This window comes from Rhodococcus sp. BP22 (genome assembly GCF_014281965.1).
GTDB lineage: Bacteria > Actinomycetota > Actinomycetes > Mycobacteriales > Mycobacteriaceae > Rhodococcoides.
In genome coordinates, this window is record NZ_JACFTB010000010.1 from 1 (window position 1) to 57,671 (window position 57,671).

Sequence of the window (57,671 nt, forward strand, 5' to 3'; positions counted from 1 at the left end):
GCCGGCGACGTTGTAGTCGGACTTCATGAGTGCGTCGGCGGCGTAGATGCCTGCCGGTCCGGCGCCGACGATGGCGACGCGAAGTGGACGATGGGCATCTTTCTCGGATGCCGTCGTTGTCGATGAAGTAGAGATATCAGTGTTCATGAAGATGTTCTGTGCTTTCTATCGGTAGCTGAGGAGGCTCTTCGGGACGAATCGCGGCCGGGATATCGATGGCCGTGATCGTGCACATTCAGCTCAGCTGTGACGAGCCCGCTCCTCATAGGCCTGCCGAGCAGTGATGTCGACGTCGTCGAGAAATACCTTGTCCGTGTGGAGCGCACGGTTGAGGGCTTCGCCGATCCGACGCGGAAAGAACTTTTGACTTGCAGCGAGGGCACCGACGAGCTTGGTCACCCGCACCTTCGGTTTGGGGTTTTCGATCAGTGAGACGATGGCGCGTGCAATGTCCTCCGGCTCGGCGTTCTTGAGTCCGGGAATCCCCTTGGTGCCGGCAGTGAGCTCGGTGTTGACGAAAGACGGTAGCACTGCGGAAAACTCGATTCCGGTGCCGCGGTGCTCCACCCGAGCCGCGTCAGTGAAGCCGACGACGGCATATTTGCTGGCGCAGTAGGTGGCCAGCCCCGGTGTGTAAATCTCGCCCGCAAGTGAGGCGATGTTGATTATGTGCCCACGGCCGCGCGGCAACATTCGCCGAACCGCCAGTTTGGAACCGGTGATCACGCCGAGGACATTGATATCGAGGATTCGGCGAGTGACCGCATCGGGCTCGTCAACGATTCGGCCCGCAGGCATGATGCCGGCGTTGTTGACGAGCACATCGATAGGTCCGAGCTTTGCTTCCACGTCGTCGAGGAAGGCCTCGAACGATTCGGAGTCCGTTACGTCGAGCTTGCTGTAGCTGAGCAGGTCGAGTTCGGTCGCGGACTCTTTCAGTTTGACGTCGTCGATGTCCCCGATCGCTACTTTTGCGCCGAGCCGGGTCAGGGCCGTGGCAGTCGCGAATCCGATTCCGCGGGCACCGCCGGTGATCGCGATGACGCGACCACGTAGAGAATTGGTCATGTTCCGTCCTTCTATGGTCGTTACTGGGACTTCGAGCGGTTTGTCACCGACAAGCGACGGCGTGGGTCACGCGCGACGAGGGCGCGCAGGACGCGGCCGACGAGTCGACCGCGGATCGGCGAGTACGGGTACCACAGCAATTCGCGCTTCAACTTGGGTCCGCGTGGCACTGTGATCGCTTGCTGCCGAGTGTATTTCCGAATTCCGTACTCGCCACCGAATCGTGCGCCGAGACCGGATTGCTTCCAGCCCCCATGCGGTAGTCCCAGCGCGAACAGGTTGGAAAAGGCGTCGTTGATGTTCACCGCGCCGGCCTCGAGTCGGCGGGCTATCTCCTCGCCGCGGGCTCGGTCCCCACACCACACGGTTGCGGACAGTCCGTACTCGGAATCGTTGGCCAAGCGCACGGCTTCATCGGCATCGGCGACCTTCACGACCGGGATTGTCGGCCCGAAGGTCTCTTCTCGGATGCAGGCCATCGATTGATCGACGTCGACGAGGACTGTCGGCTCGAAGAACGTGCCGGTGCTGCCGGCCTTGCCGCCGGTCAGGGCAGTGGCGCCGCCTTTCACAGCGTCGGCTACGTGCCGCGCGACAAGGTCGCGCTGGGCCGGGGTCGCCAGGGCGCCGATGTCGATTGCATACCCGTCGTCGTCGGCTCCTTGACGCAGCGAACCCACGAGCTTCGCGAGTCGTGCGACGAAGTCGTCGTAGACCGGTGCTTCGACGTAGACGCGTTCGATCGACACGCACACCTGTCCGGCGTTGAACAATCCGCCCCAGGCGATTCCGGCGGCTGCACGGTCCAGATCCGCATCCGCCAGCACGATGGCAGGATCCTTGCCGCCGAGTTCGAGGCTGCAGGGCACCAGTCGCTCGGCAGCCCGTATCGCGATCGCTCGACCGGTTGCGGTGGACCCGGTGAACTGCACGAAGTCCACTGAATCCACGACCGATGCGCCGGTGTCGCCACGGCCGGTGATTACCGAAAATACTGGGGGAGCGCCGATTTCCGACCATCCTCGCGCCAGTTCTACGGCTGCCAGCGGCGTTACCTCGGATGGCTTGAGCAGCACAGCTGCACCAGCAAGCAGAGCCGGAATGATGTCCATCGCCGGCATCGCGAGCGGGAAATTCCACGGCGTGATCACACCCACCACCTGATACGGGCGGAAGGTTTTGATCAGTCGTTTGCTCATCGACAGAGGGCCATGCGGCCGCACTCGCTCGTCGGCGAGAAACTTGCCGGCGTTGTCAGCGAAATAGTTGATCAGATCGCATGCAAGCGCAGGTTCGATGGCTGCTTCAGCGCGTGGCTTACCAGTCTCGGACTGCAGCACGTCGATGAGGTGGCGCTCATTGTCGAGGAGCCAGTCCCGCAGCTTCCGTAGCCACGCGGCTCTTCCTCCCGGCCCCAGCGCCTCCCACTCGGATTGGTGGGTGCGCAATCCTCGGACCGTCTCGGTTACCGCCGCGGCACCCCCGTCCGGGACAGATGCGACGAACCGGCCGTCTGCGGGGCAGTGCACGTCGATGCTCGGATGGTTCGTGTGCACTGTGGTCTCCGATGTCATGCGAGCACCGCCTTCTGTGATGTAAGACATTAACTATTACGATTGCACAATTGTCACACCGATTCTTGGCCAATTTGGCTAAATGGACCGTTGCAATTTGTGTTCGAAATCCAAAATGGAAGGGGCGTTTCCGTGTCTGCTGACGACATTGTCTTTGCTTGGCTCCGGGACTTCGCGGCGGAGGCCCTGATGCCGGAAACGCTGGACAGCCTCGTCGTGCGCTTCGCCGCCGCGATCGAAGCCGAGGTCCCCGAGGTGTCCGCGGACCGAGAGCTTCGAAGAGATTTGGGTGTCAGTACTCGTGAGCAGGGACGCGCCTTGCTGGTGTGGCTCACCGGTGATTCCTTGGAGGTAGCGCCCCCGCCGGCGGCGCATGATCTTGCGCGCACAATCGCCCGCCGCGGTATGCATCTGAGGGTGCTGATGCAGATCTACCGCGTCGGGCAGAAGGCGCTGCTGAAATTCGCGGCGGAGACCGCGAGTGAGCGCATCACGGACCCGGTGCTGGAACCGAAGGTTCTGATTCGATTGCTGGAGAGGGCAAGTCATTGGCTCAACGTCTCACTGGAGGTGCTCGCCGACACCTACGGGCAAGAGCGGGAACGGGGATTGAGTGGCGCGTTTGCCCGGCGGGCGGAAACCGTTCAGGCGATCATGCGGGGTGAGATCGCGGACGTCGGGACGGCGTCGAATCGGTTGGACTACCCTTTGCTCCGGCATAACACTGCCCTTGTGCTGTGGTTCGAAGACTCGCAGCCCGAGCCTGCTGAAGACGGTATCGGGATCTTGGATTCCGCTGCCCGTTCGCTCGCCGCAACAATCGGGGCTCGGCAACTGCTGACGGTGCCATCCGGATCGCGGGGTCTCTGGGCATGGATGTCTGCGGATCACGAACCAGATCTCACGGCGCTGGCTATCGGCGACGACGTTCCGACCGGTATTCGGGTAGCAATCGGTAATCCCGGCGTTGGAATGCATGGATTTCGTCAGAGTCACACGGAAGCTATTGCCGCCCAGCATATCTCGGAGTTTCGACCGGACCGTTTCCTGCTGATGCGCTATGCCGACATCGAGATTCTTCACTTGCTCGAAGGTAATGCTGACGCGGCCAGGGCGCTGGTGTCCCGTGAACTCCGCGGCCTCGACGGTAGCGATGCATCCTCGGCAATGCTCCGTCGTACGCTGCGCAGCTATTTGGCGGCGAATCGCAGTCCGGACGCGGCCGCGCGGGCGCTCGGCGTCCACAAGAACACCGTGCGCTACCGCATTCAGCGCGCCGAGGAGTTGCTCGGACGTCCAATCGGACCCAACCGGCTGAAGTTGGAACTCGCGCTCGAGTACGCCGACGCCTACGGTCCGGTCGATATGAACGGACTCGTCGGAGCATAGGGTAGCAGATCTTGACAGATGTGACCTTGGTAACGCAGAGTGAGCCTATCTGACAGGACGCGCTGTCAGATGGGAACGAAGTCGAGGTTTCGTGATGTCCAAGGTCCTGGCCGCTCCACCCGCTGGCTCGAACATGCACCCGATCTTGGGGCGATCCGGGATCCCCGGCGTCGGGCACTCGTTCGAATACATCCGCGACCCACTGGCATTGATGCAAAAACAATGGGACCGATACGGCGAGGTCTCGTGGTTCTCGATGGTCGGGAGGCGTTGGGTTGCGGTGCTGGGGCCGGACGCGTGCCAGGAAGTGCTGCAGAACAAGGATCGGGCATTCGCAAATGGCGACGGTTGGTCGGTGCTGATCGGCCCCTTCTTTCACGGCGGCCTGATGCTGCTCGATTCCAAGGAACATCTGCGGCACCGTCGCATCATGCAGCAGGCGTTCACCCGATCGCGGCTCGAAAAAACTGTCGACGTGCTCAATCCGGCGCTGGACTCGGCGCTCGACGCGTGGGCTCCGATAACCGGATTCCGCGCCTACACTGCCCTCAAAACCCTCACCCTCGATCTCGCCACCGAAATCTTCATGGGCGGTGCGGAAGACTCCACCGCCAGCGAAATCGCCTTGGTGAAAGAAGCTTTCGTCGATTGTGTGCAAGCGGCTACCTCGGTGGTCCGCTACCCGGTCCCGGGTACGAGGTGGAAGCGCGGGCTCGATGGCCGTCAGGTGCTCGAGGACTTCTTCCGGCACTACCTACCGGCACGTCGAGCCCGCGAAACGGACGATCTGTTCTCCGTGCTCTGTCACATCGAATCGGAGGACGGTCAACGCTTCAGCGACGACGAGGTCATCGATCACATGATCTTCCTCCTGATGGCCGCCCACGATACCTCCACGATCACCATTTCCACGATGATGCAGTACCTGGGTCAGCACCCACAGTGGCAGGACAGATGCCGGGCGGAGTCGCTCGCGTTGGGAAAATCGGCGCCCAGCTATGGCGATCTCGACGAACTGAGCAGCCTCGATCTGGTCATGAAGGAATGCCTCCGACTTGTCTCACCGGTGCCGGTGATGGCGCGCCGAGCAGTGCACGACACCGAAATACAGGGGCACTTCGTCCCCGCGGGAAGCTACGCAGCGGTGGTCCCACACTTCACCCATCACATGTCGCAATACTGGCCCGAACCCGAACGGTTCGATCCCGAGCGCTTCGCGGACGACAGACGTGAAGACAAGGTGCACCGATACGCCTGGGAGCCGTTCGGCGGCGGTGTACACAAGTGCCTCGGCATGTCTTTCGCCGGTGCCGAGATCAAAACCATCATGCATCACCTGCTGCTTCGATTCGACTGGCACGTCGACGCGGATTACGTTGCACCACTGGACTTCACCTCGTTACCGTTCCCCTCGGACGGCCAACCGATCGATCTGCGTCGTCTACTGACGACTGATCGGTGACTCAGAGTCCGATCATCTTGCAGATGATCTCGTTCATGATTTCGGTAGTTCCACCACCGATGCCCAGGACTCGGGCATCGCGGTAGTGCCGTTCGACCTCTGACTCGCGCATACAACCGAGTCCGCCGAACAGTTGGACTGCTTCGTATACGGCATGGTCGCAGACTTTGACCGCGTTGTTCTTGGCCATCGCTGTTTCGGCCAGCATGCCTCCGTTGTCGACCCACCGCACTGCTACCGACCGGCAGAACTCCTCGGCTGCAGTGATTTCGGTCGCCAGCTCGGCGATACGATGGCGTACGACCTGGCGGGTGGACAATGGTCGTCCGAAGGTCTCGCGTGAGCGCACCCATTCCGTGGTCAAATTCAGGCATCGACGGGCGGTTGCGACGGCCTGAAATGCCAACGACAGTCGCTCACCTTGGAACTGCTGGGCGATCTGTCCGAAACCCGATCCCTCTTCGCCGATGAGGTTCTGGGCCGGGACGCGCACGTTGTCGTAGAACAGTTCGGCGGTGTCCGAACACAGCCACCCCATCTTCTCCAGCCGTCGAGACACGGTGAATCCAGTTGTGGTGGTGGGGACTACGATGAGGGAGATGCCGGCGTGTCCACGATCTCCGGTCCGCACAGCGGTGGTGACGAAGTCTGCACGAGTACCGGAGGTGATGTAGAGCTTGGAGCCGTTGATGACGTAGGAGTCGCCATCGCGGGTGGCAGTGGTGGAGATGTTCGCGACGTCGGATCCGCCGCCCGGTTCGGTGATTGCCAGCGCCCCGATCATCCGTCCTTCCAGAGCGGGCCTTGCGAACCGGTCGATGAGATCGTCGTTGCCCGAGGACACGATATGCGGGGTTGCGATCCCGTGACTGAACAGCGCCGATATCAGGCCCGAGGAACCCCCGGACAGGATGATCTCCTCGAGGATTGCCAGCATGTCGAGTGCATTCCCGCCCGATCCGCCGACACTTTCGGGAGTCGATGCCCCGAGGAGACCCAAGGTGGCCGCAGTGTGATGCAGCTCGCGGGGAACCTCGCCATTGCGCTCCCAAGTGGCGAGGTCGGGAAGGACGTGCTTGGTAGTGAACTGTCGGGTGAGATCGCGCAATGCCCTACGGTCGTCGGTGTCCCACGAATTCAATAGTGCAGCAGTCATTTTCCACTCCAGATCGGGTCACGCTTCTCCAGGAAAGCCATGATGCCTTCCATCGTGTCGGCCGAAGCACTCAACTGTGCCAAGGCCTGCTCGGTGAGGGCCCAGCCCTCTGCCTCACTGGGGACTGCCCCGTCGACGATTCCGCGGGCAACGGTCTTGCTGGCTTGCACCGCCAACGGCGCACCGCCGGCGATGGTCTCGGCAAGTGCAAGAGCGGTGGCCAGTACCTCGGCCTGCGGGACCACACGATTGACCAAGCCCCAACGCAGCGCATCCTCGGCGCTCAGTGCGTTACCGGTGAGCAGCAGTTCCAGCGCGACCGCGCGTGGGATGGCGGTGACGAGTCGAAACACTCCGCCGGCGCCTGCGATCAAACCGCGTTTCACTTCCGGTAGCCCGAAGGTCGACGTATCTGCTGCCACAACGAGATCGCTTGCCAGCGCGAGTTCTGTCCCGCCGCCGAGTGCATTGCCGTTGACTGCAGCGATGATCGGTTTCGTGATGTGGTGTTTGACAACTCCGGCAAAACCCCAATGTGCGGTTTCGGGCGGCGTCACCCCGTCTGGTCCGGAGGTGCCGAGGGCCTTGAGATCTGCGCCGGCGCAGAACGTTGCCTCTCCAGCCCCGGTCAGCACCACCACTCGGATCTCATCGGTGTCTTGTGCCAGTTCCCACGCTTCACCGAGACCGCGGTGCACATCGGCGTTGATACTGTTGGCGGCGGCCGGTCGATTGATGGTCACTATCATTGTGTGCCCACATGTTTCGGTGAGTACGACTTCGGTCATGGCTGTACCTCTTCTTTCAACGAGACCGCGATACGGCCGTCGTGGTCGGTGATGGATATCCGCACGCCGACGAGCGACCGACTTCCGCCTTGCGTGTAGCGCAGCAGTGCTGCGGCGTCGTTCGAGTCGGTGTGGCCTGCGACCCGTGATCCATCGTCGGTCACTGCGATGATCAATGCAGATCTGGTGCTTTCGTCCCGCTCGAAATCGATTGTTGCGGTGACGATATCGGCATCACCAACGTAGCCGTGCAGCATGGACGGACCGGTTGCAGGTATCTCGTGAGGATTCGGATCGCCGATGTACCCGTTGCGATGAGGATTGCGTGACAACAGCACGGTGTGCTGATGGGTGAGATAGCCACCGTTCGCATGGACCAGCGCCGGTGCGTCGACGTCGGTGCTGCGCAACAGCCGGGTGACCTCGGCGATCGCGTGGAGGGTGTAGCTGTTGAGCGGTCCACCGAAGAAGGAGTGACCGCCCAGGACGCTGGGCACGGTCGAGTGCGGAAGACCCAGAGCCTGGATCAGCAGCTTCGGCACCACGGGGAAGCAACTGTAGGCGTCGATGATTCCTAGGTCGCCACCTGTCACCTCGGCTTGCTTCAGGGTGCGGTCGACGGCGGATGTCAGTGCTGCCGAATGACCGAAGTCTCTGCGCGCGAGGACGTCTGCAGATTCGGTTGCACCGCCGCCGCCCCACAGGTAGACGATGCGGTCCTTCGCGACACCGAATTCGATGGCAGCGGCGAGTGAACATACGACGATTGCGGCAGCTTGATCGACGAACGGCATCGCATTCATCGTCAGTGGGTACGCGTCGCTGACCAACCGGTTCTTGGGTCCGCTGGTGGCGATGTCTTCCGATGTCCGCGCGGTGGGCATCCACGCGCACGGGTGTGCGGCAGCAAGTTCGGAGAACTGTGCATACATCCGAGCCGAGTACTCACGAGACTGCTGGGGGCTGTCGCCGATGTCGTAGCTGAACCGGTTCTCGAACAGTGGGTACACGCGGGTCGGCGCGAGTACGCCGGCGCGCTGCATCTCGGGGCTGCCGAGGTCGTCCGAGGTGAAGGTGGGTGGCCCCCCGGGTGCAGCAAGCCAGCCCCGAGTGGTCGGATCGACGCCGAGCTTCATCAATGCGTTCAGTGATGCTTGGGCTTCACCGCCCACCAGAAGCGTCACCGACGAGGATCGGTCGGCGATCTCGGAGCCGATGCGGTCGAGTAGAGCTGTCGGCCAGTGGCCGCCGATCGAACTGGTCCAGGTTCGCGGGGTGTCGGCGCCGATGCGTTTCGCGAGCAGACCAGGTAGGTCATCGTAGGACCAACTCGCGGTTTTCACCGCGTAGATCGTGTCCACGCGGGAGCCGATGGTCTCGATTCCGGTGTCGGCAAGGGCTGCGATCGTTGCCTCGGAGATGAGATCGAGGGGCTCTCGCGGCGAAGGGGGTGCTTCGGCCCGTCCTGAGCGAATATCGGCAACGCCGATGATCACCGGCACTGTCGTGGGGTCTGTCATATCCGCCACGCTAATACAGACAATATTTGTCCGCAATGCTGGGTAGGTCGAGCGGGGGGACCGCGGTTAGGTCAGCGAACGCAGTACGGTATCGACGATCAGTGTCGAATGTTGTAGTGAGTCCGGTATTCCCGCATCCGCACGTGCCTGCGCGAACAACGCGCGTGTAAGCACTGCACCGGTCACGAGTTCGAGCAGTAGCGTCGTCGAAGTCTCGCTCGGCAACTCGCCTCGCATCACTGCGCGCTGAACGATCTGCCTCGTGGTGACGAAGCGGCTCTGGTTGAGCGTGTCGGTGAGATGCGACAGGAGGTCAGGGTTGACCATCGCATCGAGAGTCACCCGTAGCGATACCAGTCCGGACAGTTCGGCGTAGCCGTGTGTGAGTTGCTCGGAAAGTTCGATGAGGTCATCGCGAACCGTGCCGGTATCGATCGGCGTCGACAACGGGGATCGGGCCTCGAGTGCCTGTACCAAGAGGTCTTCCTTGCTGTCCCAACGCCGATACAGTGCCGCCCTACCAACCTTCGCCTTGCGGGCAACCGCGTCGAAAGTGAACCCGCGCCAACTTGTTTCCCAATACACCTCGAGTACGGCGTCGTAGACGCGAACCTCCATGTCCGCATCCCGAGGTCTACCGGGCCCGCGCTGACGCTCCTGAGACATTCGCCAATTGTCGCACCTGCGGACGATCGTTTCGCTCGCATCGAACGTTCAGTACTTGCCTGCCGGCAGTTGCAGGTAGACCTCGCTCCAGATCAATTCGTGCTCGGCTGCGGTGATGTGCTGTGTTGCAAACCGGTTGTCGGCGTCTACGAGGAGTTTCACGTGGCGGCCGATGTCGTCGCGGCGAGACAGGGAGTCGAGGTCGGGTAGATCGGTCATCGTGATCGCTACCTGTATCCGAACATGCGTTCGCGGGGTGCCCGCCATCACGAACGCGAAGTACCCGCTGAGCAGGTAGACGGTCGTCGACGCGGCGACTGCCGGAATCGGAGCGAGCTGATTGCTCAGCACCACCTCGCTGACGATCCACAACATCGCACCCCACAAGGGCCACCCTCGCCATAGGCGCAGACGTCTACGCTCGGCAAGGTTGGTGCCCGGAGGAAAAACGACGAGTCGGTGGCGGGTCATGCCGTGGCGGGAGTGCCAGGTGTCCACTGAGCCCCAAATTCTTTCGCCGTCGAGAAGGTGACTCCAGAAGCGACGGGCAGCACTGGGTGTTGCCGACGGCGTCGCATCGGGGTCGCGGTGGGGGTGTCCCGCTGCGGACCCTCGCGTGATGGGTTCTTCTTCCATTTGGTCAGGTCTACGACACCGGCGGGACCGTTGGGCGGAAAGATACGACACCTGTATGCCCATGCTGAAAATCTTGATGATCCTTTGACACGCAGTGCAGATGCCAAGTCTGCATGCGGTCGGGATAAAGCAAAAGATGACTGCTCCAGCAGCCTCGGGAGGTAGCCGGACGGTCGTATGCTGCAGAGACAGTTGACGACAGTTGAACTCCAGAAACTAGTCGAAAGCAGGCAGCATTATGGGAAGACTTCAGGGCAAGGCAGCCATAATTACCGGCGGGGCAAGCGGCATCGGTATGGCGGCCGCGCAAATGTTCGCAGCCGAGGGCGCGGCCGTCGCAATCGCGGATCTGGACCAGCAGCAGGCCAGCGATGCTGCTGCCCGGATACAGGAAGCCGGCGGGCGCGCGATCGGTATCGCCGTCGACGTGATGGACGAGGAGTCCCTCGCTGACCTGGTAAATGCTTCGGTACAGGAGTTCGGTCGTTTGGACGTCATGTGCAATCACGTGGGCGGCAGCAATCCGCGCAAGGATCTGGACGTGCTCCGGTTGGACTTGGAAGAGTTCGACCGCACCATGCAGTTGAACGTGCGTAGTGCGCTCCTCGGCTGCCGACTGGCTCTGCCGCACCTGATCGATGTCGGCGGCGGCTCGATCATCAACACAGCCTCTGTCGGGGGCTTGGCCGGGGACTACATGCAAGTGGCTTACGGCACTGCCAAGGCTGCGGTCATTCGCATGACCCAGTACGTCGCCACCCAGTACGGAGCACAAAAAGTGCGTTGTAATGCGGTCGCCCCCGGCGCGGTGATGACCCCAGCGTTGCAGAACAATCTTTCCGCTGAGGCCATCGACAAGATCCGGTCACACAACGCGCTGCCGTTCATCGGCGAACCCGAGGACATTGCCGCCGCCATGTTGTTCCTGGCCTCGGACGAGTCCCGTTACATCACCGGACAGACACTTGTCGTCGACGGTGGCATGACCAGCCACCACGCAATCGCCGAGGACCGCCGCATCCAACCTGACTGATCTCTCGGACTGCGGATGCTGTTCAGTCACAGGGGGACTCGTGCAGTTTCAGATTGCGCAGATGTCAGAGTCCCGATCGGCATAAGCGGGCGCTTGGGCTCCCGTCCGTCTGAGCGGTTCTCTGATCGCTGTCATGCGATCAGAGCAGCTTCGTCGACGCGGTGAACCTCGATTGTGCAGTCCTTCACCACGGCAGCGATGGCAGCAACTGCTACGAGAACCGGTGCGACGATGGCGACAGCGACGCCGGCCGTGACTGGAATCTCGATGATGCTCTGGTCCTGACTATTTTTCACCACAATTCTTCGGACGTTGCCATCGTGAAGCAGTTTCTTCACTGCCGCAGTGATTTCAGCCCCCTGAACCTGCAAGGTGTCTACCGGAGAGGGAGATTCGGCAACAGTCGCGTCGGCCTGATTCTTTTCGGTCATGATTGGTGTATTTCCGTTCTGGGTTGGCGAGATGTGGCCTTGTGTGGTCACCGGTATCAGTCTGCTGTTCGAGTCATCTGAAGTTCAGGGTCTTTGTGCCTCTGTCTTCTGCTGAAAGTGTGACCGTTGGAGTGGTCGTCGAGATCAACCAGAATGGGGCCGGCGACATTGACCAGATGCATGAGATGAGTGGCCTGAAGTCGATCGAGTAATCTGGATTCGATGACGAAGGGCCAGGAAAGCAAACGCGCCGTGCCTCGGGTATTCACTATCGGACACTCCACTCGCACTGCTGATGAAGTGCTCGAGATGCTCCGTGCGAACGAGGTGACCGAGCTGGTCGATGTGCGTTCGTTTCCAGGGTCGCGAAAGTATCCGCAGTGGAACCAGGACGCGATCAAGGATGCGCTGCCGGCCGATATCGGGTACCGATGGATCCGGGATATCGGCGGTCGTAGATATACACCGGTTGATGTGTCGAGCCCGAACGGAGGGTGGCGGGTCAAGGCATTCCGCGACTACGCGGACTACATGGAGACCGCGGAATTCCGTTCCGGGCTCGCTGAGCTGCTACGGGTCGCACACGAGTCGGTCCCGGCGATCATGTGCAGCGAGGCTGTGCCATGGCGTTGTCATCGACGGCTGATAACGGACGCGCTCATCGTCGCAGGGGCCGAGGTTTTCGACATTATGTCGATTTCATCGACCCGCCTCGCGACAATTACAGAGTTCGCGCACGTACAAGGCGAAACGATCACTTATCCAGAGTCAGCAGAGGCATGACCATCGACGTGGTGTCGGAAGTTCGAGCCATGGTGGTGAGGATTCCGGCGGGTCACGTCGCCGCCTACGGTGAGATCGGTCGCGCACTGGGCATAGGTCCCCGGCAGGTGGGCCGGGCCGTCGGACTGCTCGACGACGGTGTGCCGTGGTGGCGGGTGGTTCACGCCGACGGTGCGCCTGCGACGTGCCATGGCGGAGCAGCGCGCGCATTGCTCGAAGCGGAAGGTGTTCCCTTCCGTGGCAACCGCGTCGACATGGCCAAGGTCGGAACGAAGTAAGCGGATCTTCTACCCCTTTTCGGGGGTGGGTACTTATGACGCGCGTCACATAACCTTCTCCTTCAGATTCACATCACACTTCCTGACGATGCCTCTGGAGAATGAATGCCCTCAATTACACCGGATGATGCGGTCGACCGCAGGCCCACGACCCGCTCCGCCGCACCCACCACAAGTGTTCGGAAGGTGGCGATCGCCAGCGGCATAGGAACCACAATCGAGTTCTATGACTTCTTCATTTATGGAACTGCTGCCGCACTCGTATTTCCGACAGTGTTCTTCCCAGCATTGGGTGCCACTGCGGGGACCGTCGCATCCTTCGCCACCTTTGCGGTCGCCTTCATCGCGAGGCCTGTCGGAGCTGTGGTCTTCGGGCACTTCGGCGACCGTATCGGCCGAAAAAAGACGCTGATCTCGACGCTGCTTCTGATGGGCATATCAACTTTTGTAATCGGGTTGCTACCCAGCGCTGACACCATCGGAATAGCGGCTCCGATAATTCTCGTTCTGTTGCGATTCGGGCAGGGATTCGCTGTGGGTGGAGAATGGGCAGGCGCAACTCTTCTCACTGCCGAATATGCACCACCGAAAAAACGCGGCTTCTACGCCATGTTCCCGCAGCTGGGCCCGTCAGCGGCATTCATTCTTTCGAGCGCGACCTTCCTCGTAACGGGTGCTGTATTCGGTGACACCAACGCAGTCTTCCTCGACTTCGGTTGGCGTATACCGTTTCTTCTCAGTGCAGTTCTCGTGCTGATCGGGTTGTACATGCGACTGGCAATCGAAGAAACACCGGTTTTCCGTGCGAACAAAGAGGCAGAAGTTCGAATTCCTGACCGTGCTACCACCCTTCCGATCCTCGAAGCTTGGCACGTACAGAAGAAGGAGATTCTGCTTGCCGCCGGAGCGCTGGCTTCACTGTTCTCGCTCTTCTACATGGGCACTGCATATCTGACCAGTTACGGCACAAAGACCCTCGGCTTCGATCGCCCCTTCGTGTTGTGGACAGGTCTTGTAGGCGCCGTGGTCTTCGGTATCGCGATCGCACTATCTGCAACGTATTCCGACCGAGTCGGACGCCGCAGAGTGATCATGACATCTTGTGCAGCGGCAATTCCTTGGTCGCTCGTTCTATTTCCTTTGCTCGACACGGGAAGCCCGGTTGCGTATGTCGTGGCCATGTGTGTGACGCTGACGATCTTCGGTATCGCCTATGGACCAACCGGTGCCCTTCTCCCAGAACTGTTCCAGACTCGATTCCGCTACACAGGTGCCGGACTGGGATACAACCTCGCCGGTGTTCTCGGCGGCGCAATCCCGCCATTGCTCGCCGCCCCTCTCGCGGCACAATTCGGAAGTATTGCTATCGGAGTCATGCTGGCGCTCTTGTCGGTACTCAGCCTCGCCTGCACGAAAGCGCTCTCCGAGACGAAGGAAATGAGCATGACCTGACCTGCGATAGGGCCACGCAACGCCGACCGTTGACGCACCGGGCCAGGGCCGTCCAGTCTTCGGTATGAAACAAACTCGAGCACCCCCCCTGAACTGCGAAATGCGCAGTTCAGGGGGCTTTCTTTCGTGGATCGGCATATTCTGTTGCGCTGATAATTGTCCCTGGACGGTGGTGACTTCTGGCCCTGCACGCATGGTTGTCGAGGCAGCGAGGATCGATAACGTGCATCGCTCGACCGTCGAGAACGGCATTGCTCAGTGATTTACGGAGGAACCCGGGATGAAAGCTGCTGTCGTTACCGAGTTCGGTGCGCCCCTCGTCGTCCAGGACATTCCTGTTCCCATCCCGGGACCCCAGCAGGTGCTCGTGAAAATTCAAACCTGCGGGGTGTGCCACACCGATATTCACGCTGCGAATGGTGACTGGCCCGCCAAGCCGACCGTGCCCTTCGTCCCAGGGCACGAGGGTATCGGCCTCATCGAGGCCGTGGGATCACAAGTGTCCGAGGATCGAATCGGCGAGCGCGTCGCCATCGCGTGGCTGGGTTCGGCGTGCGGTGAGTGCGATTACTGCGTATCCGGGTGGGAGACCCTGTGTGAGAAACAGCAGAACAGCGGCTACTCGATCGATGGGGCGTACGCCGAATACGCAGTGGCAGATGCTCGTTACGTCACCCACGTGCCAAATGGAATCTCTTCCTTCGACGCCGCTCCATTGACCTGCGCAGGGGTAACCACCTACAAAGCGGTCAAAGTCGGCGGGGTGTTGCCGGCTCAGCGTGTTGCGATCTTCGGTGTCGGCGGCCTTGGCCACATGGCTGTGCAATATGCCAAGATTGCCGGAGGATTCGTCACCGCCGTCGACATCGAAGACGAGAAGTTGGAACTCGCGACCGAACTCGGGGCCGACCACACCGTCAACTCGTCGACGACGGACCCGGTCGAAGCGATCCGCGCACTCGGCGGTGCCGATGTCGCGATCGTATTGGCAGTGATTCCCGAGGTATTCGACCAAGCTTTCCGATCACTCCGTCGCGGTGGGCGGCTGGTGTGTGTGTCCATGCCTGCTCATGGAGTGTTCCCCGTGCCGATCTTCGAGACCGTGGTCGGTGGCATCTCGGTGCTCGGCTCGATCGTCGGCACTCGGAAGGATCTACGTGAAGTATTCGCCTTGCACGAGGCCGGTCGGACGAAGGTCTCCGCAGTGTCTCGCAAGCTCGACGAAGTCAACGAGTGTTTCGACGACCTGCTCGCCGGCCGATTGACTGCGCGAGCGGTCTTCGAGTTCTGATGGTGGCGGACGCCATCTCGATGAGTACGCGGACAATGCCGAAGCGCTTCTCGCCCCGCAGGACATCGGCCGAGGTCATGACGGGAGTGCAGACGCCGTAGGGTTCGGGAGGGCAAGCACGTGCAGAAACCGCGTGTGGCCACAACGAATCGAGCAGCGTGATGAACGCAGAGGACATCGGTGGTCCGGAGCGGTTAGCTGTACGTGCAGGGACCACATACCCTGACGAGCTCGACGACGATTTCAGAGCGAGTCTGGCAGACCTGGGTAAGCTCGCGATGAGCACGTTGACCCTGTCGGAGACGCTGTCCCACGTGGCAGAGTTCGCGGTGCGGGCCATCCCCGGCGCCGATGGGGCAGGGCTGACGCTTCTCCATTCGGACAAGCCTCCGACGATTGTCGCCAGCGCGGACTTCGTCCGAGTGGTCGACGGCATTCAGTACGGGCTGGGGGAAGGCCCGTGCATCACGGCAGCCGCGAAGGGCATCACAGTCCGGTCGGGCTCGCTCGACGCAGATCCTCAATGGCCAGAGTTCGGGCCCCAGGTCGGTCATCTGGGAGTTCATAGTGTGCTGTCGCTGCCGCTGGTCACCCGAGCCGGTGTGCTCGGAGCGATGAATGTCTACGCCCATCAGCCGGACGCGTTCGACGACCGCTCCGTAGAACTCGGCGAACTCTTTGCAGTCCCTGCCGCGGTCTCGGTTCAGAACGCACGTGCGTTGGCCAGCGCCGTGCAACTCACCGAGCAGCTCGAAAAGGCTCTCAGCAGCCGAGCGGTGATCGATCAGGCAATCGGTATTCTGATCAGCAGAAGCGGATGCAGCGGCACTGAAGGGTACGAAAAACTTCGAACGCTCAGCCAGAACGAACACAAGAAGCTCGTCGTGGTGGCGGATACGATAGTTGCCGAGGCGATGAAGACTGCCCGTTCGCGTCTTCGACGGAAATAAGTCCGTCGCAGGGTGCTGCGAGCATCGCTCACCGAAAGAGGGTAGCGTCGACGGCGCAGGTGAACCCGAGACTCGGAGTCCGACTTTGGTCTCTCACGTGCATCTCCCTAACGGAAATTTGACTCCGCAGGGTCCTGGAAGTATCGAACAGGCGATCGGGCCGCACTGGATTCTCGATGGAACTACAACGTCGGTTGATGGCCGACCTCTTCCTACTTACCGAAGCGCTCGACAGTGACACAGTCGATCTCGCACATCTGGCGCTTCGGCTGGTGTCCGACATAGACGATGCCGTGTCGTCCGTCGTCTCCGTTTCTCTCACCATCACGATTGATGGTGGACAGTTCGAGGTTGCGGCGTCGACGGAGGATGGAAACGCGTGCGGTGCTGTGTCGTCTCTACGGATCACTCTGCCGGGTCTACCGAACACGTGTGCCGTTGCGCAACTGGTGATTCTCTCCGGGACAGTCGGTGCTTTCGTGGATCTCGCTGCGGACGTGACCTATTCACTCGGGCTGGCCGGCGCCGCGATCGTCCTCGACGACCGTATTCGACACACCGACAAAAATGAGATGACTGCAACAGATGTTCAGCGGACGCTCTCTACGGTCAGCGTAATCAATCAAGCAGTGGGAGTGCTCATCGAGAGCGGCCGAACACCCTGCGAGGGACGCGCGGAATTGCATCGTCTTGCGCTGCAATCGGGCTCACCGGCTATCGAGATTGCCCGACGGGTCCTACGTGATGCCCTCGGCTGGCATCCGCCCCGATGCTAGCGGATCGACCCTGATACTTGAAAATCAATGCAGCACTAAAGGATCGAAAAGATAGCCGCTGTCACTTGAACCGATCGGCGATGATGTGGCGCGGAAGTTGGAGCGGACTCGGATAGGCAACGAGAATTCGGTTCCCATCCGGGTCCCGTCCGTCGAGGAATTTCACTCCGCCGGCGCTGTGAATGTACGTGGACGGATAGTGTTGTCGCAATCGTTCACCGACCTGTTCGAGCTCTTCCTCGGTCGCGGTGGACCACATGACCTCTTTCACTCCGAGGGCGTCGATGGGCCGTTGCGCCAATGATCGGTTCGCGTACAGATAGATCTGAAATCCGTCCGGTGCCAACAACAGTGCCGCATCCGACTCCCGTAACGCGACAATGCATTCGAAGACCTCGCAGTAGAACTTGGTCGAGATTTCGAGCTCGAGTACTCCCATCAGCATCGACGAGACAGCCACCGAAGGAACGTTGGGTGGCACGGACCCGGCGTTGCCCGCGCTAGTGATGATCCCTCGAATGAACGACGAGCACCGGGCATCGAGCATGCTCGGCGCACTGTGCACTGACCGATCCCAACAGCAGACCGACGAACCCGCCACGACCGCGGCTTCCTACGACGAGCATGTCTGCCACTCGACTGGCGTCGAGCAGTACCTGGGCTGGAACACCTTGTACCGCAAACTGTCCGATGTCGGTCGGTGCGTCGTCACCGAATGCGGCAACGATCGCATCGGCCATAATCTGCTTGGCGTCCTCATCGGGGTGAACGTCGTTCGCGAAGCCCTCACCCATGTATGTCGGATACTGCCACGCAGCCATGACATCTATGCCGATTCCTAATGCCTCCGATATCCGTCGCGCTTGCTGCAGTGCCAGGATCGAGGAGGGTGAACCGTCGACGCCCACGACTATGCGGCCTGTGGGTTCAGAAGGATCCGTCTGGGTCTCACTGGTCGGTGTTGTACTCATCTGTTGATACTGCACGCTGGTTGCGCGTCTCGTCAGAGTCTTTTGTCCCGATATGTCAGGGACCACGTGGGACCCGAAAAGGGGTAGCGTCGACGTTGCTGAGAACTTCAGCTGGTTCGGGAAGAATTTCGCCGTCCGCCGCGGAATTGCTGGGGTATTCGGCTCCGCGGCCCGTATGAATCGATGATCGTTTGTAAGTCTGGATCGCCATGACAGTTTCATATAGCTCTTCTGTTGAGCGGTCACCCGTGCTCTGCGGTAAATGCGCTGTGCTCGTTCATGCCTCAGGTCTCCAGTGATGAATGCACTGGTCGTGGTGGTTGTCATTCTCATCGCGCTGATCCTGCTGCTGGCGTTGTCGGTGCGGGTCGTCAAGCAGTACGAGGACGGTGTGCTCTTTCGGCTGGGTCGGGTAATCGGAGAACGTGCACCGGGCCTGAGATTCATCGTTCCGTTCGTCGATGTGCTGCATAAGATTTCGTTGCGAATCGTGACGATGCCGATCCAGTCACAAGGCATCATCACCCGTGACAACGTAAGCGTCGACGTCTCGGCGGTGGCTTACTTCAAGGTGGTCGACGCGGTGAAGTCGGTCGTCGCGATCGAGAACGTCTACTCGGCGATCGACCAGATCGCACAAACCACGCTGCGCAAGGTCGTCGGCCAACACACCTTGGACGAGACTTTGTCGGAGACCGACAAAATCAATCTCGACATCCGGGCCATCCTGGACGTCACCACTATCGAATGGGGCGTGCAGGTCACCCTGGTCGAACTCAAAGACATCCAATTGCCCGACACCATGAAGCGAGCGATGGCCCGACAAGCGGAAGCCGAGCGAGAGAAGCGCGCGAAGATCATTGCCGCCGAGGGTGAATCGTTGGCTGCGGCAGCGTTGGGTGACGCCTCCGACACCATGATGGCGCATCCATTGGCGTTGCAGTTACGCAACTTGCAGACATTGGTCGAGCTCGGCGTCGACAAGAACACCACCGTCGTTTTCCCGGCACCGTTGATGTCGACGATCGCCGAGCTTGGGAGTTTCCTGGCACGGGAGAGCTCGGCAGCAGTCGAACCCGCGACGCAGGTTCCTTTTTCTGCGCCGACCGCAATGGTGCCGAACGGCAAATCCGCGGGGGAGGGTTTGCGGTGATTGCCACGGCTCACAAATTCGGCGCCGCCACACCCACCGGTGCCCAACTCGACCGACAGTGAAGTTCCCCATGCTGAGAACAAGGACACCCCATGACCGACACTGTAGTGATGCCACGCGCCAACACACTGGAACCTCAACTACGGCGGAGGATGCACGCGTACTGGCGCGCGGCGAATTACCTCTCGGTCGGCCAGATCTACCTCTATGACAATCCGCTGTTGGCCAGGCCGCTGGTGCTCTCGGATGTCAAACCGCTCGTTGTCGGTCACTGGGGAACGACGCCGGGGCAGAACTTCATCTATGTGCATCTGAACCGTGCAATCAACAAGTACGGCCTGGACATGTTCTATGTTGCGGGGCCCGGTCATGGTGGTCCTGCCCTCGTCGCGAACACCTATCTGGAAGGTTCTTACTCCGAGATATATCCCGACGTGAGCCAGGATGAGGCGGGGATGAAGAAGTTGTTCACCCAATTTTCGTTCCCTGGAGGTATTTCCAGTCACGTGGCGCCGACGACTCCGGGATCGATTCACGAAGGTGGAGAACTCGGCTATTCGCTGAGCCACGCTTTCGGCGCCGTATTCGACAATCCGGATCTGATCGTGGCGTGCATCATCGGCGACGGTGAGGCCGAGACCGGTCCGCTGGCCACAGCGTGGCATTCCACCAAATTTCTCAACTCCATCAGCGATGGAGCGGTCCTGCCGATCCTGCATCTCAACGGATTCAAGATCAGCAATCCTACCCTGCTCTCGCGGATAGAACCCGAGGAACTCGATCAATTCCTTCGTGGCTGCGGGTGGGATCCACGCTACGTCGAAGGTGACGATCCGGACGTGATGCACGAGCTCATGGCTACCGTGCTGGACGAAACGATCGAGACCATTCACACCATCCAACACCACGCCCGGACGACGGGTAACAGCGCAAGACCGAGGTGGCCGATGATCGTGCTGCGGTCGCCGAAGGGATGGACCGGTCCGAAGTTCGTGGACGGCGTGAAGATCGAAGGGACTTTCCGGGCACACCAGGTACCACTGCTGGTCGACGAGGCGCATCCGCAGCACGTCGAGCAACTCGACGCCTGGATGCGCAGTTACGAACCTGAGGAGCTCTTCGATCCGTCCGGTCGCCTCCTACCCGAACTCGCCGAACTTGCTCCCTATGGAGAGAGGCGGATGGGGGTCAACCCACACACCAACCCAGGCGTGCGCCGTGACCTCGCGATGCCCGACTACCGCACCTACGCCGTGGCCGTGACCGCGCACGGTGCAGTGAGCGCCGAAGACACCCGAGTGCTCGGGACCTTCCTGCGCGACGTGATCACCGCGAATGACGAGGCACGCAATTTCCGCATCTTCGGGCCCGACGAAACGCTGTCCAACAATCTCGGTGCTGTCTTCGAAGTCACCGACCGGCAGTGGGAAGCTCGCACCGTAGACAACGACGAAGATCTTGCGACCCAGGGGCGGGTCCTGGATTCGATGCTCAGCGAGCATCAAAGCGAGGGTTGGCTCGAGGGTTACCTGCTCACCGGACGGCACGGGCTGTTCAACTGCTACGAAGCATTCATCCACATCGTCGACTCGATGTTCAACCAGCACGCCAAATGGCTCAAAATAACTTCGGAACTACCATGGCGGCGAAATATCGCCTCCCTGAACTATCTACTCGCTTCCCACGTCTGGCAGCAGGACCATAACGGATTCACACATCAAGACCCCGGCTTCCTCGACCACGTCGTCAACAAGAAAGCAGACATCGTCCGGATCTATCTGCCGCCGGACGCCAACTGTCTACTCTCGGTGGCGGACCACTGCCTCCGTAGCCGCCATTACGTCAACGTGATCGTCGCCGGCAAACACCCGATGCCGCAATGGCTCACAATCGAGCAGGCCGAAGTGCACTGCACCGAAGGAATCGGCATCTGGGAATGGGCCGGCAACGACGCCGGTAACGAACCAGACATCGTATTGGCGTGCTGTGGCGACACCCCGACCCTCGAAGTGTTGGGAGCGGTGTCGATCCTGCGGGAACACTTGCCTGAGCTGAAGGTTCGGGTCGTCAACGTCGTGGACCTGATGAAGCTGCAATCCCCGAGCGAGCACCCGCATGGATTGTCCGACGGCGATTACGACTCGATGTTCACCGTCGGTAAGCACATCATCTTCGCTTTCCACGGGTACCCGTCTCTGATCCACCGACTCACCTATCGTCGTACAAATCGAAATCTTCATGTCCGTGGATACAACGAAGAAGGCAGTATCACAACCGAATTCGATATGAGGGTGCAGAACAGGCTCGACCGATTCCACCTCGTCATGGACGTCATCGACCGGCTCCCGCAACTTGGTGGCACTGCCGACTACCTCAAGCAGACGATGGCCGACAAGCTCGTCGAGCACAACCGCTACATCGATATTCATGGCCAGGACCTTCCCGAGATTCGCAACTGGATCTGGAACCCGAAGTTGTGACAAGCACATCGGCTATTCCGAACCTGCCACCCACTCGCCGGTCATGGCGGCGAAAAGGTAACCTAAAACGCTGTATCAAGCGGCGAAATGTGGACGTCGCGCTGCTCGGCATACGAGTGAAAGTACGTCCAGGACCTGTTTTGCTCACATGCGACGAAGTCGCCTATGCACCGGCGTGCGTCCCGCCGGTCGAGTGGGCGTCGGCCGCGGCGTCGGATGAGGGATCGGTAGCTGCAATGGTTGTCCGGCGATGACCTGGGCGGGGTGTCCGTGGTGGACGACGTCCATCGGAGCCCCGTCGGTGAGGGAGTAGCGAGCAGATCCCTGGGTGACTTCGACATACAGTCGTTGACCGCGCAGAAACAAGGTTTGCCTCAGCACACCGTCGAGATCGAACAGACAGCCGCGTACCTGATCCGGGAGACCCAACACGTCGTCGACGCAAAGCTGCCGGCCGCCGCGGCCGCCGAGGCACAGAACCATCAGCACTTTTAATTCTCTTGGTAATTGATTGTATTTCGATAAGGACCGGCAAGGTTCACCTGAATTTGTATCCGCGACGGCGCTACTGTTGGTGTGAGAATCCACCTCGCGGCCGTCGGCTGTATGGGTATGTCGTCGGGGATCTGTCTCGGTACGGCGGGCCTGGAGCGGACTGATCGAGCACCAAGGGAAATGCGGATGACGGAGTTCACCGAAGTAGTTCACAGTATTCGAGCTGGATCATTGACTGCGGAGCAGGCCAGCGCAGATTACGCCGACTTACGAAGCGCCATAGGTGAATTGGCAGGCCTGGTGGCGGATTGCGGCGGACTCGTCGAGTTGTTGACCGACGTCGCGGCTTTTGCAGTTCGTGCGATTCCCGGTGCGGATGGTGCTGGGGTAACGCTGTTGCGCGTCGACCGGACCGACAACTTGGTCGAAGCATTGGCAGCGAGCGCTTCGTTCGTCGCCGAAATCGACAAGATTCAGTACGAGACGCTGCACGAGGGGCCCTGCATCACCGCAGCTTTGGAGCGCCGCACAGTGCGATCGGGGTCGTTGGGCGGGGAGCAGATGTGGCCGCGATTCGGTCCACGTGTGGGCAGACTGGGCGTGCACAGTGCACTGTCGCTACCGCTGTTGCTGCCTGACCGGGTGGTCGGGGCCATCAACGTCTACGCCCGAGATAAGAATGTCTTCGGTGAGCACGCCGTCGAGCTCGGGGAACTGTTCGCCAAACCGGCGGCAGTCGCCGTCCGCAACGCCCAGATCCTCGCCCAGGCGAGGACACTGGCTGCTCAGCTACAGACCGCTCTGTCGACACGACCGGTGATCGATCAAGCGATCGGCCTGCTTCGCGGACGCAGCGGGAGCAGTGCCGAGGACGCTTTCACCCAATTGAGGGCGATCAGCCAGGCCGAGCATCGCAAATTGGGGGAGGTGGCCCAACGCATCGTCGACGAAGCCGTTCGCCGTGCGATTGCCCGTCACAACCCGGTCTGAATCGCGACCGCTCCGTCCCGGTCGATGGGGTGTAGCGTCAACTGTGTTGAGACACTCAGCCAGTCCGAAATGAAGGTGGCTGTCAGCCGCACCCCTCAGAGCAATCGCTCACAGCCGGACACTTCGGTGACACCGCAATTTTCGGGGATCGCCATGAATTCTTTACCGGACCTTCTCGCGCCCAATGTCTTTGGCGCCGGAAGCAGGTCAGCGCTATGACTGCGGCTGACCCGCAGACCGCGCCGCGACGGTCCGCGGGCCCGTCAGCACCGGATACCGATTTCAAGTCGGTGCCGCTGGCCACAGTAAAGACGCAGCTCGGCTACTCACCGGACGGACTGAGCATTGCCGATGCTGCGAAGCGGTTGGTCCAGTACGGGCCGAACGAGATTGCTGAACACAGGACCAATCCACTGCTGAAATTCCTGAGCTACTTCTGGGGCCCGATCCCGTGGATGATCGAGATCGCCGTCATTCTGTCCGGCGCAGTCGGGCACTGGCCGGATTTCTTCATCATTCTGGTGCTGCTAGTGGCGAACGGTGTTGTCGGATACACCGAGGAACGCCAGGCAGGCAACGCGATCGACGCGCTCAAAGCCAAGTTGGCCATCACTGCGCGCGTCACCCGCGATGGTAAGTCGGTCACCGCACCGGCACGAGAGCTGGTGCCGGGTGACGTCATCCGCTTACGTCTCGGTGACATCGTTCCTGCTGATGCACGACTGCTCGATGGTGACGACATCGAGGTCGATCAGTCGGCACTGACCGGGGAGTCTCTGCCTGCCGCCGCCGCAACCGGCGACGCAGTGTTCTCGGGGTCGGTCATCCGACAAGGGGAAGCCAGTGCGTTGGTATACGCCACCGGTAGCGGCACCTATTTCGGGAAGACCGCGGAATTGGTGCAAGACGCGCACACAGGGAGCCATTTTCAAAAGGCTGTGGTTCAGATCGGCAACTACCTGATCATTCTGGCGGTTGTGCTTGTCTCGCTCATCGTCTTGGTAGCCGCGCTGCGCGGAGACGAGATCCTCACGACTCTGCAGTTCGCTCTGGTCCTGACCGTTGCGTCGATCCCGGTGGCAATGCCGACCGTGTTGTCGGTGACGATGGCCGTAGGCGCACGGCTGCTCGCCAAGAAGCAGGCCATTGTGAGCCGATTGGTTGCCATCGAGGAACTTGCCGGTGTGGACGTGCTGTGCGCCGACAAAACAGGCACACTCACCCAGAACTCACTCACGTTGGGTGTCCCGTTCGCTGTCGATGGCGTGACCCCGGCAGCTGTTGTTCTCGACGGTGCGCTGGCCTCTCGCGCGGACAACGACGACCCCATCGACCGCGCCGTCTTGGGCGGACTCGACGATGAGACAATTTTGAACACCTACACCGTCACTCACTTCGCACCTTTCGACCCGGTGCACAAACGCACCGAGGCTACCGTCACCGCATCCGACGGGGCCACGTTCCGAGTCACGAAGGGCGCGCCACAGGTCATCTTGGCGCTGGCCGCACCGTCTGAACAGATCACCCGAGCCGCCGACGGTGCCGTCGATGATTTCGCCGCGCACGGATTCCGGTCGCTGGGCGTGGCCCGCGCCGACAAAGACCGTGACTGGCGCTTCGTCGGAGTTCTGCCCTTGTTCGATCCTCCGCGCGAGGACGCTGCGGAAACCATCTCCACCGCTGCCGCGATGGGCGTCACCGTCAAGATGGTCACCGGTGATGCGCTGGCCATCGCCAAAGAAACTGCGTCCAAAATTGGTTTGGGCACACACATTCTAGATGCAGCGGCATTGGGTGACGTGAAGAAGAAGGAATCGGCAGCAGTGGCCGAATCCATCGAGACCGCAGACGGTTTCGCTCAAGTCTTTCCAGAGCACAAGTACCACATCGTCGACGTTCTACAGAAGCGTGGCCACATCGCCGGCATGACCGGGGACGGGGTTAACGACGCCCCCGCATTGAAGAAGGCAGACTGCGGCATTGCCGTCTCCGGTGCGACCGACGCCGCCCGCGCGGCCGCCGATATCGTGCTGATGACTCCTGGTCTCTCGGTCATCATCGAGGCGATCAAGGAGAGCCGCAAGATCTTTCAGCGGATGAACAGCTACGCCATCTACCGCATCGCGGAGACGTTGAGGGTGCTGCTGTTCATGACCGTTGCCATCCTGGTCTTCAACTTCTATCCGGTCACCGCCATCATGATCGTGATGCTCGCGCTGCTCAACGACGGCGCCATATTGTCCATTGCCTACGACAAAGTGCACTACCGCAATGAACCCGAGGCATGGAACATGCGCATGGTGCTCGGTATTGCCACAGTTCTGGGCGTGGTTGGGCCGATCGCCGCTTTCGGATTGTTCTACCTGGGCGACCGTGTCTTCGAACTCGGCCACGCGCGCGTACAGACGTTGATGTATCTCATGCTTTCCGTCGCCGGGCACCTGACGATCTTCCTGACCCGCACCCGCGGGCCGTTCTGGTCCATTCGCCCCGCCCGCATCCTGCTGATCGCTGTCTGCGGCACCCAGGCCGTTGCGACCCTCATAGCCGTCTACGGGCTCTTCATGTCCCCTCTCGGCTGGGGATGGGCCGCCGCAGTCTGGGGTTACGCACTCTTGTGGTTCCTTGTCAGCGACCGCATCAAACTCCTTGCCTACCGAATCCTCGATCCGCCGCGTCGGGCGGAGAGACCGTCCGACACCACCGAAGTGCTCACATCCGCATCGTCGTGAGACCAAAATCAACTCTGGCCGAATAGTTTAGTGGCACAAGAACGATGGGATCGCCTACGTGAGTGCCCCGGCCGGCACCGCAGGCATCGTGGAAACGTTGGTCCCGACAAAACGTCCAACTCATATTTCTCCCCGGGCTATCTCAGCGGCGTTGGGTGAATTCAACTGCGACGTAACTGGTGTGCTCTCGGCTTCCAATCGGGGACTGAGGGCGCTTACGGCCTCTCCGACAGATTCGAACAGGTGCTCCTCTCCGATCAGCGCAAGCAGCCCACTCCGCGCCAAGCCTCTGCGCGCCGTCTTGCTGGTTCTTGCCATTGCGAAGGTGATTCCCCTCGATCGGAGTTGATCGATCAACTGCCGCAACGAGTGCGCTCCCGTGTAGTCGATATCGGTCATCCCCATCGTGTCGAGCACGACGAGGTGCAGGGGATGATCCGCGGCGTCGATCGTGGCCGTTATCTCGGTGCGAAATTCGGTTGCGTTGGCGTACCACAGAGGCGTCGCGAACTGTACGACGAGGACACCGGGAACCGTTCTCGCTTGTTCGGCGTAGCTCAGGGGCACCCAACTGGTAGTCGATGGGATGTGTCCCAGTACGTGCAGGTGGGGACGGGCGCTGAGGCGGGTGCGGTCCAGAATTGCCAACGCTACCGCCACGCCGATGCCGTACTCGACCCCAACGAGGGCAACTGTCAGGAGAGTGACCACGGCGAGAGCGAACTCGAAACGGTCGTAGCGGGCAATGTCGATCAGCTCGCGTACGTGCACGATTCGGGTGGCGATGAAGATCAGAATCGCAGCCAGGGTTGCCACTGGCAGGTTCTCGAGGAGCGCCAGAGCGGGGATCAGCAACACGAGTGCGCCGGCAGCAGCGATGCCGGCTACCTGGGTCCGTCCCGACGCCGAAACCACTGCTGCAGTTCGTGGCGGGCTCGCGTTCACCGGAAACGCACCCACTAGACCTGCGGCGACATTGCCGGCTCCGATGCCGAGGAAGTCGCGATTGACATCCACGTCATAACCGCCCTTGTCGGCGAAAGCGCGCGTGGTCGCCGCACTCTGGCTGACGATCACCAGTGCGACGACACCGGCGATGGGCGCAAGTGTGCTCAGCGCCGACCACGACACCCCGTGCAGTCCGAGATGGGGAGCGCCGTGTGCGAGCGAACCCAGCACTGCTACCCCGTGGGAAGTCAGATTCAACGCGCCGACGAGGATCGTCGATCCCACCAGTGTGATCAAGGCCCCCGGAATTCGTCGATCCACCTGATCGGCGAGAAACACGACAGCGAAAACCCCGGCCCCGATACCCAACGTCCAGCCGTTGACCATGGCCGAGTCGCTGACGATCAGTCGGATTCGGTTCAACGTCCCACCGCTGACGGTTGGCAGGCCGAGCAGGTCGGGCAGCTGATGCACAACGATGATGATCGCGACTCCACCGAGGAACCCAGCGATGATCGGCGTCGACAGGAACTCTGCAATCCATCCGAGTCGCAGTAGGCCCACCAGGGCCACGATCACACCCACCATCACCGCGAGGATTCCCACCGACGCCACATAATCACCGGGGGCGGTCGATACCGCAGTGGCGATTCCGACGGCGAAGAGTGGGGCGATCGTCGAATCAGCCCCGATCGACATCTGCCGGTTCGATCCGAGCAACGCGAACAGGAGTGTGCCTGCAACGAACGCGTAGAAGCCCGTGATCGGCGGCATACCTGCCAGCCGTGCAGTGGCCAATTGCTCGGGCACCGCGATCGACAAAAGCGTAAGTCCCGCGAGCAGATCACCGAGTAGCCAGGACCACCGATAGCCCTGCAACGATGAAAACAGTACCGGCCCTACACAACGCACCCGACGTGTCAACGCCGACTTCGGATGCATCGATGCCTCCTTGCATCGCCGTCAACTGTGAACATGAACAGCCCGAGCCGGATTGGAGTCAGCCGCGGAGTTGCATTGCTACGTGGTCGAGGAGAGTTCGATACTCGAGGAGATCGATATCGCCGCGCGCATAGCGTGCAGCGAACAGCTCCTCCAACGTGCCGGGCCCGTCGAGGTGCGTCGCGGTTCGGATGGCAGGGGAGCGGAAGCCGAATCGCACAGTCCCGAGAGCAGCTGCCACGACAAGGGTGACTACGAGGGCGAGCGTCATGATTTTTGTCCTTCTCGGTGACCGGGTGTCGACTTCTGAACATCATTTTGACTCAGCCTCACGGACCAGGAGAAGGGACTTTGTGCCCAAGTGTGCGGCCGAAGGTGTTCAGGCCGTGGTGCACTACAAACGACGGCGTCAGAATGTGATGACTGCAGCGCCGGCAAAACGGCCGTGGCGGAGATCCCGCAAGGCGGACAGCGCGCGGTCGAAAGGGTAGACCGTAGTTTCGATCCTCAGGCGCGTTCTCTGGCAGCGTTCGAGGAATTGTCGAGCATCGGCCCGCGTATTCGCTTCGACGCTCAGCAGTCGCTTTTCGTGGAACAGATGCCGGTTGTAGTTCAGTCGCGGAATGTCTGTCATGTGAATGCCTGCCAGTACGACTGTACCCCCGGAGTCGACGGCTTCCAATGCCGTCGGAACAGCCTCACCGATAGGCGCGAAAACAATGGCGGCGTCGAGCTTCTCCGGTGGTGAATCGAAGGTGTCCTGTGCCGACGCGAGCCCCATCTTCAGTGCGAGCTGTCGGGCACCGAGGTCCCGAGTCATGACGTGCACGGTAGCGCCGTCGGCCTGCGCCAGCTGCGCGACTATGTGTGCGCTCGCGCCGAAACCGTACAGACCGAGCTTCCCCGACGGCGGGAGTTCGGCTCTACGCAGGGCGCTGTATCCGATGATCCCTGCGCACAGCAATGGTGCCAGTTCTACGGTGCTGTACCCGGTCGGTAGTGCCAAGGCGTAGTCGGCTGGCACCACTGCGTGCTCTGCGAACCCGCCGTTGTGATCCCATCCGGTGTACAGCGATGCCTTGCAAAGATTTTCGCGACCACTCACACAAAATCGACATTTGCCACAGGTATGACGGAGCCATGGAATTCCGACGATGTCACCCACGCTGAAGTCGGTCTCGGTGTTGCCCCCGACCTCGGTTACCGTGCCTACGATTTCGTGGCCGGGCACTACATGCGGCCGATGAATTGGAAGGTCGCCTTCGACGACGTGGAGGTCGGTTCGGCATACGCCGCACGCTTGGACAGATATCAGTAACTCGCCGGACGTCGGTCGAGGCATGTGCTCATCGACCAACTGCAGGGGACTACCGTCTACGCTGCCCTGTTCGGTGACCCTCCAGGCCTTCACTCAGCGCACCACCAGAATCGGACAGTGCGAACTGTGTACGAGCGATTGCCCGACCGAGCCGCGGATCGAACCCGCCACTGGACCGAGCCCCCGGCTCCCGACGACGACGAGGCGCGCTGTTTCGGACGCCCTGCGTAACTCGTGGTCTGCCGATGCCTCGAGACAATGCAGGTGAAACTCGACCGAGGGATGACGCTCGGAGGTCGCCCTCACACGAGACCCCAGCCAAGCAAGAGATCCCGCTTTCGGTTCCTGTGCGTCTGCATCTACCGTCGTCGCCGGTCTATGGCTCCCTGATGAAACCATGTGGAGGGCCATGAGCGGAGCCTGCAAGGTGTCGGCGAACCAGAATGCGCCGAGGATTGCGCCGTGCGAAGAGTCGGAGTTGTCGACACCGACGACGACTGGCTGGGAGGTCACAGCGGGGGCGACGGCATGCGGCCGCCACACGACGACTGGGCATTGAGCGTCGGCGACTATGCGAGTTGCATGGTGGCCGAAGACCACATCTCGAACAGGACTCGAAGGAGTGCCTCCGATCACGATCAAATCTGCGGTGTGCGAAAGCGCGCCCAGGAACGATGCGATGGGATCGTCGGTCAGGACTGTGTCGACTGCGATGTCGGGATCGATACGATCGACTTCGTTGCGGGATGACCGGAGAAGGCGTTTGCCGAGGAGTCGCGGTTTGGATGCGCGCAGTTCTCGCGTCACCCTGTTTGCCGATTCTCGCTGTGGCAGTGCGTGAACGATCCGAATTCTTGCCTTGACGTCGTGTGCCAACCCGGCCGCCCACACGAGTGCGCCTCGGGAGGATTCCGACCCATCGACGCCGACGACGATTTCGGTCAACACCGTGTTCGTCCAGACCGTCGTCGAGGGGGGCTTGTGCGTTGCGTTCACAGAGTTCTCACGATCGCTCCGTCGACCATCGGGCATAGTGCATCGAGCATAGCCTCGCTTCTACGGTTGCGACTTCACTTCTACGCAGGTTCATCCGACAACCGGCACGAATCCCAGCAGACATCGGGCGGACCGTCGAAGAACGGGAGGTGTCACGGGAGTGTCGGAACCGTCGGCTCGGACTCGGCCAGTGTCGCGCCGATCGAGCGCGCCCACCCCTCGATCTCGTCGCGTGATCGGTCGTCTCCCTCATCGGCTCGAATGAGCCGCACTACGAGTCTCTCGAACCAGGAAAGCGTCGACAGGTCGAACTTTCCCCCGAAGACGCGGTGCTCGACCGCCCACGATGCCTTGTCCATGGCTGATGGTGCCGAGGGCTTACCGGCGGCGCCGATGGGTCCGCTGGAGAACAACCACACCGGGCGTGTTTCGAGTTCGGGTTGTTGGCGCGCGACGAGAGATCGAGCACCGCGCAACCAACGGCCCATGTATACGGCGCTGCCGATGATCGCCGCATCGTATTCGGCGATGCTGTCCACGTCAGCTGCGTCGCTGACCTCCACTGTCGCCGAAACACCCGAATTCTGTAGGGCATCGGTCAGCGAGGACGAAAGCCACTGTCCGATCTCACGTGTCGAACCGTGCCGGCTCGAAGTTGCAATCAGGACGCGCATTACGGTGTTCCTTCTCCTCGAGACCTGGACTTCGACGCTGTTGCGTCCAGAGGCCGTTGTACGTAGACATCACTGTGAACGTCTGCCGCCGGCGCGTATAGGGACTTCGGTCCTCGAACGATGAGTGGTTCATCGACTTCGGTAGACCACACGCAACGGTGGGTGACGAGGTACCCGGCGCAGTAAGGACCTTGTCCTCTGTTCTTGTGAGAAGAAGTGGTCCAGACTCGTCGATAGCACTGGATTCGACAAACGGAGAGCCTTGAAGACCGAAGAAGTACCGTCTGCCTACGAGGGCAGCATCGTTGTATGCGTAGATGGGTCGGACGACGACCGTAGCGCCGTCGAATGGGCAGTGAGACTTGCCCAGCATGTGCACTCTTCGATCCGACTCGTTCATGCACTTCCTGATGTCGGCAAGTGGTTCGACCCTGCAGTGCTCATTGCCGGCGCTCAGCTCGAATCGGAACTGCGTCGGGTAGGAAAGAAATTTCTCGACGATGCGGCTCTGATCATCCGCGACCTCGATCCCGAGATCGAGGTCGAGTGTTCTATCACCGGTGGCGCGGCGACCGACCTGATCGAGTCCATTTCGACGGACTCCAGATTGCTGATCCTCGGCGGCAGTCGAACAGGTCCGCTCCGTGATCTGATTTTCGGACATTCCATCATCGAGCTGGTCAACGCGGCAGTGTGTCCAGTGTTGGTGTGGCGCAAAAGTCGCGACGAGAGCGCGGACCCGACTCGACCGATAGTGGTGGGTGTCGACGGGTCGCAGCCGTCCCGGCGCGCTTTGGCAGCAGCTTTCGATCTGGCACGCACCTTGGGCGCCGACCTCGTCACAGTGCACGTGGGGGCCGTCGAGGATGCAGACGAGCTCGATTACGGGACCTCGGTGGATCGGCAGCACCAGCGAGACGCTGAACGGAAGTGGCTGCAGGACATCGTCGATCCGTACAAGAGTGAGTATCCGACTGTGGTGGTTGAGGTTCGATCGGTAGGCGCTTCGGTGGCACGTGAACTCGGCACGATGTCCGCTTCGGCTCAGGTCATCGCGGTCGGTAGTCGTGGAAGAGGACGCCTGTCGTCGGCAATTCTCGGTTCCGTGAGCCAGAGTCTGATCCACCGAGCGCAATGTCCAGTACTCGTAGTTCCGTAGTTCGACCGTTGTCAGAGGAGTAAATATGGATAAGAACGGCCCCATTGTCGTAGGTGTCGACGGCTCGAATGCTTCGTTCGATGCCGTCCGCTGGGCAACGCGTGCGGCGGAACTGCGTGGCGCATCGTTGACCCTGGTTTCTACTTACCAGATCACCGATGTTTATACGACTTTCGCCGCCATGCCACCTCAGCTCGGTCCACCGATGAGACTGGAAGTGAACAAGGGTCTGGAGTCGGCGTCGACCATCGCCAAGGCCGCAGCCAAGGATGCGAACGCTTTGTCGATAACCACCGAAGTGATTGTAGGCGCAGCGATTCCGACTCTGCTCGAGCGATCTGCCTCTGCACGAATGATAGTGGTGGGTACGCGGGGAAACGGTGAGTATTTCGCAGAATTGCTCGGCTCGGTCAGTGCTGCTGTGTCCGAGCGAGCGGAATGCCCCGTCGCGATCATCAGCGGAATCCCGCAGACCGGAGAGCGCGAAGGACCCGTTGTCCTCGGTGTCGACGGATCGAGTGCCAGTAGTAGGGCAGTAGGTGTTGCCTTCGAAGAGGCATCACTTCGTGGCACCGGCTTGGTCGCCGTACACACCTGGGCCGAGGACATTGGATTGTGGAAGATCCACTCCGACAGCGACAAAGATGCAATGTCCTCCGCACAGGAAGCAGCGGGATGGGTCGTCATGTCGGAAAGTCTCGCAGGATGGCAGGAGCAGTACCCGGACGTGCACGTAGATCGAGTCGTGGAGCATGGCAGTGCCGTGAGCAAAATTCTCGAACTCTCCAAAAGTGCGCAGACCGTCGTCGTCGGCTCCAGAGGAAGAGGCGGTTTCAGTGGCCTGTTGTTGGGATCGACCAGTCGGTCGCTGTCGCATCGCGTCGAATGCCCGTTGATCATCGCGCGGGAACCGAAGCACGAATGAGGCGACCGGCCACTGCCATCGACGACCGAAACTAAGCGCGTACCAGCATGATTGCGTGGGGTGCCGGCCCATCCCAGCGTTCGCTGATCACCTCGAACCCGGCCCGGTTCAGGGCACGGGCCATGTCCGGCAACGGCCATCGATATGCGGTGGTCACCGGGTGATCGAACGGTTCGAGGCGCGAGCCCGAGAAGAACGACATGAGCATGGTGCCGTCGTCTTCGAGCACCGAGCGGAGGGTTGCGAGCGCCTCCGGAAGGTCGTCGGGCCCCAGATGGATGAGCGAGTACCAGGCAAGAATGCCCGCCCACCGGTCATCCGAGCCGGCGAGGTCGTCGATTGCACCGAGCCGGAACGTTACTGCGGGGTGGGCTGTGCGAGCGAGATCTACAAGTCGCTCGACGGGCTCCAGCCCGTCGATATCGTGGCCGAGACCCGCCAGGTGGCCAGCCCAGCGACCGGTGCCGGAACCCACGTCGAGAATTCGGCCCTCGACCGTGTCGGCCCACGGCTCGATGACGGCCCGGTCCGGGTCTGCAGTGGACACCTCCGAACCAAGCATTTCCAACACGTCTTCTGCGTTCGCGTCATACGCGTCCCTGACTTCATCCATCGACATGACGAATCAATTTCCGGTGACGGTTCGCTCGAATTCGAGCGCATTCGGGAAGAGGATGTAGTTCTCCTTGTGAATGTGCTCGTGCAGATCGAGCTCCATCTCCTGGAGCCCGTCAAGCATCGCCCGGTACGAGCCACAGCCGTCTTCCGGCATTGCGTAGGCCCCGGTCACGGCGTTGATCTCCTTGAACAGGTCGCCGACCACCGTGTGCTCCTGCACCAGTGTCTCGATGTCGGCCGCGAGTGCCCCGGAGACGCCGGGGATCCCTGTCTTTTCCATTCGGGCTATCGCGGGAAAGACAGAGCGCTCTTCCCTGGTCATGTGTGGATCGAGCTCGGTAACCGCTTGGGTGTAGAGCTCGTTCACCCGGGCCAACTCGGGATGCCGGTCGCCGTGGACCCGATGCACCTTTTCTACGAGCGCCTGCAGCCGCGGCATCTCCTCCCACATGTACGCGTGGTGGGTGTCGACGATGTCGTGGGCGAGATCAGCCGACTTCCGCGACATCGGCGTCTTCTGAGCGCTGGCCTCAGGAAGGTCGAGTGCCTCCCGCACTTCTTCCAAGTCGAGTCCGGCCTCGACTGTTGCATCGGAGAGGGATCGGTGGCCATCGCAGCAGTAGTCGAGGCCGAATCCCTCCAAAACCCTCGCGCGGCGACTGTCCTCGACAACCAGGTCAGCCAATGTATTCGACGCCTCAATAGCCATGCGACTTACCCTAACCCGTCCCGGACAACGTGGGCTGCGAAAGTGAGTGGTGCGCTCTTACCGGTGCTTGTTGTGGGAGATCCCGGCTAGGACATCGTGATTGAGTTGGGAAATCATGTCCAACGGGATGCCTGCCGGGCACACTGCAGTGCACTCGCCGATCTGAGTACAGCCACCGAAGCCCTCAGCGTCGTGTTGGCGCACCATGGCCAGCGCACGACGCTCCCGTTCGGGCTGTCCCTGGGGCAACGATCCGAGGTGGGTCAGCTTGGCACCGAGAAACAGTGAGGCCGAACCGTTGGGACACGCGGCCACGCACGCCCCGCAACCTATGCAGGCTGCGGCGTCGAAGGCGCGCTCGGCGTCCTTCCTCGATACCGACGTTGCGTTCGCATCGGGTGCAGACCCCGTCGGGGCACTGATATAACCGCCCGCTTCGATGATGCGGTCCAGCGCACTACGGTCTACGACGAGGTCCCGGAGGATGGGGAAAGACGTTGAGCGCCATGGCTCGATGTCGATCACCTGGCCGTCGTCGAAGTGGCGCATGTAGAGCTGACAGGTGGTGGTCAGCGCCTCGGGGCCGTGGGCCAGGCCGTTGATCACCAGCGAGCACATGCCGCAGATGCCCTCGCGGCAGTCGTGATCGAAAGCAACAGGTTCTCCGCCGCGGTGCGTGAGGTCTTCGTTCAGGACGTCGAGCATCTCCAAGAACGACATGTCGGCGGAGATGTCGGCCACCTCGTACAACACCATTTTGCCGACACTGTCGCGGTCCTTTTGGCGCCACACGCGCAGCGTGATGTTCATGTGTAGCTCCTCTGCTGGACCTTGATGTTCTCGAATTCGAGGTGCTCGCGGTGCAGCACCGGCGGGGAACCGTCCCCGCCGAATTCCCACCCGGCGACGTAGGAGAACTCGCCATCCCGTCGGAGCGCTTCGCCGTCGTCCGTTTGGCTTTCGGTGCGGAAGTGAGCCCCGCACGATTCCTCGCGGTGCAGTGCATCGATGCACATCAGTTCGGCCAGTTCGAAGAAATCCGCGACCCGGCCCGCGCGCTCCAGGGCCTGGTTGAGCTCCTCGTTGGTCCCGGTGACCAACACGTCGGACCAGAAGGAATCGCGCAGTGAACGAATTTCCGCGATCGCGCGGGTGAGTCCTTCGGCATTGCGTTCCATGCCGCAGTGTTCCCACACGATGCCGCCGAGTTCCCGGTGAAAAGAGTCGACGGATCGGGTTCCGTTGACGGACAGCAACTTCGCCGTTCGATCGCGCACTGCTTGGACTGCCTCGACGACGGAGGGGTGCGAGGCATCCACATTGTCGGGTAGCGGATTGCGGGCGAGGTAATCGTTGATGGTGCCGGGTAGGACGAAGTAACCGTCGGCCAGGCCCTGCATCAGGGCGCTGGCACCGAGTCGGTTGGCGCCGTGGTCGGAAAAGTTCGCCTCACCGATGACGAAGAGTCCGGGGATGGTGCTCTGCAGGTCGTAGTCCACCCACAGGCCGCCCATCGTGTAATGGATTGCCGGATAGATGCGCATCGGCACGTTGTACGGGTCCTCGTCGGTGATCTTGAAGTACATGTCGAAGAGGTTCCCGTACTTTTCCTCGATGGCAGGTTTGCCCAGGCGCTCGATGGCGTCCGCGAAGTCGAGGTAGACCCCGAGTCCATTGGGACCCACGCCGCGCCCTTGGTCGCATTGGTTCTTGGCGGCTCGCGATGCCACGTCGCGAGGTACGAGGTTGCCGAACGCCGGGTAGGCCCGCTCCAGGTAATAGTCCCGTTCCGACTCTGGAATGTCCGCCGGCGCCCGGTCGTCCCCGGCCGCGTCCGGCACCCAGATCCGCCCGTCGTTACGCAGGGATTCGCTCATCAGGGTGAGCTTGGACTGATGTTCGCCGCTGACCGGGATGCAAGTGGGATGAATTTGCGTGTAACAGGGATTCGCGAAATAGGCTCCCCTGCGGTGAGCGCGCCAGCTGGCGGTGACGTTGCAGCCCATGGCATTGGTTGATAGGTAGTAGACGTTGCCGTAGCCGCCGCTGGCCAGCACGACGGCGTCCGCCAGATGCGTCTCGAACTCCCCGGTGACCATGTCGCGCACCACGACGCCGCGGGCCTTGCCGTCGATGACGATGAGGTCCAGCATCTCGTGCCGGGTGTTCAGTTCCACTGTTCCTGCGCCGATTTGGCGTTCCAGTGCTTGATAGGCGCCCAGCAGCAATTGTTGGCCGGTTTGTCCGCGCGCATAGAACGTCCGGGATACCTGCACGCCGCCGAAGGAACGGGTGTCCAACAATCCTCCATACTCCCGGGCGAATGGAACTCCCTGTGCTACAGCCTGATCGATGATCGCCGCGCTCACCTGTGCGAGCCGATAGACGTTGGATTCACGCGAGCGATAGTCACCGCCTTTGACGGTGTCGTAGAACAGTCGCTGGATGCTGTCGCCGTCGTTGCGGTAGTCCTTTGCAGCGTTGATTCCACCCTGGGCGGCGATGCTGTGGGCCCGGCGGGCACTGTCCTGATAGCAGAAAACCTTGACGTTGTAGCCGGCTTCGCCGAGGGTGGCCGCCGCCGATCCTCCGGCCAACCCTGTTCCGATGATCAGTACGGAAAGTTTGCGCCGGTTGGTGGGGCTGACCAGCTTGGCCTCGAAGCGACGTTTGTCCCAGCGTTCGGTGAGCGGACCTCCGGGATCCTTGGAGTCGTGCAGTGTGTCGCCTTCGGCAAAGTACTCGTTCACGGCCCCACCCATCCGAACAGAATGCACAGCGGCGGCACCAAGAACCCGCCGATGACCACGACGGTGATCAGATACGCCAGTTGATTGAGGTGGCGACGCCTCGCGACGCCGGTATTGGCGCCCAGTGAGGCAAAAGCACTCCAAATGCCATGCCGCAGATGGAAACCCAGCGCAATGAGGGCAATGGCATAGGAAAGCACCACCCACCAGATCGAAAAGCCATTGACCATGCGCTCATAGGGGCTTTCCGATGCGCCGCCGGGATGGATGTAGTTCGCGGTCAGGTGCAACAGGTGATAGATGATGAAAAGCCCGATCGTCACCCCGCCCCACCTCATGGTGAACGAGGCGTACGTGCGCTGCACGCCCCGCCTGTTCTGCGTGCTCTCGTACCTCCACCCACCACCCCCGGCAGTGGCTTTGCGGGATCGGTGCCACAGTACGAATGCAGCGTAGATATGTGTGCCGACGCTGATCAGCAGGATCACTCGAAGGATCCACAGAGCTCCCGAGTACGGCAGCAGGGGTTCGAGGATCGTGCGCAGATACGCCGAATACCCGTCGAAGGCCTCTTTACCGGCGAAGACCTTCAGGTTGCCGTACATATGGGCAATCAGAAAGAGCACCATGATCAGCCCGCCGACGGCCATGGCCGCATGCAAGACGACGGAGGAGCGCAGCGTCCGGGCGCGTCCCTGTTCCAGGCCGTGCGCGATCATGACGAAAGCAGCTGACGCAGAACGTAAGGCAGGATGCCGCCGTGGATGTAGTAAGCCTCCTCTGCGGGAGTATCGATGCGTACCAGCGCGGAGATCGAACGGCTGCGCTCGCCGTCGTCGACGCTTACGGTGACCTCCCGCGGGAGCGGATCGGCCCCCTCGATACCGACGATGGAATAGCTTTCCTCGCCGGTCAGCCCATGAGATTCTGCGCTTTCCCCGTCGCGGAACTGGAGTGGTAGCACGCCCATGCCAATGAGATTCGATCGGTGAATTCGCTCGTAGGAGACGGCCAGGACTGCCTTGACGCCTAGTAGTGTGGTGCCTTTCGCGGCCCAGTCGCGTGAGGAACCCGAGCCGTAGTCGGATCCTGCCAGCACGATCAGTGGTACTCCTTCGGCGGCATAGGCGGTGGCCGCGTCGAAGATGCTCTGGCGTTCACCGTCGGGCAGGTGCCGGGTGACTCCGCCTTCGACCCCAGGGACGAGTTGGTTGCGTAGCCGGACATTGGCGAAGGTCCCGCGGATCATGACGTGGTGGTTGCCGCGGCGCGAACCGTAGGAATTGAAGTCGGCGGGGGCGACGCCTAACCCTTGAAGATATTGGCCCGCAGGGGAATCCGCCCTGATGGCTCCGGCCGGGGAGATGTGGTCGGTCGTCACCGAATCCCCGAGGTAGGCGAGTACACGGGCTCCCGAAATGTCCTTCAGCGGTGCCGGATCGACCGGCATGTCGTCGAAATAGGGTGGACGTTGAATGTAGGTGGAGTCTGATTGCCATGCGAACTGATCCCCGTCGGGGATGGACATGCCGCGCCAGTTTTCGTCGCCGTGGTAGACATCGGCGTACCCCTGGGTGAACATCGACGCTTCGAGGTTCGCGTCGACCACTGTCTTGATTTCGGCCGTTGTCGGCCAAATGTCCCGCAGGAATACCGGCTGACCTTGGGTATCGTATCCCAGCGGGTCGTTGAGCATGTCGGTATGCATGGTTCCGGCGAGCGCATAGGCAATGACCAAGGGCGGCGAGGCCAGGAAGTTCATCTGGACCTCGGAATGGATGCGGCCCTCGAAGTTCCGGTTGCCCGACAGGACCGAAGCCACCGTGAGGTTCTTCTTCTCGACGGCGGCGCTGACCTCTGGGATGAGTGGCCCCGAGTTGCCGATGCAAGTGGTGCAGCCATAGCCGACCAGGTCGAAACCGAGCTTTTCCAAATACGGTGTCAGTCCGGAACGTTCGTAGTAGTCGGTGACGACGCGGGAGCCGGGAGCCAAGGTGGTCTTCACCCAGGGCTTGCTGGAGAGGCCGCGCTCGACGGCCTTCTTTGCCAGCAGTGCCGCTCCGATCATCACCGATGGATTGGAGGTGTTGGTGCAGGAAGTAATGGCTGCGATGACCACGGCACCGTTGTCGATGCTGGTCTGTTGTCCGCCGAGCACCAACTCGGCCGGGTTGGACGGCCACTCGTCGAGATCGGGATCGTCGTCGTGGTCGTGGATTCGCGGCGGATCGTCGCGGGGGATCCGTGTGCTGATGGCCACCGGGTCACTGGCGGGAAAGGATTCTTCCCCCGCAGAGTCGAGGCCACCGGCGACGGCGTCGTCTTGCGACTGGCCGGCCAGGAGGCGGTGAATGACCTGGGACGCTACGGCCAGGGGGATACGGTCCTGTGGCCTTTTCGGGCCGGCGATCGACGGGGTGACGGTCGACAGGTCCAGTTCCACTATCTGGCTGTATTCGGGGACATGGTCGGGGTCGTGCCACAGGCCTTGCTCGCGGGCATACGCCTCGACCAAGCGGATCTGGTGGTCCTCGCGGCCGGTCAGTCGCAGGTAGTTCAGTGTTTCGTCGTCGATCGGAAAGATGGAGGCCGTCGAGCCGTACTCCGGGCTCATATTGCCCAGGGTGGCCCGAGTAGCCAAGGGGACGTTGCCGACACCGGGGCCGAAGAAGTCGACGAACTTCCCCACCACGCGGATTTTCCGTAATAGTTCGGCAACGGTGAGCACCAGGTCGGTGGCGGTGGTGCCCTCGGGTAGGTCGCCCGTGAGTTTGAGCCCGACCACCTGTGGGATCAGCATGCTCATGGGCTGCCCCAGCATGGCCGCCTCGGCTTCGATCCCGCCGACGCCCCAGCCGAGGACGCCGAGACCGTTGACCATGGGGGTATGGGAGTCCGTGCCGACCAGCGTGTCGGGATAGGCCTGGGGTCCGCGGGGTCCCTCACGGGTGAAGACCACCCGAGCCAGGTATTCGAGGTTCACCTGGTGGCAGATGCCGGTGTCTGGAGGAACGACGAGGAAGTCGTCGAAGGACTGCTGTCCCCAGCGCAGTAGTTGGTAGCGCTCCTGGTTGCGTTCGAATTCCAGTTCGGCGTTGACTCCGAAGGCGTCCCGGCGCGCAAACACGTCGGCAATCACCGAATGGTCGATCACGAGTTCCGCGGGAATCAGTGGATTGATCTTTCGTGGATCGCCGCCGAGTTCGGTCATAGCGTCGCGCATGGCTACCAGGTCCACCACGCAGGGGACACCGGTGAAGTCCTGCATGAGCACCCGCGCCGGGGTGTACTGGATCTCCGAATTGGCCTCGGAGCCCGCGTCCCATCCGGCAAGGGCCTCGATGTGTTGGGCAGTGACCAGACGTCCATCCTCGTTCCGCAGGAGATTCTCCAGGAGGATCTTGAGGCTGTAGGGCAGGCGCCCGGCCCCTGCGATCTGGTCGATTCGGTGAATCTCGTAGGTTTTCTCATCCACGCTCAGCTGGCCGCGGGCACCGAAACTGTTGGTCGTCATGTCTGCCTCTCGTCGATGCGTACCGGGCACGGTGGTACCCACGCCGGGACCTCATTCGGAATGGGTCTGTTCCCGGTTGCCGTATCGCTCCCTCGAGCCTGGATCACTTCCGCTTCGGATCGTCCGACTTTCCGGCGGGTTGCGGACTGCGTGAAAGGCGTCAGCCGTCAGACGGCTTGAACCCAGACTGCTATGGCGGCTGGTGCGGCATACATTCCGAACCTACCCACAGAACTCTCGTCCGTATTGGGAAATGACACAACCGCACGCGCCGAGGGTTGTTGTCCAGGGCAGGATATAGCCGTGGCTACGGCGGGTCGATGCAGCTCTGTGGCACGGTCACCAGGGAACAGAAGGCGGGTGGCCGCGCCGGGGTGTAGCTCGCGGGTACACCGTTGTCGGCGATGATCCGACGGTAGGTGTCCACCGCTTCGGTGGGCCGCCGCGTCAGTGAAGGGTCGGTCTTCACGTCCACCGTGTAAAGACCGAAACGTGGACGGTAGGTGCCCCATTCGTAATTGTCGGTAATGGACCAGTAGTTGTAACCGATCACCTCGGCGCCTTCGCTACGGGCACGCTCGAGCCAATAGATGTGGTCACCGAGGTGATCGGAACGGGTGTATCCGTCCGGCCGGGCCTGACCGTTGTCGGTAGGCATACCGTTCTCGACGATGTAGATCGGAAGCCCGGGGAACTTGTTCTTGTAATAGATCAGTGCGTGGTACAGGCCGTCCGGTTGCGGAACGACGTTGTAGAACTCGTCGAAGATGGCGTAGGCGGCGGTGAGATTGTCGACTGAAAGCCCGTAGTAGTAGTCGAGTCCGAGATAGTCCATTTTGTCGCGAACGCGATCGACGAACGTGGCGTCGAACAGTCCGGCGACCGTCGGGATGAAAGACAGGTTGCTACTGACCGGCGCTTCCGGGTCCTTGGCATGGATCATGTCGAACGCCGCTCGGTGAACCTGGACGAGCCGGTCCATCATCTGTGGAGCTTGCGCGGCAGTGATGCCGCCGAAGGTCAGCTCTTTGATGATGTACGCGGTCGGTTCGTTGATCGTGATCCACAGTGCATCGTGTGCGGAATACCGGTCGATCACCCGTGCTGCGTTGTTCAACCAATCCTCGACGGTCTTCTGGTTGGACCAACCGCCCTGGTCGGCGACCCAGCCTGGGTACACCCAGTGATCGAGGGTGATCATCGGGCGCATTCCACGCGCGCGGATCTGTGCGACGACGTCGTCGTAGTATTGAAACTCTTTCTCGTCCCAGATGCCGGGAGCCGGCTGTACGCGGGCCCATTCGATACTGAATCGGAAGACCGAGACCCCGAGTTTCGCTGCGTTGTCGATGTCTTCGGCATAGCGGTGTCGGAAATCGACGGCGCTGCCGACCTTGTCTTCGGCTTGGTCCGAAGCGGAGTATCGAGACCAATTGCTGTCCGGCGACGACCCCTCGGCCTGGAAACCTGCGGTGGATACACCCCACAGAAATTCGTCGCCGAGCGAGAACGACGACGGTGCGGCAACGGCTGATGGTGTCAGTGTGAACGGCAGCAAGATTGCGGGTGCGAGTATCCATGTCAGCATCAATGCTGTTGCGATGCGAAGTCGTCTCGGAATGCGCATGGGCGCAGAGTAGTACGCGATCAGTTGGTTGGTGCCGCTTTGATCGGCATTCGAATCAGGCCGGAGCGGAAGCCACAACAGGTCGATCCCCACGGGATCATTGCGAATGTGAGTTGCGGCCCCGGTGCCTGGACTATCTACGCATCCCGGCGCCGGAGCATATATGCGGCGAGACCGATCAGCAGTACCGTCCAGATCGCCGCGACCCCGAAGCCCTGCCACGGGGAGAGCAGGTCACCGGGGGCCTGCTGCGGTGAGGCGATCAAGCTGCCGGCCTGCGAGGGAAGATAGGCAGCAACATGCCGACCGATTGTGCCGGGTAACAGTTGCGCCAGTGGTGCCAACACGAGAACGAAACCGATCACACCGGTGATGGCTCCGGCGGTATGACGAACGAGTGCGCCGATTGCTATCGCCATGACACCCAGCAACGAGAGGTACAGTCCCGCACCGATCACTGCTCGCAAGACGCCCGGATCTCCAAGAGATACTGATGCACGCGAACTCATCAGAGCCGATCCGATGAAGAACGCTGGGAAGGCCGCGATCTCACCGACAATGAAGATCACGACCATGAACACACCGGATTTGGCTGCCAGAAGGGGAATTCGCTTGGGGATCGCCAAGAGGCTTGCCCTGATCGTTCCGCTTGCGTACTCGCTGGTCACGATCAGAACGCCGAGGACGCAAACGGCCAGCTGTCCGAGCTGGAACCCGGCACCCAGGATCTGGCGGGCCGGGTCGGCCTCTATCTGGAGCTGCGCCAGCGGATCGACATTGTCCCAGTAGGCAACGGTGAACCACGTGAAAAAGGCAGTGAAGCCCACGGTGACGATCACCAGCAGCGTCAGGGACCAGATTGTCGAACGCAGTGAAACGAACTTCGTCCACTCGGATTTCACCAATCCGACAGTGTTCGAGCTACGTTGTGGTGCAACGACGGTCGTCGTTGGAGTCAGGGGTGCTGAGACGCTCATGCCGGGCTGCCCTCTGTGATGGTCGATAAAAGTGATCGGTCATGCGTCGACGCTGTGGGGTGAGTGAGAGACATGAACGCTTCCTCCAGTGACGCTTCTTGCGGCGTGAGTTCGTAGATCGCTATGTGGTGTTCGTCGGCCAGTTGACCGATGCGGTGTGCAGAGAGTCCACGCACATGCAGCGCGTTGTCATCGCTGGTACCGGTCTGACCGCCCGCAGTCTCGATCCACTCGGTGAGCCCGCTCGAATCGGAGCATCGCACCAGTACCGATGCTTCACTTTGTCGCGCTATCAGCTCTTTCACAGTGCACTGGGCAATCAATTTTCCGTGGTCGATGACGATGAGATTATGTGCGGTCTGGGCCATTTCGCTCATCAAATGGCTGGAGACGAACACGGTTCTGCCCTCGCTTGCGAGCTTCTTCATCAGTTCGCGGACCCAGCGTGTGCCGTCTGGATCCAACCCGTTGACCGGTTCGTCCAAGATCAAGATGGAAGGATCACCCAACAGTGCCGCTGCGATACCCAGCCTCTTGCGCATGCCGAGCGAGAACGATCCTGCTCGGCCGTTCTTGACCTCACGCAGACCGACGATATCGAGCACCTCGTTTACACGAGTTGGCGAAATCAATTGTGTCTGAGCAAGATAGAGAAGATGGTTGTAGGCAGATCTGCCTGGATGAACAGCCTCGGAGTCCAAGAGGGTGCCTACTTCGCGTAGCGGCATGGCAAGGTCGGCGTATTCCACACCGTTCAAATATGCACTGCCGTGACTGGGATGATCGAGCCCGACGATCAGTCGCATGGTAGTGGACTTACCCGAGCCGTTAGGGCCGAGAAACCCTGTCACTGCGCCGGACTCGACGACGAAGGAGAGCTTGTCGATCACGAGCTTCCCACCGTAGCTTTTGCTGACTTCTCTGACTTCGATCGCGTGGGTCATCGTGAAATCTTTTTCCGTTCCGGGTATACGAGCAGGATCGAGTGGGGCATGTCGGTCTCACGGACAACTCGCGGTCGTCGTCTCTCGGGTCTCCGCTCTCGCCACGGAACGGCCCGTCGACGGCACGATGGCGACCGGGCAGAATGCGCGTCCCAACACCGATCTGCTGGTGGAGCCGAGCATCATTCCGCTGAATCCGCCGCGACCATGGCTGCCTACCACCAATAGTTGCGCCCCCTGCGCATGATCGAGAAGGGCATGCACTGGTCGGTCTCTGACCACCACACGTCGGACGGACACCGACGGGTATTGGCGCGAGTATTTGTCCAGAATCCGCGTCAAAGCATCCTCGGTAGGGGGCTTGTTCATCGGCCACTCGAGCCCGCGAACCGGAATTCCTATCGATAGATCCGCATCGGACCACGCGTGGACCGCGGTGAGTGGAGCTCTTCGCACAGCGGCCTCCTCGAACGCCAGTGCCACTGCAGCATCGCTCGCCATCGTTCCGTCGACTCCGACGACTACGGCGTCCGCAGCCTGCACCCGATCATCGTCGGGCCAGGCGCGCACGATGGTGACAGGACAGTGGGCGTGGGTGCTGAGCGCGAAACTGATCGACCCGAGCGTTCGGCGATCGGTTCCTCCGAGACCGCTGGTGCCGATGACGATCATCCTGGACGTTGCAGACAACTCCAGTAGCGTGCTCACCGCAGGTCGATCCGATAGGCATGCGTCGATGCCGATCGTTCGCGCACCCGTCGTGGCTCGCTCGGCCGCCGTGAGCGCCTCGTCCAGAATCCGTCTCGTCTCGCCCCTCAATTGCGCAGTCGCGGGTTCGGGCAGGATACGGATGCCGGTCAATCCACCCGGCAAGGGGACCGAAGACACCACTGTGAGATCGGAATTGTGTAGTTCGGCGTCGAGCACTGCCCATCGAACTGCGTCCAGTGACGCGGATGATCCGTCGACTCCGACGACTGTCGGGAGTAAACCCATCGCGAGTCTCCTTCATCCTGGTGCTGGACCTCCATCAGACCTGAACTCAGCAAGTGGCACGGCAGGACAACTACACCGATGTGAGGGACTTTGGTCGCCGATTTCGGTGACCGATGGTCGGTTTGGATGCGGCGTAGGTAGGTATGGTTGGACTCGAGGCGCCCATTGGGGACGCAGGCAAGGGAGCGTTGGCGTGGTCACAGTGTTTCTGGTCGATGATCACGAGATAGTGCGGCGCGGGTTGATCGACCTCATCGACTCCGATCCCGATCTCGAAGTCATCGGTGAGGCCGGCAGTTGCGCCCAAGCCCTCGCCCGCATCCCGGCGTTGAAGCCCGATGTCGCTGTCCTCGACGTGCGGCTTCCCGACGGCAACGGCATCGAGCTGTGCCGCGAACTTCTCGATCGGTTGCCAGACCTGAAAACCATGATGCTGACTTCGTTCACCGAGGATCAGGCGATGCTCGACGCCATCCTTGCCGGCGCGAGTGGATACGTCGTCAAGGACATCACCGGAATGGAGCTGACTCGCGCGATCAAGGACGTCGGCTCGGGGAAATCGTTGCTCGACAATCGAGCCGCGGCCGTGTTGATGGACAAGCTGCGAGCGGGTACCGCGGCCCCAGGACCGATAGACCATCTCACCGGGCAGGAACGCACCTTGCTCGACCTCCTCGGTGAAGGTCTGACCAACAGGCAGATTGCGACCAGAATGTTTCTGGCGGAAAAGACAGTGAAGAACTACGTTTCGAGACTTCTCGCGAAGCTCGGGATGGAGCGACGCACCCAAGCTGCCGTTTATGCCTCGAAACTTGCCGATACACATCCGATATCGGGCGGGCACCCCGGAGTTCGTGGTGGATGATCTGCCCCGCGCCAGCGGATCGTCGTTGCCGCAACTCCGTCTCGGTGAACTTCTGGTCGAAGTTCAGAACCGCATCGGCCGTATTGCGGACGCCAGAGCCCAGGCAGACGGGCTGCTAGAGGCCATGCTGGTCATCACCTCCGACCTCGACCTCGAGGTGACTCTGCGGTCGATCGTGGAATCGGCCGTCAAACTCGTCGACGCTCGCTATGGTGCCCTCGGCGTGCGAGGGAAAGGTCACGAACTGAGCGCATTCATCAACTTCGGGATGGACGACGACACGCGCACCCGTATTGGACCGCTCCCCACCGGAGGTGGGGTGTTGGGATTGTTGATCGATCAGCCCGAAGTCCTACGCCTGGAAGACTTGACCTCTCATCCGGATTCGGTGGGATTTCCGCCGAACCATCCGTCGATGAAAACCTTTCTCGGAGTGCCGATTCGAATCCGCAGCGAAATTTACGGAAACCTGTACCTGACGGAAAAGAAAGATGGAACACCTTTTACCGATGACGACGAGGTCGTCACACAGGCGCTCGCGTCGGCGGCAGGTATTGCTATCGAAAATTCACGCTTGTACGAGGAATCACGTACCCGTCAAGCATGGATGGAAGCGACGAGAGATATCGGCACCGAACTGCTGGCCGGTGCCGAAATCGGTGACGTGTTGCAGATGGTGTCGCGAAAGGCGCTGCATCTCCTCACCGCCGACCTGGCTTTCATCGCCGTCCCGGAGGGCGTCGACGCGGACCCAGCACTCGTTACCCAGCTTGTCGTCTCGGTTAGCGAAGGCCATTGTGCCGAAAAGCTATTGGGTTCCACCATCCCCATCGAAGGGTCGAGTTCGGGTGCCGCGTTCAGGCGTCGTGCGGCATTCCGGAAGGAAGACTTCGACGACGAATCCATCGCGATGGACCAGGAGTTCGGCCCCGCTCTGATCTCACCGTTGCGTGTCACCGGCGGTGTCAGCGGCGTGTTGGTGGTGTTGAGGAGGGAGGGTACCGGGTCGTTCAGCGATGCCGAACTCGAACTGGTCGCGAGTTTTGCGGACCAGGCTGCGCTGGCGATGCAGATGGCCGACAACGCTCGTCGGGTCCACGAACTCGATGTCCTGTCCGACCGTGATCGTATCGCCCGGGACTTGCACGACCACGTGATCCAGCGAATATTCGCTGTCGGTTTGTCGTTGCAGAGCACACTGCAACGAACCGAGTCGGACGATATTCGCCAACGGTTGACGACAACAATCGACGACTTGCAAGACACGGTTCAGGACATTCGCTCGACGATTTTCGATCTGCAAAGTTCGTCGCATTCGGCCACTCGCCTGCGCCAACGCATCGACGACGCTGTCCTCGAACTCACCGAACACGTACCCATCCGTGCGGTCGTTCGAATGTCCGGACCATTGTCGGTTATCGAAAACTCGCTCGCTGATCACGCTGTTGCCGTCGTCAGGGAGGCGGTCAGCAACGTGGTCCAGCACGCAGCGGCCGATACGGTCACCGTGACCATCCGGGTCGGAGACGACCTTCGAATCGAGGTGTCGGACAATGGCATCGGAATGCCCGACGACGTCACCACAAGCGGTTTGGCGAATCTGAGCGCGCGAGCACTCGAATGCGGCGGTGAGATGACGGTTGGGACGCCCGCATCCGGCGTCGGCGCCTGCATCGTCTGGGCCGCGCCTTTGCCGTGACTGGTCCCCATGTGCACGGAAATACACCCATTTCGAAGTATTTCCGGCACGTGCGACGAAGTCGCCTACTTACGTCCCGAACGCTGGTGACCTCTGGCCGCTGCGTCGACCGGGAAAAAACTCGTAGCGTTCTCGGGTGGAGGCGCTGCTTGTCCGCTGCACTTCGGGGGTGGCGCGGCGCCGATGGTGAACATCGAGAGGAAACTGATGAACAGTTCGTATTCGGGTGGACCTATCGTCGTCGGAGTCGATGGATCGAGGGCGGCGCTCGACGCCGTGCGACTGGCAGTCGCGGAGGCACAAGAACTGCACTCCGCAGTGCGGTTGGTCCATGTGATCAGCCCGCATCCCCAGCCTGAGACCGTGTACGGCGCTCCTGATGTGGATGGCGACTACGGTCGCACGGTGCTCCGCGAGGCAGTGCACGCTGCGGCGGAGATCGACAGCAGTGTGCTGGTAGAAACTGTAGTGCTGCATGGTCAACCGGAATCAGCGATTCTTGCGGAGGCGAAATCTGCGCGTCTACTCGTGCTCGGCATAAGCCAAGGGCATGCCTTGACTGCGCGAGTCCTGCGGTCGACGGTTTTCACACTCGTGGAATCATCGGTGTGTCCGGTATTGATCGTGCGAGAGTGCAGTACTGGTTCCGATGGTGCGGTGGTGGTCGCGCTGGGAGATGCAGAGGTTCTCGAGTCCGACGTCGTTGTTGCAGAAGCTTTTCGCGAAGCTTCGAGTAGGAAAACCGATGTCCTGGCCATCCATACTCGCTCGATCTCGGAGGTTGTCGCTCATGTGATCGGGGGAGCAAACACCAATGTGGCTCCCGAAACACCTATGGACGCCCGGCTGGAGTCGTTCCGCGCCGACTACCCCACGGTGCGTTCCTCGACCGTCTACGCCGAGGCCGGCTCGGGATCGGAACTGGTCGCAGTGTCCGGCACCGCTAGGTTGCTTGTTGTCGGCCATGAACGAGGACGCACATGCGGCAGTACGCTTACCACTGTCCTTCGCCGAGCGGAATGCCCGGTGCTCGTGGTGCCGCACGCATGATTACCAGCAGCGGGCCACGTGAGCTGTTGATCTCTCCGTTGGCGGGTCAGCTCGATGCGGTGTATCGCGCAATGGCGTTGATGATGGCGGTACAAGGTGTATCCCGAGCTGCAGATCTCGTTGCTTCGCAGGCCCGTTTCCGCTGGGACCTCGCTTCGAATCCGAGCCGAGGAATGGTCATGTCGGAATGGTGTTCACCGACTGGGTTTCGTCTTTGGTGGTAGAGCGACCCAGAGACCGTTCTTCGAGCAGGGTGCGGGCGTGTTCGATTGCGTGAGGAGTGTCTTCGAAGAAGTGCCTACGTTCGCTGTCCGAGGTGGTGAAGACCCCCAGTGCTTGGAGCGGTCGTGAGTGTTCCGGCTTCAGACCCGAGATCAATACGGTGATGTGACGGCGTTCGAGCTTGTCGATGGCGTCTTTGAGCACGATGGCACCGGTGGCATCGATGGCGGTGACACGGGACATACGCAAGATGACCACGTGGACGTCGGAGACTTCGGCGAGCTCGAGCAGGAACCGGTGTGCCGCAGCGAAAAACAATGCACCGTCGATGCGGTAGGCGACGATGTGCTCACGCAGCAGTTTGTATTCTTCGCTCTGGTGTCCTTCGTCGTCGAGGGGGACTTGTTCGATCTTGGCCGACTTGGCGATTGCGCGCAGCGCGAGGATTGCGGCGAATGCGACGCCGACTGCGACTGCGGTAACCAGGTCGAGTGCAACCGTCACCAGAAATGTTGCTCCCATGACTGCGGTGTCTGCGCGGGTAGCGCGGGCGATGGCAATGATCGAGGCCGTCTCGACCATGCGTACCGTCGTGGCGAGGAGGACTCCGGCAAGTGCAGCCAGGGGTATTTCGGCGACCAGCGTCGACGCGAGGTAGACGATTGCGGCGAGAATGACCGCGTGGGTCAGCGCGGCAAGTCGGCTGCGAGCACCGGACCGAACGTTGACTGCGGTCCGGGCGATGGCACCGGTGGCCGGCACCCCTCCGAACAGCGGTGCGACGATGTTTGCCAGGCCCTGTCCGAACAACTCCCGGTCGGGATTGTGCCGGGTGCCTACTCCCATCGAGTCTGCCGCGGTTGCCGATAGTAGCGACTCGAGCGCGGCCAACGCAGCGACGGCCAGTGCAGGTGCCAACAAGGAGGTGAGGTCCTCGAGGTGCAAGAAATTCAACGTCGGTGCTGCGATTCCAGATGGGATCTCACCGATGCGTGCAATATCGAGATGGAACAGTTTCGCGGCAAGCGTCACGATGGCGACCGCGACGAGTGAGATGGGAACCTTGGGCAAGGAACGTCCGCCGACGAGTATCACGAAGGCCACTGCAAGTGCTGTTACCGGCGTGAGAATCGACGGATGATCCACGAACTTGACCACTGCGTCGGCAGCACTGCGCCACACCTTGTCGCCCTGCGCGTCGGCGATGCCGAGAGCTGCGGGGACCTGTTGGAGCGCGATCACCACAGCGATTCCGGCGGTGAATCCTTCGATGACGGGAGCGGGCATGAATCGCACAGCCCGCCCGACTCCGGCGAATGCGAGGATCAACAGCACGATTCCGGCGATCAGACCGACTGCGAGTACTCCGGATCCGCCGAACTCGTGGACGATCGGGACCAGAACGACGGTCATGGCGCCGGTAGGGCCGGACACCTGAAAGCGTGAACCGCCGAACACCGCGGCAACCGCACCTGCGATGACTGCGGTGGTCAGGCCCGCAGCGGCCCCGAGCCCGGTCGAAATTCCGAATCCTAATGCCAAGGGAAGTGCCACCAAGGCCACGATCAGGCCGGCCAGCAGGTCCGCGCCGGGTGCCCGCAGCGAGGTGCTCCATTCGCTCCAGCGTGGCAATAGTTCACGGATCGACTGTCCGGCACGATGGAGCGTGGCTGCGGAAGCGTGCTTCTGTGTGGGCGACTCGGTCATAGGGTCCTCGGTACCGCGAGAGGGATGAATTCTTACTTCATTACTTGCTAAGATTAGCAAGTAATGAAGGTGGTGGACCCGTGAGATTCGACACTGCCCTCCGACGTCGCGCGAGTGCTACTGCTCGGCGACCTTGGCCGTCGCGGCGATCGATTCTGCGGCGGCTGCGTCGTCGACCAGCATCTCGGCCTGCCCGGCAACCATGCCCGTCAAGATGGTCCGCGCGGTGGTCAGTAAGTCGGCGATGCGCGGTGACGTCAGGGCGTAGGAGACGGACAGTCCTTCTCGACGCGCGGCAACCAAGCCTGCTCTCCGCAGGATGGAGAGTTGCTGAGATAGATTCGCCGGCTCGATACCGACCTCGGGGAGCATTTCCGAGACGGCATGCTCGCGCTCGCTCAGAAGCTCCAAAATGCGAATGCGTGCAGGGTGACCGAGGGTTTTGAAGAAGTCGGCCTTCATTCGATACAAGGGCTCGCGTGAATGTGCCACTACGCCTCCAGTTTTTCGAGCAGGACTGTCGGGAGCCCACGGTCGTGGTACTTGCGAATCTTAGCAACTAACGTGGGTGGCGACGGGATTGCATCCGTCGACCAGTCTGTTCCTGACCTCTCGATGGACCGCTGATGATCGGTACGGCTGAATTTCAACCGAGTTCACCGATGAACGAGCGTGCCGCAGAATTGGTGGGTTCCTCGGTGCGGCATGCCAATGTCAATTCTCTTGTGGGAGGAGGATGTACGTCGATGGCAACCGTGGACAGGCCGGCTTGGCGCCGCGCAAGAGGCTCTGGAATTATCGCGACACCGAGGCTGTGGCGCACCAATCCCAACAATCGTTCCATGTCGCTGATGCGGAATGTGATGTCACGGTCGACGCCTGCATTGTCGAACAGTGCGTCGACGACGGTCTGTAAGCCGCGGCCGGCCTCGAAGTCGATGAACGGATAGTCGGCGAGTTCGGCGAGAGAAACTGACTTCCGTTGTGCCAGAGGATGTCCGTCGGCTACGACGAGAGTCAACAACTCGCTGTAGGTCGCCAGCGCGAAAATCCCGACCTCCAGGGGCTGTGCATCCAGTGCGACGAAGGCCAGATCCAGTTTCCCTCCGACGAGTGCATCCAGTAACTCGGCGGTGGTTCCTTCGCGCAGGGTCACTGCTACCCCCGGGTTGGCGGAGTGAAATCGGCCCAGAGTGGCGGGCAAGTCGACTGCAGTGAATGTTTGGACGGTTCCGATTGCGACAGTGCCGGTTTCACCGTCGGAGATCTGACGCAGGGCATCGCGTGCATCGGCGACGTCACCGGTGATTCTGCGCGCATATCGAAGCAGTACCGACCCGGAGGCGGTGAGAAGCACTCTGCGCGTGGTGCGTTCGAAGAGCGCGGTGCCGATCTCCTTCTCCAGTGCCCGGATCGACGAACTGAGCGCGGATTGCGAAATATGTAGCTGGGACGCCGCCCGGGTGAAGTGGCCTTCGGCTGCTACGGCGGTGAAGTGTTCGAGCTGTCGCAACTCCATTGAACGATTCTATCAATGAATGAGTACGAAATAACATGTTGGACAGAACAGTGAGAGTTGTCGACCATGGGCACATGCACTCTGAATTGCCCACGACGACTCGGATGAACGGGCGGCTCGTCGGGATCATGGCAGTGATCTCCGGATTGGTGGTTGCCAATAGCTACTATGCCCAGCCGCTGGTGGGCGCCATCGCCGACAGCCTCGATGCTTCGATGACCCGAGTGGGCCTGGTGGTGACCGCCAGCCAAGTGGGGTATGCCATCGGGCTGGCATTTCTCGTACCGCTCGGCGACATGATCCAGCGCAGGAAGCTGATGACCTGGATGCTCGCGGTAACCTGCGCGTCCCTCGTTGTGATGGCAGTAGCGCCGTCGTGGCAGGTGTTGGCATGTGCTGCGATGGTCGCGGGGGTCGGATCTGTAGTCGGTCAGGTTCTGGTGCCGTTCGCTGCCTCGCTGGCGGCCGAAGAAGAACGAGGCCGAGTCATCGGCAACGTGATGACAGGTCTGCTGCTGGGCATTCTGCTCTCACGCGTGGTCGCCGGGTTGATAGCGCAGGTCGCGGGCTGGAGAGCGGTCTTCGTAGTCGCAGCGATCTTGATGGTCGTCGCCGCACTGCTGGTTCGCACGCTGCCCGTCGCGCCGCCGAGTGCGACTTCTTCGTATCGAGCGCTGCTGGCTTCGGTCTTCGAGCTCATCCGGGAAGAACCGGTGCTCCGGTGGCGTATCGGATACGGAACGCTCACCTACGCATCGTTCGGGGTGTTCTGGACATCGATCGGATTTCTACTGTCGGGGCCGGGATACGGATGGTCCGATGCTCGAATCGGACTTTTCACCCTTGTCGGAGTTGCCGGTGCACTAGCCGCACGGCTCGCAGGAACACTGGCAGACCGCGGCTATGCGCAGCGCCAGACGGGTTGGTTCGTGGCTCTCACGGCGCTCAGCTTCGTGCTTCTGGCACTCGGAGAACACAACGTGTTTCTGCTGGCGGCGGGCGTAGCGTTGCTCGATCTCGGCATTCAAGGCACACACATCAGCAACCAGAGCCTGTTCTATCCGCTGCGGCCCGACGCCCGCAGCAGACTCAATACCGCCTATATGACGACCTATTTCATGGCGGGTTCCATCGGGAGCGCGCTGTCGGTCCTGGCCTACACCCAGGCCGGCTGGACGGGAGTCTGCGTGCTCGGTGCCGGCTTCCCCACGATCGGCTTCGGACTATGGCTCGCCGAGCAGCGCAAGCATCGAACCGGAAGCCCTCGGTGACCCACATATGCGTCGTGCCCGGATCAGACTCGATCCGGGCACGACCGCCGACATGACGGCAGGTTGCTTCTACTCTGGCAGGTCTGACGACTTGGCTTTCTGCACTTGCCCCTCCGCCTTCTGTGCGTGGCCCTCAGCGGAGTCGACGAACTCCTGAGAGTCGAACACTTCACCACCGAGCGGATCGCGTCGCGCCTCGCCAGGGGAGTATTCGACGGCACCGGTGTTCGGGTCGATTCCGATCTGGTCGGACGTGAGCTGATGGACAGCGACGACCACGTGCTCCGAGCTGGGTGTTGCCACGTTCTGCCGGGACGGCGTGAGACCGGCGAAGGTCGAGGAGATTCCCGCGCCACGCTTGCGACGTCCTGGACCGTCGGACTGGCTGCCCGCTGTTACCAACGCACCATTGGAGGCCTCGCCCGTCGCGGTGATTCGGACGTAGTTGGGGGTGGTGGCGACGTCGTAGTGGAAGGCCTTGAGCATCGAGATGCACGCAAGAACCAGGACTATCGAGAACGGAACTGCCGTCGCGATCGACGCTGTTTGCAACGCCGTCAGCGATCCGGAGCCACCGACCAGGAGCAGGACTGCCGCCGCGACGCCCTCGAGAACTGCCCAGTACACGCGGGTGATCTTCGGGGTGTCGAGATCGCCACCGGTCGAGAGGATGTCGATCACCAAGGACCCCGAGTCCGAGGAGGTGACGAAGAAGAACACCACCACCAAGATTGCGAGAACACTCGTGACCGTAGCGAGGGGGAATCCGTCGAGCAGGTGAAACAGGGTGGTGTTGGTATCGACCTCACCGGCGGCAGTCAGCATGTCCTTGTCGTTGCGCTGACGCAGGATGCCGGCATCACCGAAGATGGTGAACCACAGCGAGCCGATGATGGTCGGGGCCAGCAGCACACCGAACACGAACTGGCGGATCGTGCGGCCGCGCGAAATGCGCGCGATGAACATGCCAACGAACGGCGCCCAGCTCATCCACCAGCCCCAGTAGAAGATTGTCCACGCGCCCGCCCAGCCGTCGTCGGCGAACGGGGAGGTGCGCAGCATCAACTCCGGTAGGGCTTGGACATAGCCGCCGAGGTTTTGTACCCAGGACTGCATCAGGAACAAGGTCGGCCCGAGGATCAGTACGAATACCGCCAGGCTCGCAGCGAGCACCATGTTGATGTTGGAGAGCCATTTGAGGCCCTTGGTCACACCGGAGACGACGGAAAATGTCGCCAGCCCGGTGACTCCCACGATCAGAATGATCGTGAGCCAGTTGCTGGACTCGATCCAGCCGAGATACTCGAGGCCGGCCGAGATCTGCTGGACTCCGAAGCCGAGTGAGGTCGCGACGCCGAACAGGGTGCCGACGATGGCGATGACATCGATGATGTGACCAATGGAGCCTTCGATGCGCTTTCGACCGAGCAACGGCTCGAGCAGCCACCGAACCGAGAGTGGGCGCCCCTTGCGGTAGGTCATGTAGGCCAGTCCGAGACCGACGACCACATAGATCGCCCAGGCATGCAGGCCCCAGTGGTAGAGCGTCAGTTCCATCGCCTGGTTCGCCGCACCGTCGGTCGAACCCTCTATTCGCCCGGCCTCTGGCGGGTTCACGTAATGCGAGAGTGGTTCAGCGACGCCGTAGAACACCAGGCCGATGCCCATCCCCGCGCTGAAGAGCATCGCGAACCACGAGAAGACGCCGAACTCTGGCTTTTCGTCGTCGCGGCCGAGGCGGATGTTGCCGATTCGACTGATGCCGCAGTACAGCGCGAACAGCACGAATCCGGTGGCGCTGAGGATGTACCACCAGCCGACACCGTCGGTGATTGCAGTGTTCAGTGATTCGAATGCATCGGAGGCGGTGCTTGCGAAGACCACCGAAAAGGTGATCATCGCCAAAATTATCAATGACGCCGGAATGAACACCGGTTTGCGTAGGCCACGCCACGCTGTGATCACAGAATTCATATCGTGGAGGATTCCTTGCATTGCTTGGTGGATATGTAGAGAAAGTGATATCGAATTGAACTCACGGTAATGCGACCGACGAATCCCCACCAAATCGACGGGTGTCGTGTGCAGTAGGGCCACGGATCTGCGGCAGTGGCGATCAACCGACGGGGCGGTGTCCGACGCCGCGCCGACCGGCAGTGAGTGGCGATTGCATCTGTTCGATTGTCGTTCGGTCGATGTAACCGATAAACTCACCCTCGGTGCGCCGGGAAGTCTGGTCGGCATGGTCCAACCATGCTCAAATGTTTTCCGATTCAGCCGGACGTCCCGTCAGTAGAGCGTCGTTACGGTGGCTGCGGATGCTCAACGAAAGGCTCGCCACATATGTCCAACTCGCAACGGCTCCCGCTGTTCTCCCGCGGATCCTGGTCCGAAGCGGACCGAGTCGCCGCTATTCTGCGCAAGGAAACCGTCGGTGGCTTCCTACTGCTCGTTGCTGCTGTCGCGGCGTTGACGTGGGCGAATTCGCCGTGGGCCGACGGTTACGAGTCGTTGATGAACATCAAGGTCGGGCCGTCCGCACTGCATTTGGATCTCACGTTGTCGACATGGGCGGCCGACGGGTTGCTGGCGATCTTCTTCTTCGTTGTCGGCCTGGAACTCAAACGCGAATTCGTTGCCGGTGACCTGCGCGATCCTCGGCGTGCGGCACTGCCCATCGCAGCCGCGTTGGGCGGCATGGTGGTTCCGATCATCATTTTCGTCGCCTTCAACCGCAACACCGGTGGCGGTGCACTGCAGGGTTGGGCCATTCCCACTGCCACCGATATCGCGTTTGCGGTCGCGATCCTGGCGGTGATCGGTACCCATCTGCCGACTGCGCTACGGACATTTCTTCTCACCCTCGCTGTGGTGGACGATCTTCTCGCGATCACTGTGATTGCGGTCTTCTATACCGATGATGTGAATTTCATTGCTCTCGGTTTGGCGTTGATTCCGCTCGCTTTGTTCACCTTCGCGGTTCAAAAGCGTGTCCGGTCGTGGTGGATTCTGATACCACTCGCATTTGTCACATGGACGCTGGTGCATGAATCGGGCATCCATGCGACCGTCGCGGGCGTCCTGCTCGGGTTTGCAGTCCCGGTGGTGCGCAGTCGCGCGGGCGGTGGACCGGATGCCGGCCCCGGACTGGCCGAATATTTCGAGCATCGAATCCGTCCGCTGTCCGCTGGAGTGGCCATCCCCGTCTTCGCATTCTGTGCCGCGGGGGTCACCATTGGAGGCTTCAGTGGTTTGACCAGCGCGCTCAGCGATCCGATTGCACTGGGCATCATCTTCGGGTTGGTGGTGGGTAAAACCATCGGCATTTTCGGAACGACGTTCCTGCTGTCGAAATTTACTCGCGCATCACTCGACAAGTCGCTCCAGTGGATCGATATCCTCGGGATCTCGATACTTGCAGGCATCGGGTTCACGGTCTCGTTGTTGATCGGTGACCTCGCCTTCGGGCCGGGCACCGAGCGCGACGATCATGTCAAGATCGGTGTCTTGGCGGGATCGATCCTGGCAGCACTGCTGGCTTCGGCACTACTGCGTATTCGCAACAAGGTGTACAAGCGGATTCACGAAGAAGAGACGTGCGACGACGACAACGACGGAATCCCCGACGTCTACCGATCGGACCCGATCAGTCGCGACAACTAGTCGGGACTGATGGTCGCCGCTCCTACCGTTCCAGGTAAATCTCCTGTGGCTACGGTAGACATCGTTGCAGCGTGAACGGTATTATTCGAGTGAATCGACCCTTGGGGCGTCTGGCGCTTGTGTCGTGTCAGGTGAATGGACCAGGCTTGGCGCCATGAATGGTGTTGCTCGTGCGTGGCGGTCTCCATGTTCCGGCCCCAGCAACGAGCTCATCCGGAAGGTGTTGTGAACCACAGCAATAGCGATGTGAACGAAACGTCGGCAGGCGACAAGTTCGACGATCAGCATTACCCGGCATACAACATCGGCACTGCCGCAACGATGTTGAACGCAACCCCTGGATTTCTACGCAGCCTCGACGAGGCGAACCTGTTGATTCCTCATAGATCCGAGGGCGGGCACCGGCGATACTCTCGCTTCCAACTCCGTATTGCGTCGCGGGTCCGTGATTTGCTCGATCAGGGCACTGCGCTCGACGCCGCGTGCCGCATCGTCGTCCTCGAG

General features: G+C 61.1%; 51 protein-coding genes and 1 pseudogene (1 of these 52 running past the window's edge). 21 read left to right on the forward strand and 31 right to left on the reverse strand.

Going from position 1 to position 57,671, the window contains the following annotated elements; all coding sequences use genetic code 11:
* From H2510_RS20990 to H2510_RS19160, 3 genes and pseudogenes are all read right to left on the reverse strand, one after another.
* A pseudogene (locus H2510_RS20990) lies at positions 1-147 on the reverse strand (pyridine nucleotide-disulfide oxidoreductase); the annotation flags it as partial.
* A gap of 93 nt (positions 148-240) precedes the next feature.
* Positions 241-1,068 (reverse strand): SDR family oxidoreductase, encoded by an 828-nt coding sequence (locus H2510_RS19155; RefSeq protein ID WP_186629881.1) that lies wholly within the window; start codon positions 1,066-1,068, stop codon positions 241-243.
* Positions 1,069-1,088: 20 nt separating this feature from the next.
* On the reverse strand, positions 1,089-2,642 hold the full coding sequence (locus H2510_RS19160) for an aldehyde dehydrogenase family protein (protein ID WP_186629882.1): 1,554 nt from the start codon (positions 2,640-2,642) through the stop codon (positions 1,089-1,091).
* 132 nt (positions 2,643-2,774) lie between these two features.
* On the opposite strand from H2510_RS19160, the gene H2510_RS19165 reads away from it, so the two are divergent.
* On the forward strand, positions 2,775-4,031 hold the full coding sequence (locus tag H2510_RS19165; protein ID WP_186629883.1) for a CdaR family transcriptional regulator: 1,257 nt from the start codon (positions 2,775-2,777) through the stop codon (positions 4,029-4,031).
* Between the two features lie 94 nt (positions 4,032-4,125).
* Positions 4,126-5,493: a cytochrome P450 gene (locus H2510_RS19170; protein WP_186629884.1), complete on the forward strand. Its 1,368-nt coding sequence runs from the start codon at positions 4,126-4,128 to the stop codon at positions 5,491-5,493.
* Position 5,494: 1 nt separating this feature from the next.
* On the opposite strand, the gene H2510_RS19175 is transcribed toward H2510_RS19170, so the two are convergent.
* The 5 genes from H2510_RS19175 to H2510_RS19195 all read right to left on the reverse strand — a co-directional run bounded on the left by H2510_RS19175 (position 5,495) and on the right by H2510_RS19195 (position 10,259).
* Complete coding sequence (locus H2510_RS19175) at positions 5,495-6,649, reverse strand: acyl-CoA dehydrogenase family protein (RefSeq protein WP_186629885.1); 1,155 nt, start codon at positions 6,647-6,649, stop codon at positions 5,495-5,497.
* Positions 6,646-7,437 (reverse strand): enoyl-CoA hydratase-related protein, encoded by a 792-nt coding sequence (locus H2510_RS19180; RefSeq protein WP_186629886.1) that lies wholly within the window; start codon positions 7,435-7,437, stop codon positions 6,646-6,648. Before H2510_RS19180 ends, H2510_RS19175 begins: the two co-directional genes overlap by 4 nt.
* Positions 7,434-8,957, reverse strand: a complete 1,524-nt coding sequence (locus H2510_RS19185) for an acetyl-CoA acetyltransferase (protein WP_186629887.1) — start codon at positions 8,955-8,957, stop codon at positions 7,434-7,436. The genes H2510_RS19180 and H2510_RS19185 overlap by 4 nt, the downstream gene beginning before the upstream one ends.
* Before the next feature lie 66 nt (positions 8,958-9,023).
* The gene (locus H2510_RS19190; protein WP_186629888.1) at positions 9,024-9,623 is read right to left on the reverse strand and encodes a TetR/AcrR family transcriptional regulator; all 600 of its coding nucleotides are present in this window, start codon (positions 9,621-9,623) and stop codon (positions 9,024-9,026) included.
* A 48-nt stretch (positions 9,624-9,671) separates the two neighbouring features.
* Entirely contained in the window at positions 9,672-10,259 is a 588-nt protein-coding gene (locus tag H2510_RS19195; protein ID WP_186629889.1) for a DUF6611 family protein, read from the reverse strand.
* Between the two features lie 238 nt (positions 10,260-10,497).
* Between H2510_RS19195 and H2510_RS19200 the strand changes: the two genes are divergently transcribed.
* The gene (locus H2510_RS19200; RefSeq protein WP_186629890.1) at positions 10,498-11,292 is read left to right on the forward strand and encodes an SDR family NAD(P)-dependent oxidoreductase; all 795 of its coding nucleotides are present in this window, start codon (positions 10,498-10,500) and stop codon (positions 11,290-11,292) included.
* Between the two features lie 131 nt (positions 11,293-11,423).
* On the opposite strand, the gene H2510_RS19205 is transcribed toward H2510_RS19200, so the two are convergent.
* Positions 11,424-11,723 carry a DUF4342 domain-containing protein gene (locus tag H2510_RS19205; RefSeq protein ID WP_186629891.1) on the reverse strand — a complete coding sequence of 100 codons (300 nt, stop codon included), beginning with the start codon at positions 11,721-11,723 and terminating at the stop codon, positions 11,424-11,426.
* Positions 11,724-11,945: 222 nt separating this feature from the next.
* Here H2510_RS19205 and H2510_RS19210 point away from each other — a divergent pair, with 222 nt between their 5' ends.
* The 6 genes from H2510_RS19210 (at position 11,946) to H2510_RS19235 (ending at position 17,253) form a co-directional block, all read left to right on the forward strand.
* Positions 11,946-12,506 (forward strand): DUF488 family protein, encoded by a 561-nt coding sequence (locus H2510_RS19210; protein ID WP_186629892.1) that lies wholly within the window; start codon positions 11,946-11,948, stop codon positions 12,504-12,506.
* On the forward strand, positions 12,503-12,784 hold the full coding sequence (locus H2510_RS19215; RefSeq protein WP_222438939.1) for an MGMT family protein: 282 nt from the start codon (positions 12,503-12,505) through the stop codon (positions 12,782-12,784). Before H2510_RS19210 ends, H2510_RS19215 begins: the two co-directional genes overlap by 4 nt.
* A gap of 105 nt (positions 12,785-12,889) precedes the next feature.
* Positions 12,890-14,236: an MFS transporter gene (locus tag H2510_RS19220; protein ID WP_186629893.1), complete on the forward strand. Its 1,347-nt coding sequence runs from the start codon at positions 12,890-12,892 to the stop codon at positions 14,234-14,236.
* Positions 14,237-14,516: 280 nt separating this feature from the next.
* Positions 14,517-15,527, forward strand: coding sequence for a zinc-dependent alcohol dehydrogenase (locus tag H2510_RS19225; protein ID WP_186629894.1), 1,011 nt, complete (start codon positions 14,517-14,519; stop codon positions 15,525-15,527).
* Between the two features lie 161 nt (positions 15,528-15,688).
* Positions 15,689-16,477: a GAF and ANTAR domain-containing protein gene (locus H2510_RS19230; protein WP_186629895.1), complete on the forward strand. Its 789-nt coding sequence runs from the start codon at positions 15,689-15,691 to the stop codon at positions 16,475-16,477.
* Between the two features lie 197 nt (positions 16,478-16,674).
* Positions 16,675-17,253 carry an ANTAR domain-containing protein gene (locus H2510_RS19235; RefSeq protein ID WP_186629896.1) on the forward strand — a complete coding sequence of 193 codons (579 nt, stop codon included), beginning with the start codon at positions 16,675-16,677 and terminating at the stop codon, positions 17,251-17,253.
* A 61-nt stretch (positions 17,254-17,314) separates the two neighbouring features.
* On the opposite strand, the gene H2510_RS19240 is transcribed toward H2510_RS19235, so the two are convergent.
* Positions 17,315-17,713 carry a VOC family protein gene (locus H2510_RS19240; protein WP_315901446.1) on the reverse strand — a complete coding sequence of 133 codons (399 nt, stop codon included), beginning with the start codon at positions 17,711-17,713 and terminating at the stop codon, positions 17,315-17,317.
* Positions 17,714-17,753: 40 nt separating this feature from the next.
* The gene (locus tag H2510_RS19245; protein ID WP_186629897.1) at positions 17,754-18,224 is read right to left on the reverse strand and encodes a universal stress protein; all 471 of its coding nucleotides are present in this window, start codon (positions 18,222-18,224) and stop codon (positions 17,754-17,756) included.
* A gap of 298 nt (positions 18,225-18,522) precedes the next feature.
* Between H2510_RS19245 and H2510_RS19250 the strand changes: the two genes are divergently transcribed.
* On the forward strand, positions 18,523-19,377 hold the full coding sequence (locus H2510_RS19250) for a slipin family protein (protein ID WP_186629898.1): 855 nt from the start codon (positions 18,523-18,525) through the stop codon (positions 19,375-19,377).
* A gap of 92 nt (positions 19,378-19,469) precedes the next feature.
* A complete protein-coding gene (locus H2510_RS19255; RefSeq protein ID WP_186629899.1) occupies positions 19,470-21,857 on the forward strand; it encodes a phosphoketolase family protein in 2,388 nt (795 codons plus the stop codon).
* Positions 21,858-22,001: 144 nt separating this feature from the next.
* Here H2510_RS19255 and H2510_RS21265 read toward each other — a convergent pair whose 3' ends face one another.
* The gene (locus H2510_RS21265; RefSeq protein WP_397517394.1) at positions 22,002-22,340 is read right to left on the reverse strand and encodes a glycosyl hydrolase family 65 protein; all 339 of its coding nucleotides are present in this window, start codon (positions 22,338-22,340) and stop codon (positions 22,002-22,004) included.
* A gap of 198 nt (positions 22,341-22,538) precedes the next feature.
* Here H2510_RS21265 and H2510_RS19265 point away from each other — a divergent pair, with 198 nt between their 5' ends.
* Positions 22,539-23,342: a GAF and ANTAR domain-containing protein gene (locus H2510_RS19265; protein ID WP_186629901.1), complete on the forward strand. Its 804-nt coding sequence runs from the start codon at positions 22,539-22,541 to the stop codon at positions 23,340-23,342.
* Positions 23,343-23,557: 215 nt separating this feature from the next.
* Positions 23,558-26,074, forward strand: a complete 2,517-nt coding sequence (locus H2510_RS19270) for a plasma-membrane proton-efflux P-type ATPase (protein WP_186629902.1) — start codon at positions 23,558-23,560, stop codon at positions 26,072-26,074.
* Between the two features lie 120 nt (positions 26,075-26,194).
* Here the strand turns inward: H2510_RS19270 and H2510_RS19275 are convergent, their stop codons facing one another.
* The 5 genes from H2510_RS19275 to H2510_RS19295 all read right to left on the reverse strand — a co-directional run bounded on the left by H2510_RS19275 (position 26,195) and on the right by H2510_RS19295 (position 30,952).
* The gene (locus tag H2510_RS19275; protein WP_186629903.1) at positions 26,195-27,964 is read right to left on the reverse strand and encodes a SulP family inorganic anion transporter; all 1,770 of its coding nucleotides are present in this window, start codon (positions 27,962-27,964) and stop codon (positions 26,195-26,197) included.
* 58 nt (positions 27,965-28,022) lie between these two features.
* Entirely contained in the window at positions 28,023-28,235 is a 213-nt protein-coding gene (locus H2510_RS19280) for a hypothetical protein (protein ID WP_186629904.1), read from the reverse strand.
* Between the two features lie 138 nt (positions 28,236-28,373).
* On the reverse strand, positions 28,374-29,375 hold the full coding sequence (locus H2510_RS19285) for a zinc-binding alcohol dehydrogenase family protein (RefSeq protein WP_186629905.1): 1,002 nt from the start codon (positions 29,373-29,375) through the stop codon (positions 28,374-28,376).
* Positions 29,376-30,278, reverse strand: coding sequence for a universal stress protein (locus tag H2510_RS19290; RefSeq protein ID WP_186629906.1), 903 nt, complete (start codon positions 30,276-30,278; stop codon positions 29,376-29,378). It lies immediately after the preceding gene.
* 152 nt (positions 30,279-30,430) lie between these two features.
* Positions 30,431-30,952, reverse strand: a complete 522-nt coding sequence (locus tag H2510_RS19295) for a flavodoxin domain-containing protein (RefSeq protein ID WP_186629907.1) — start codon at positions 30,950-30,952, stop codon at positions 30,431-30,433.
* 262 nt (positions 30,953-31,214) lie between these two features.
* Here H2510_RS19295 and H2510_RS19300 point away from each other — a divergent pair, with 262 nt between their 5' ends.
* Together H2510_RS19300 and H2510_RS19305 are read left to right on the forward strand one after the other, a co-directional pair.
* A complete protein-coding gene (locus tag H2510_RS19300) occupies positions 31,215-32,111 on the forward strand; it encodes a universal stress protein (protein WP_186629908.1) in 897 nt (298 codons plus the stop codon).
* A gap of 25 nt (positions 32,112-32,136) precedes the next feature.
* A complete protein-coding gene (locus H2510_RS19305) occupies positions 32,137-33,036 on the forward strand; it encodes a universal stress protein (RefSeq protein ID WP_186629909.1) in 900 nt (299 codons plus the stop codon).
* Positions 33,037-33,067: 31 nt separating this feature from the next.
* Here H2510_RS19305 and H2510_RS19310 read toward each other — a convergent pair whose 3' ends face one another.
* The 10 genes from H2510_RS19310 to H2510_RS19355 all read right to left on the reverse strand — a co-directional run bounded on the left by H2510_RS19310 (position 33,068) and on the right by H2510_RS19355 (position 45,171).
* On the reverse strand, positions 33,068-33,655 hold the full coding sequence (locus H2510_RS19310) for a bifunctional 2-polyprenyl-6-hydroxyphenol methylase/3-demethylubiquinol 3-O-methyltransferase UbiG (protein WP_222438940.1): 588 nt from the start codon (positions 33,653-33,655) through the stop codon (positions 33,068-33,070).
* Between the two features lie 6 nt (positions 33,656-33,661).
* Positions 33,662-34,363 (reverse strand): iron-sulfur cluster repair di-iron protein, encoded by a 702-nt coding sequence (ric, locus tag H2510_RS19315; RefSeq protein ID WP_186629910.1) that lies wholly within the window; start codon positions 34,361-34,363, stop codon positions 33,662-33,664.
* A gap of 57 nt (positions 34,364-34,420) precedes the next feature.
* Positions 34,421-35,173: a succinate dehydrogenase/fumarate reductase iron-sulfur subunit gene (locus H2510_RS19320; protein ID WP_186629911.1), complete on the reverse strand. Its 753-nt coding sequence runs from the start codon at positions 35,171-35,173 to the stop codon at positions 34,421-34,423.
* Positions 35,170-37,125, reverse strand: a complete 1,956-nt coding sequence (locus H2510_RS19325; protein ID WP_186629912.1) for a fumarate reductase/succinate dehydrogenase flavoprotein subunit — start codon at positions 37,123-37,125, stop codon at positions 35,170-35,172. Before H2510_RS19325 ends, H2510_RS19320 begins: the two co-directional genes overlap by 4 nt.
* Positions 37,110-37,832 (reverse strand): succinate dehydrogenase cytochrome b subunit, encoded by a 723-nt coding sequence (locus H2510_RS19330; protein ID WP_186629913.1) that lies wholly within the window; start codon positions 37,830-37,832, stop codon positions 37,110-37,112. Before H2510_RS19330 ends, H2510_RS19325 begins: the two co-directional genes overlap by 16 nt.
* Positions 37,829-40,627: an aconitate hydratase gene (locus H2510_RS19335; RefSeq protein ID WP_186629914.1), complete on the reverse strand. Its 2,799-nt coding sequence runs from the start codon at positions 40,625-40,627 to the stop codon at positions 37,829-37,831. Before H2510_RS19335 ends, H2510_RS19330 begins: the two co-directional genes overlap by 4 nt.
* A gap of 307 nt (positions 40,628-40,934) precedes the next feature.
* A complete protein-coding gene (locus tag H2510_RS19340; protein WP_186629915.1) occupies positions 40,935-42,254 on the reverse strand; it encodes a family 1 glycosylhydrolase in 1,320 nt (439 codons plus the stop codon).
* 137 nt (positions 42,255-42,391) lie between these two features.
* Complete coding sequence (locus tag H2510_RS19345; protein ID WP_186629916.1) at positions 42,392-43,231, reverse strand: ABC transporter permease; 840 nt, start codon at positions 43,229-43,231, stop codon at positions 42,392-42,394.
* Positions 43,228-44,175, reverse strand: coding sequence for an ABC transporter ATP-binding protein (locus tag H2510_RS19350; protein WP_186629917.1), 948 nt, complete (start codon positions 44,173-44,175; stop codon positions 43,228-43,230). The genes H2510_RS19345 and H2510_RS19350 overlap by 4 nt, the downstream gene beginning before the upstream one ends.
* Positions 44,176-44,232: 57 nt before the next feature.
* The gene (locus H2510_RS19355) at positions 44,233-45,171 is read right to left on the reverse strand and encodes a universal stress protein (RefSeq protein WP_186629918.1); all 939 of its coding nucleotides are present in this window, start codon (positions 45,169-45,171) and stop codon (positions 44,233-44,235) included.
* 193 nt (positions 45,172-45,364) lie between these two features.
* Here H2510_RS19355 and H2510_RS19360 point away from each other — a divergent pair, with 193 nt between their 5' ends.
* The 3 genes from H2510_RS19360 to H2510_RS19370 all read left to right on the forward strand — a co-directional run bounded on the left by H2510_RS19360 (position 45,365) and on the right by H2510_RS19370 (position 48,785).
* The gene (locus H2510_RS19360) at positions 45,365-46,036 is read left to right on the forward strand and encodes a response regulator transcription factor (RefSeq protein WP_186629919.1); all 672 of its coding nucleotides are present in this window, start codon (positions 45,365-45,367) and stop codon (positions 46,034-46,036) included.
* Positions 45,972-47,735: a GAF domain-containing sensor histidine kinase gene (locus H2510_RS19365; RefSeq protein WP_186629920.1), complete on the forward strand. Its 1,764-nt coding sequence runs from the start codon at positions 45,972-45,974 to the stop codon at positions 47,733-47,735. Before H2510_RS19360 ends, H2510_RS19365 begins: the two co-directional genes overlap by 65 nt.
* A 207-nt stretch (positions 47,736-47,942) precedes the next feature.
* A complete protein-coding gene (locus H2510_RS19370; protein ID WP_186629921.1) occupies positions 47,943-48,785 on the forward strand; it encodes a universal stress protein in 843 nt (280 codons plus the stop codon).
* 177 nt (positions 48,786-48,962) lie between these two features.
* On the opposite strand, the gene H2510_RS19375 is transcribed toward H2510_RS19370, so the two are convergent.
* The 3 genes from H2510_RS19375 to H2510_RS19385 all read right to left on the reverse strand — a co-directional run bounded on the left by H2510_RS19375 (position 48,963) and on the right by H2510_RS19385 (position 52,233).
* Positions 48,963-50,714, reverse strand: coding sequence for a SulP family inorganic anion transporter (locus H2510_RS19375; RefSeq protein WP_186629922.1), 1,752 nt, complete (start codon positions 50,712-50,714; stop codon positions 48,963-48,965).
* 117 nt (positions 50,715-50,831) lie between these two features.
* Positions 50,832-51,176 (reverse strand): metalloregulator ArsR/SmtB family transcription factor, encoded by a 345-nt coding sequence (locus H2510_RS19380; RefSeq protein ID WP_084345054.1) that lies wholly within the window; start codon positions 51,174-51,176, stop codon positions 50,832-50,834.
* Between the two features lie 184 nt (positions 51,177-51,360).
* Entirely contained in the window at positions 51,361-52,233 is an 873-nt protein-coding gene (locus tag H2510_RS19385; protein ID WP_186629923.1) for a LysR family transcriptional regulator, read from the reverse strand.
* 74 nt (positions 52,234-52,307) lie between these two features.
* Between H2510_RS19385 and H2510_RS19390 the strand changes: the two genes are divergently transcribed.
* Complete coding sequence (locus H2510_RS19390; RefSeq protein WP_261393077.1) at positions 52,308-53,504, forward strand: MFS transporter; 1,197 nt, start codon at positions 52,308-52,310, stop codon at positions 53,502-53,504.
* A gap of 69 nt (positions 53,505-53,573) precedes the next feature.
* Here H2510_RS19390 and H2510_RS19395 read toward each other — a convergent pair whose 3' ends face one another.
* A complete protein-coding gene (locus H2510_RS19395) occupies positions 53,574-55,478 on the reverse strand; it encodes a BCCT family transporter (protein ID WP_186629924.1) in 1,905 nt (634 codons plus the stop codon).
* A gap of 369 nt (positions 55,479-55,847) precedes the next feature.
* Between H2510_RS19395 and nhaA the strand changes: the two genes are divergently transcribed.
* Complete coding sequence (gene nhaA, locus H2510_RS19400) at positions 55,848-57,167, forward strand: Na+/H+ antiporter NhaA (RefSeq protein ID WP_186629925.1); 1,320 nt, start codon at positions 55,848-55,850, stop codon at positions 57,165-57,167.
* Positions 57,168-57,392: 225 nt separating this feature from the next.
* Positions 57,393-57,671, forward strand: partial view of a MerR family transcriptional regulator gene (locus tag H2510_RS19405; RefSeq protein WP_397517392.1) — the 5' portion only. It continues 87 nt past the right edge of the window; the window shows 279 of its 366 coding nt (coding positions 1-279); the start codon lies at positions 57,393-57,395; its stop codon lies off the right edge, out of view.

What these genes read in the sequence shown, in the direction of transcription:
- H2510_RS21265 (WP_397517394.1), bottom strand. Translation starts at nt 22,340, where the DNA reads ATGGTTCTGTGCCTCGGCGGCCGCGGCGGCCGGCAGCTTTGCGTCGAC.
- H2510_RS19180 (WP_186629886.1), bottom strand. Translation starts at nt 7,437, where the DNA reads ATGACCGAAGTCGTACTCACCGAAACATGTGGGCACACAATGATAGTG.
- H2510_RS19160 (WP_186629882.1), bottom strand. Translation starts at nt 2,642, where the DNA reads ATGACATCGGAGACCACAGTGCACACGAACCATCCGAGCATCGACGTG.
- H2510_RS19380 (WP_084345054.1), bottom strand. Translation starts at nt 51,176, where the DNA reads ATGAAGGCCGACTTCTTCAAAACCCTCGGTCACCCTGCACGCATTCGC.
- H2510_RS19255 (WP_186629899.1), top strand. Translation starts at nt 19,470, where the DNA reads ATGACCGACACTGTAGTGATGCCACGCGCCAACACACTGGAACCTCAA.
- H2510_RS19320 (WP_186629911.1), bottom strand. Translation starts at nt 35,173, where the DNA reads ATGAACATCACGCTGCGCGTGTGGCGCCAAAAGGACCGCGACAGTGTC.
- H2510_RS19215 (WP_222438939.1), top strand. Translation starts at nt 12,503, where the DNA reads ATGACCATCGACGTGGTGTCGGAAGTTCGAGCCATGGTGGTGAGGATT.
- H2510_RS19205 (WP_186629891.1), bottom strand. Translation starts at nt 11,723, where the DNA reads ATGACCGAAAAGAATCAGGCCGACGCGACTGTTGCCGAATCTCCCTCT.
- H2510_RS19175 (WP_186629885.1), bottom strand. Translation starts at nt 6,649, where the DNA reads ATGACTGCTGCACTATTGAATTCGTGGGACACCGACGACCGTAGGGCA.
- H2510_RS19390 (WP_261393077.1), top strand. Translation starts at nt 52,308, where the DNA reads ATGCACTCTGAATTGCCCACGACGACTCGGATGAACGGGCGGCTCGTC.
- H2510_RS19280 (WP_186629904.1), bottom strand. Translation starts at nt 28,235, where the DNA reads ATGACGCTCGCCCTCGTAGTCACCCTTGTCGTGGCAGCTGCTCTCGGG.
- H2510_RS19305 (WP_186629909.1), top strand. Translation starts at nt 32,137, where the DNA reads ATGGATAAGAACGGCCCCATTGTCGTAGGTGTCGACGGCTCGAATGCT.
- ric (WP_186629910.1), bottom strand. Translation starts at nt 34,363, where the DNA reads ATGGCTATTGAGGCGTCGAATACATTGGCTGACCTGGTTGTCGAGGAC.
- H2510_RS19250 (WP_186629898.1), top strand. Translation starts at nt 18,523, where the DNA reads ATGAATGCACTGGTCGTGGTGGTTGTCATTCTCATCGCGCTGATCCTG.
- H2510_RS19230 (WP_186629895.1), top strand. Translation starts at nt 15,689, where the DNA reads ATGAACGCAGAGGACATCGGTGGTCCGGAGCGGTTAGCTGTACGTGCA.
- H2510_RS19170 (WP_186629884.1), top strand. Translation starts at nt 4,126, where the DNA reads ATGTCCAAGGTCCTGGCCGCTCCACCCGCTGGCTCGAACATGCACCCG.
- H2510_RS19220 (WP_186629893.1), top strand. Translation starts at nt 12,890, where the DNA reads ATGCCCTCAATTACACCGGATGATGCGGTCGACCGCAGGCCCACGACC.
- H2510_RS19245 (WP_186629897.1), bottom strand. Translation starts at nt 18,224, where the DNA reads ATGAGTACAACACCGACCAGTGAGACCCAGACGGATCCTTCTGAACCC.
- H2510_RS19210 (WP_186629892.1), top strand. Translation starts at nt 11,946, where the DNA reads ATGACGAAGGGCCAGGAAAGCAAACGCGCCGTGCCTCGGGTATTCACT.
- H2510_RS19350 (WP_186629917.1), bottom strand. Translation starts at nt 44,175, where the DNA reads ATGACCCACGCGATCGAAGTCAGAGAAGTCAGCAAAAGCTACGGTGGG.
- H2510_RS19395 (WP_186629924.1), bottom strand. Translation starts at nt 55,478, where the DNA reads ATGAATTCTGTGATCACAGCGTGGCGTGGCCTACGCAAACCGGTGTTC.
- H2510_RS19345 (WP_186629916.1), bottom strand. Translation starts at nt 43,231, where the DNA reads ATGAGCGTCTCAGCACCCCTGACTCCAACGACGACCGTCGTTGCACCA.
- H2510_RS19385 (WP_186629923.1), bottom strand. Translation starts at nt 52,233, where the DNA reads ATGGAGTTGCGACAGCTCGAACACTTCACCGCCGTAGCAGCCGAAGGC.
- H2510_RS19185 (WP_186629887.1), bottom strand. Translation starts at nt 8,957, where the DNA reads ATGACAGACCCCACGACAGTGCCGGTGATCATCGGCGTTGCCGATATT.
- H2510_RS19195 (WP_186629889.1), bottom strand. Translation starts at nt 10,259, where the DNA reads ATGGAAGAAGAACCCATCACGCGAGGGTCCGCAGCGGGACACCCCCAC.
- H2510_RS19340 (WP_186629915.1), bottom strand. Translation starts at nt 42,254, where the DNA reads ATGCGCATTCCGAGACGACTTCGCATCGCAACAGCATTGATGCTGACA.
- H2510_RS19355 (WP_186629918.1), bottom strand. Translation starts at nt 45,171, where the DNA reads ATGGGTTTACTCCCGACAGTCGTCGGAGTCGACGGATCATCCGCGTCA.
- H2510_RS19200 (WP_186629890.1), top strand. Translation starts at nt 10,498, where the DNA reads ATGGGAAGACTTCAGGGCAAGGCAGCCATAATTACCGGCGGGGCAAGC.
- H2510_RS19335 (WP_186629914.1), bottom strand. Translation starts at nt 40,627, where the DNA reads ATGACGACCAACAGTTTCGGTGCCCGCGGCCAGCTGAGCGTGGATGAG.
- H2510_RS19375 (WP_186629922.1), bottom strand. Translation starts at nt 50,714, where the DNA reads ATGACCGAGTCGCCCACACAGAAGCACGCTTCCGCAGCCACGCTCCAT.
- H2510_RS19155 (WP_186629881.1), bottom strand. Translation starts at nt 1,068, where the DNA reads ATGACCAATTCTCTACGTGGTCGCGTCATCGCGATCACCGGCGGTGCC.
- H2510_RS19325 (WP_186629912.1), bottom strand. Translation starts at nt 37,125, where the DNA reads ATGGGTGGGGCCGTGAACGAGTACTTTGCCGAAGGCGACACACTGCAC.
- H2510_RS19265 (WP_186629901.1), top strand. Translation starts at nt 22,539, where the DNA reads ATGACGGAGTTCACCGAAGTAGTTCACAGTATTCGAGCTGGATCATTG.
- H2510_RS19270 (WP_186629902.1), top strand. Translation starts at nt 23,558, where the DNA reads ATGACTGCGGCTGACCCGCAGACCGCGCCGCGACGGTCCGCGGGCCCG.
- H2510_RS19330 (WP_186629913.1), bottom strand. Translation starts at nt 37,832, where the DNA reads ATGATCGCGCACGGCCTGGAACAGGGACGCGCCCGGACGCTGCGCTCC.
- H2510_RS19235 (WP_186629896.1), top strand. Translation starts at nt 16,675, where the DNA reads ATGGCCGACCTCTTCCTACTTACCGAAGCGCTCGACAGTGACACAGTC.
- H2510_RS19310 (WP_222438940.1), bottom strand. Translation starts at nt 33,655, where the DNA reads ATGTCGATGGATGAAGTCAGGGACGCGTATGACGCGAACGCAGAAGAC.
- H2510_RS19295 (WP_186629907.1), bottom strand. Translation starts at nt 30,952, where the DNA reads ATGCGCGTCCTGATTGCAACTTCGAGCCGGCACGGTTCGACACGTGAG.
- H2510_RS19370 (WP_186629921.1), top strand. Translation starts at nt 47,943, where the DNA reads ATGAACAGTTCGTATTCGGGTGGACCTATCGTCGTCGGAGTCGATGGA.
- nhaA (WP_186629925.1), top strand. Translation starts at nt 55,848, where the DNA reads ATGTCCAACTCGCAACGGCTCCCGCTGTTCTCCCGCGGATCCTGGTCC.
- H2510_RS19365 (WP_186629920.1), top strand. Translation starts at nt 45,972, where the DNA reads ATGCCTCGAAACTTGCCGATACACATCCGATATCGGGCGGGCACCCCG.
- H2510_RS19225 (WP_186629894.1), top strand. Translation starts at nt 14,517, where the DNA reads ATGAAAGCTGCTGTCGTTACCGAGTTCGGTGCGCCCCTCGTCGTCCAG.
- H2510_RS19190 (WP_186629888.1), bottom strand. Translation starts at nt 9,623, where the DNA reads ATGTCTCAGGAGCGTCAGCGCGGGCCCGGTAGACCTCGGGATGCGGAC.
- H2510_RS19275 (WP_186629903.1), bottom strand. Translation starts at nt 27,964, where the DNA reads ATGCATCCGAAGTCGGCGTTGACACGTCGGGTGCGTTGTGTAGGGCCG.